This window comes from Polaribacter sp. 2305UL8-11 (assembly GCF_058147165.1).
On sequence record NZ_JBYVJW010000007.1, the window covers coordinates 115,344 to 173,014 of the forward strand.

A 57,671-nucleotide genomic window follows, 5' to 3' on the forward strand; every position below is an offset into this window, starting at 1 on the left:
TTTCCAAAATCTATTTCTTGAAAACCGGTTGCAGATTCATCTGTAAAGTTAAAAACTGTGTTGTTGTTTATTGGTGTTCCGTCTACAATAAAAAGCGGATTGTTATTAGAGAAAGAAGCTTCACCACGAATGGTAATTTTAGATGAAGAACCAACACCAGTCGCCCCTTGAGAAATAGTTACACCTGCTAATTTTCCTGATAAATTATCTAAAAAATTGGCGGTTTTAACTTCTGTTAATTCTTTTGCTTTTAATTCTTGAACACCATAGCCTAATTCTTTGGTTTTTCTGTTTAAACCTAAGGCTGTAACTACGATTTCATTCAAACTGGTTTCGTCTTCCTCTAAATAAATATTGATTCTTATTCGATTGCCAACTGTGATTTTTTGTGTTTTATAGCCTAAATACGTAAAGGTTAAAATATCTGAAGGTGAGTTTACATTTATGGAATAATTTCCGTTTTCATCTGTAGTGGTTCCATTTCCTTGCTCATTGGAAACACTTACGACTGGTAATTTTTCTCCAGATTTTTTATCGGTAACTGTTCCTGTAATTTTAGTTTGTGCAAAATTTATGCCCACGAATAGCATAAAAATCCACATAAAAATATGTTTCATTTAGTAATTTTTGTGTAAAATTTAATTTTTTAGAGATTGTCTGTCTGAGCTTTTCGACTCCGCTCAAGATAAACTCAAGTCGAGAACTATTTTTAATATCTATAACCTTTCGACTGCGCTCAAGGAGACACAATATATTTAAATTAAAAAGGTGAATAGCTATTTATGCAACAATAAAAGGCGAACCTTTATTGAAGTTTGGAGAATAAAAAACCTTTTTTATGTTGAAAAAAGGAGTAAAAACAAATGATTTTCGAAGATTGATAAGTCTTTTTAAAAGATGTAAAATTGTAACTGAAAGTGTTTTAAAACTATCCATTATCAATTGGATATCTTCTAACTTATCAATGTCATTTAAAATTTCTAAAAAAATAATTTCTAAATTTTTAGATTTTGAAATCGTGGCAATACATTTCTGTAAACCACTAGTTTGCCAAGGTAGTTTTAAGAACGTTTTTTTATTAAAATGTTCCTTTTTAATCCCCATTAAATAAAACCCACCATCTTTAGAAGGACCTAAAACCAAATCGTTAGATGTTAAATTGGTTTCGGCTTCTAATAAATGACGCACTTTTAAGTGAGGTGTGTCATTACCAATAGTAATTACATTATCAAAACCTTTATTAAAAAGGGTTTCTATGGAGTTGGTAAAACGTTCACCAAAATTGTTACCTATTTGTTCTTTTTCAGAAAAAAGAAAATATTCAATTCCAGATTTTTCTACCGCTTTTAAAGTTTGATTATTCAGTGCAGAAAAAACTTCAGAAGAAAGAAACGATTTTCTTTCCACTTCTTTTTCAGCAGAATTTGCAAAAATTAATATGGCAGTTTTGTTATTCATTCATTTATGTAAGTAATTTAATCCTTTGTTTTTATTAAATTTTTTGTTTTCAAAGTAACTCAACTTTCCCTTTTGGGGAAATGTTCGAAGAACAAAGGGGATTTATGCAACAACTCCTTGACAGCTACTTCCTGCACCAGCAGTACATCCATAACAATGTTGATTAATAATAATATTTCTGTCTTGTAAGATTTCTTCGTTATAATCTTTAATGTGTTTTACCTTACTTGCTACTTTTAAATTTAGCATTTGGTTAAAATCGCAATCGTATAAATTACCATCCCAACTTACAGAAAGTGTATTTGTACACATTACGTTTTCTACAGCAGCAGGATTGTATGCTTCTAACAAAGAGTGCATATAATCTTCATAATTATCTGAAGCGATTAAATAATCTAAAAACCTGCTAATTGGTAAGTTTGTGATGGCAAAAAGATTGTGAAAATCAATATCAAAATCTGCTTTTAATGCTTTTTTGAAATCATTTTCTAAAGCCATTTGGTCTCCAGGTAAAAATGCTCCTGAAGGATTATAGACCAAGTCTAATTTTAAATCAGACCCTGGCATTCCATAACCAACAGCATTTAATTCTTGCAATGCTTTTATTGATTTGTCAAAAACGCCATCTCCACGTTGTTTGTCTGTTTTTCCACGAGTCCAATGAGGCATTGATGAGACTACATGTACATTGTGTTTTTTAAAAAATTCAGGTAAATCGTAATATTTTTTATTGGCTCTAATAATGGTTAAGTTAGAACGAACAATAAAATCTTTAATTCCTGCTTTGGATGCTTCTTCTACAAACCATCTAAAATTAGGATTCATTTCTGGTGCACCACCAGTTAAATCTAAAGTATGTGCTTCTGTTTTTTTGATGACTTCCAAACACTGTTTCATGGTTTCTACAGTCATAATTTCTTTTCTGTCTGGACCTGCATCTACATGACAGTGTTCACAAACCTGATTACACATATACCCTAAGTTTATTTGTAGAATTTCTAATTTTTTAGGACGTAATGGAAACTGATTTGTTTCTTTTATTTTTTCTGCAAATGTGGGTAATTCTCCGTCTGCAAAAATTCCATTTGATAGGATTTCCATTTGACGTGACGTATTTGCAATGTCGTTATTCCTTGCTTTTAATGATTTTTTCATGCTGAACTTGTTTCAGTAGCTTTTGATATAATTCTAAAACTTTTTTGTAAGAATAGTATTAATTTGATAGTATCTACGAAGAAAATTAAGGTTTGGTTTTAATAAGAATAAATATAGTTGGCTTTAGATTCCTGCCTTCGCAGGAATAAGCGATTCACACATTTTTTACGAAAAGTAAAAAATGGTTCTCTGCTTACATTTCTAGTTTATTCACTTTATTCATCATTTGCACTCCATGCACTAAAGTAGCACCACTTTTTATGGCAGCACCAACGTGAATTGCTTCCATCATTTCTTCTTTGGTTATTCCTTTTTGCAAACCATCTTTAGAATAGGCATCAATGCAATATGGACATTGTTCTGTATGTGCAACAGCTAAGGCAATTAAACTTTTTTCGCGAGCAGTTAAAGCACCTTCTTCGAATACTTTTCCATAATAATCAAAGAACTTGTTTCCTAATTCTTCACTCCATTCTGTAATTTTACCAAATTTTCTTAAATCGGCTGCATCATAATATGATTTAGACATAAATTATTTTTTTTAAAAAGGAAAGATAGTAATTATTTACTGTTCAAACTCCAATCGTATTTTAAATAACTAATTTTTGCGTTAGATTTGATTTCAGTTTCTGAATACTTGTTTAAATAATCGATTACTGAGCCATTTTTAGTAAAATCTTCCTTAAACCAATCAAAGATTGAAGAAATTTGAACTTTTTTCTTAGTAATTTTATTTCTAGAAGAATCGTTTATAAAATCTTTCATTAGTTTTTCTAATGCAGAATCTATATTTTCTTCTGTAAAAGCCATGTTCCCTAGTTTTGGACAAGAACCAGAAGCACAATTAACACCCACATGAATTCTTGGGTCAAACAATTTTTTACGTAAAATTTCGTGTTCAATATGGTCTAAAGTATACGTTTTACCACCCACTTTTGCAAAAGGAATTTTCCAAGCAGTTTTTCCTTTTTGTTTAATATTCATGATAGATTTTACTGGATAGTTTTCTAAAATTAACTTTATAGTGTAAGCATTATATGCGTTAATCCAAAAAGCTTTTTGTTTGTTTTTTGACCATGAAGCTGCAGGAGCTGTTTTTTCTAAATACGATAAAAAAGAATCTAATTTAGCTTCATCATTTTTAAGAGATTTGTAATCTACAATTCCATCTTTGGTAACGTGTTTTTGTAATAAACCGTTAAAGATTGACGTTTGTGCATTTACTTGTGATAAAGTAAAAAGGGCAACAAATAATATAAGTATTTTTTTCATTTTTATAAATTTTCTAATTTTTTAGACGAGATATTTTTTCATTGATTACAAAATTAATCTAAAATTTCTTCTCCTATTTTTAAGTTGAATTTTTTTCTGAAAGCAAAGACAATCATATACAAAATTGGTGTGTCTAATGCTGCTATAATTATTTTGAAAAGAACTCCGCTAATTAATAGACCTGCAAACTTATTCCAAGAAATAATGTTAAAAGAACAAAGTAACGTTAAAACTGTAAGCGTATCTATAAATTGAGAGGTAAATGTTGAAAAATTATTACGAAGCCATAAATGCTTTCCTTTGGTTAAGTTTTTCCAAAAGTGATACACTCTTATGTCTATGAATTGTGCAAATAAATACGCAATCATCGAAGCAAAAACGGCTAAAGGAGCAGCTCCAAATACATTTAAAAATGTATCATCTTTTACTTGAGACCAAGAAGTTGCTGGCACTTCTTTAGAAACATAAATAATTAATAGCGAAAAAAATGACGCAAAAATACCAGCAATTACAACTTCGTTTGCCTTTTTTTTACCATAAATTTCTGATAAAATATCTGTAATTAAAAAGGTGATTGGATATGGCAATAAGCCAACTGAAACTTCGAATAATTTAACATCAAAAATTTCTATATTAAAAGGATACCAATAAAAGAATTTTTGAAAAATAAGGTTTGATGTAACTAATGAAGCAATAAATAAAGCAGCTAAAATAAGATAAATTCTATCTGCAAGTTGTTTGTTTTTTATTGTCATCGAACGAAGTTAATAAAATTTTTTAGTATTTGTTAGCGTAGTTTTTTACTTTTGTTAAAGTATTAAAATTAATTAAATTACAACCAATATGCAATTTAAAAGGAGATTTGGTAGAAGAAAAGAAACAAAACCCCAAAAAGGACTTTTTCTTGTTGTGTTATTGGCAATCGCTTTAATTCTTTGGTTTAAAGCAGAAGCGATCTTAGATTTCTTTTTTTCAAAATCGAATGGCTAATTTTTTTAGCAATCTTAAAACCTCTATATACAACCAAATTAGGGTAATTAAAAAGCCCCAAGTTGCCAACCATTCTTTCTCTTTAGGTGCTTTTCCAACTTGTCTTTCTATATAATCGAAATCCAATAATAAACTTAACGAGGCTACAATTGCAGCAATCGTATTAAAACCAATTGCTATCCAAGAAGTGCCCCAAATAAACGGAACAGAAATTCCGAAAAAAGACAAAATCCAAGAAATTATATAGATGGTAAAAATGGTTATAGAAGCAGTAATTACAACAGCTTTAAACTGTTTTGTAACTTTAATAATCTTAGTTTTAAATAACAAAAACATTACTAAAAATGTGACTATTGTTACACCAATTGCTTGTATGGGTAAACCTGGGAATTTTTTATGAGCATAAGCACTAATTCCGCCTAAAAAAAATCCTTTTGCCAACGCATAAACTGGCAATAAATGTTTTGCTAAATTGTGTTTAAAAGAAATAAATAGGCTCACTACAATTGCCACAAACATTCCTATGGATGTGTGCCATTTTATGTCAGTTCCGTTAAAAAATAAATGCCATGTATATAATGCTGAAGCTGCTACCAAGCAGAGCATTAAAATAGACTTTAAGATAATTCCTCCCAAACTCATTTTTGCAAAAGATCTTTTACTATCTTTCCAAAAATATCCAGAAAATGCAGGGTTTGATGTTCTTAAACCAAATATGCTCATAAATCAAATATATTATTTTTAGAAGCTATTTCCAGCTTCTTGTACTGAACTTGTTTCAGTATTTCTATTTATTTTTTTAGTTTTGTTCTCGATACAAATTTCTTCATTCTTAACAAATTCATCCGAACTGAAAATTAAAAAATAACTCAAACAAATTGTTCAATCTGGGCTAAACTTGTTTTCCAACTAATTTTATTTTTTAAAACTCCTTCCTTTCCAACGATATTTAAAAAAGATTGATTTAAAAATAATAAAAACACTAAACAAAGGATATATAAAACTACTCAACAGATACCATTTTAAAAACCCTTTTTGATGTTTAAAAAAACGAATTGTAGGTAAAAATAAAAACAAGTCTATTAATAACTTAAACCCAAAAGGAATTAGTTTTATTTGTATAGCATCTGCAAGAAATAATGAAAGAAGCACACTTAAATTTACCAAAAGAACTAGAAGTCCAATCAACTTAACTTTTACAGATTTAAAATTACTGGTTTTTGCAGCCCATCTTGTACGTTGGTTTATCAAATCTGACCAGCTTTTTACAGGAAAAGTAGTTACAATAGCTTCCTTAGATTTTAAAAATCGGATACTTTTTTTGTCCTTCTCTAAAAATTTTTCAAACAGAAAAACATCATCACCACTTGCAATTGCATTGTTGCCATCAAAACCATTTAGTTTTAGGAAATCTTCTTTTTTGTAACCCAAATTCGCGCCATTACATAGAAAAGGAAAATCTATTCCAAAACCACCAATAGTAGTTCCTTGCATACTCATAAAATCGAGTAATTGAAACTGCTCTAAAAAGTTGTTTTCAATTTTATAATTTACAGGAGCAACCACCATTTTTGGGTTGTAGCTTTGTATAAAATTATCAATAGTTTGCAACCAGTTTTCTGGTAAAACACAATCTGCATCTGTAGTTAGAATCCAATCATTTTTAGCTTTAGAAATTGCAGTAGTAATAGCATCTTTTTTGGGTGAATTGGATTTTCTGTTGTTTTTTATAATAAAAATGTCTCCTTGACCACAGTCAAGAGGTTTTAGGTTTCGACTGCGCTTAACCTGACAATAAGAAATGAAGTTATTTATAACTTCGAGAGAATTATCAGAAGAATCATCATCAACAAAAATAAATTCTACTAAGTTTTTTGGGTAATTTAAATTAGCAATAGAATTTAATAATTTGGATAAATTTTTAGCTTCATTTCTAAAAGGAATAACAACAGAAATAGTTGTTTTAATTTTAAGATTTTTAGGAATATATTCATCAACTTTTTTGAATCCTATTGCCAAAGAGACAATTAAAATTGCGTAGAAAGCGAATAAAAAAGCTAAAAAACAAATCATTTGGTAAAATTAGGTTTAAAAATTAACACAAAATAACTTCCTATAATTGCTGGCAGAACAAAATTGAAAATCCACATAATTGTTGTGATTGATAAGATTTTAAATGCATCAACTTTAAAATAAGTAAAAACCCAAATAGCAACTGTTCCTTTTAAAACAACATCAAATAGAGACAACATTGGTATAATTGAAGCAATAAAATAAACTGATGTTATTGCAGAAATTGCATCGATGTAAGAAATATCAACTTTAAAAATCGACAATAAAAAATAAAATTGATGAGAGAAAATTACAAATCTTAAAAACGATAAAAAACCAATTTCAATATTTAGTTTCAGTGGAATTTTTCTAATAAAATTTCTCGCTTTTTCAAATGAATATCCTCTGTAATTAAAATATTTCGCACCAAAAAAGAAAGCAGAAATTACGAATAATGCTAAAATTAAAAAACGAAAAATTCGATGAAAATCAATTTCTATCGAATGCTGAATTACAAAATAAATAAAGCCAATCATCCCAAAAAATAGAGTAGCAGTCATTTGATAAAAATTACCCACTAAGTTTAAACCCATAATTTGTTTTCGAAGCAGCTTATCAAAATACAATGCTTTTGCACCATATTCTCCAATTCTATTGGGTGTAATTAAAGATGTTGTTAATGAGGCTAAACTTTGTTTTAGAGCTTCAGAAAATGAAATTTCTTTAACAAACGCAACTAGTTTTTTCCACTTTAAAATTTCTAAAAAATGATTAAAAATTGAAAAAAAGAATAGTAAAATAATGTTTTTGAGTGAAAAAACATTGTTTTTAATCAAATTTTGATAAAAATCGATAAACTTAAATTGCTCATTTTCTACAAGTTTTGTGTAAATAAAATATCCACAACCAATTACAATAGATAGTTTTATTATCAACCAAAAGAATTGTTTAGATTTGTAAGAAAGCGAATTGTACATTGTTTGCAAAGTAACAAATAATCGTGAGTAAGCATAAAGAGAAAACCAAAAACAATCTACGATTTTGAAGACAGAAAAAATCATATTAGGAATTGATCCAGGAACCACAATAATGGGTTTTGGTTTGATAAAAGTTGTAGGTAAAAAAATGGAATTTATTCAAATGAATGAATTACAACTTAAAAAATACGATGATCATTACTTAAAACTAAAACTCATTTTTGAACGAACTATAGAATTAATAGATACACATCATCCAGATGAAATTGCGATTGAAGCTCCTTTTTATGGTAAGAATGTACAAAGTATGCTAAAGTTGGGTAGAGCACAAGGAGTTGCAATGGCTGCAGGTTTGTCTAGAGAAATACCAATTACTGAATATTTGCCAAAGAAGATAAAAATGGCAATTACAGGAAATGGAAATGCGAGTAAAGAGCAAGTAGCTTTGATGCTAAAGTCTTTGTTAAATTTAAAAACCTTGCCTAAAAATTTGGATGCTACAGATGGTTTAGCAGCTGCAGTTTGTCATTTTTACAACTCAGGAAAAGTGGTTGGAGGTAAAAATTATACAGGTTGGGCGAGTTTTGTGAAGCAGAATCCTAAAAAAATTAAATAATTTTTTAGTTTTCAGTAGCAGTAGCAGTTTTGATTAACAATTTTGATGAAATATAAGTTATGAGTTTTATAGATCTATTAGCATTTAAAAAATCTTTTCCAAAAGAAGAAAAGTATTCTCTAACAGACCAAATAAGATCTTCTAGAAGTGTGTCTGCAAATATATCAGAAGCCTATAGAAAGAGACAATACCTAAAATATTTTTCAAGTAAATTGACTGATTCTGATGCTGATGCTGAAAATTCTGAAACTTTAACTTGGTTAATGTTAGCTTTAGAGTGTAAATACATTGATAAAGGTACTTTTAAAAATTTAGAAGTAGGAAAGTTAATTAATTACATGATTAATAACCCAGGTAAATTTGGAGTCAAATAGATCTGCGAACTGATACTGCTACTGAAAACTATTTTATGTCAGGAATATACATTCACATACCATTTTGCAAGCAAGCTTGTTATTATTGCAACTTCTTTTTTTCTACATCTTTGAAAAAGAAAGATGAGTTAATTTTTTGTTTGGTAAAAGAAATCGAATTAAGAAAAGATGAGATTGAAATTGATATTGTAGAAACCATTTATTTTGGAGGAGGAACACCTTCGTTATTAAAAACAGCAGAAATTCAGTTATTAATAGATGCAGTTTACAACAATTTTAAAGTAGTAGAAAACCCAGAAATAACGTTAGAAGCTAATCCAGATGATTTATCTAAAGAAAAAATAATAGCACTCTCTAAATCGCCAATTAACAGATTAAGTATTGGAGTTCAATCTTTTTTTGAAAAAGATTTAAAATTAATGAATCGTGCACACAATTCTAAAGAAGCAAAAGATTGTTTGAAAATTGCTTCGCAATATTTTGATAATATTTCTGTCGATTTAATTTATGGAATTCCAGATTGTACCAATGATGAATGGAGAGAGAATATACAAATGGCATTGAGTATTGGAGTGCCTCATATTTCAAGTTACGCTCTAACTGTAGAACCAGAAACAGCTTTAGAAAGTTTTATAAAAAAAGGAATTATTAAAAATGTAGATGATGACAAAGCAGAAGCACAATTTTTAATTTTAACGGATGAATTAAGCAAAGCAGGATTTATTCATTATGAATTATCAAATTTTGGAAAAGAAAATTACTTAAGTAAAAATAATTCTTCTTATTGGTTGGGTAAATCCTATCTAGGTATTGGTCCTTCTGCACATTCTTTTAACGGAAAACAAAGAAGTTGGAACGTACAAAACAATTCGAAATACATAAAAGCTATTCTTAAAAATGAGTTGCCAATTCAAAGAGAAACATTATCTATTGTAGATAGGTATAATGAGTATGTAATGACAGGTTTAAGAACTATTTGGGGCGTTTCTTTAGAAAAAATTGAAAATGATTTTGGAGAAAATTATGTAAAATATTTAGAAATGCAATCTAAAAAATACATTCAAAAAGAATTATTGTATATTGAAAACAAAATTTTAAAAACCACTAAAAAAGGGAAATTTTTATCTGATGGAATCGCATCCGACCTTTTTATGTTAAACCTTTTACACTGAATTTATTTCAATGTTTTTTTGATGCATAGTTAAAGATTAATTAAATTTTAAAGATATCTTTTTATATATGATTCAAGGGTTTGTTTATATACTTTCTAATAAAAATTACACAGTTCTATATGTTGGGGCTACAAAGTATTTAAAGGAAAGAATTGAGCTACATAAAAATGGTAAAGGTGTAAAATTTACAAAAAAATATAATGTAAATGTTTTGTTATATTTTGAAAAATATCCTGACTTTCATAAAGCTTTTAAAAGAGAAAAACAATTAAAGAATTGGCATAAAGATTGGAAATGGAATTTAATAAAACAAACAAATCCCAAATTAAAAGACTTATATTTGGATATAAAAAGTAAATAATTAACGTTACTGAAACAAGTTCAGCATAAATGAAAGCAGTAGTAGAATACAATTCAAGAAAAATTACAGTAAACATTTCAAAACCTATAGATATTTCTATTCCTATAGACGTTTCTAAAAAGAATGTAAATGCTTGGTATTTAGAAGATCCTAAAATTTTTCCTCAAGAATTTGATGGCGAAGTTGTAAAAGTATCAGAAGGTGCTGTTGTAAATTTTAACAATATTCATTTTAATCCACATTCACACGTTACACATACAGAATGTGTAGGGCATATTACTAAAGAAGTACATTCTGTAAATAAAAATTTAAAATATTATATTTTTTTAGCAGAAGTTGTTACAATTGCGCCTTTGTTTCATAATGGAGATTTTTTAATTGGCGTAAAACAATTGCAAAATGCACTAAGAAATAAAAAAAGAGATGCTATTGTAATTAGAACTTTACCCAATTTAGCCGAGAAAAAGACCATGCAATATTCCAATACAAACCCAACTTATTTATCTGAAAAAGCAGCTATTTATTTAAGAGAAAAAGGAATTAAACATTTGTTAATAGATTTACCTTCAGTAGATAAAGAAAAAGATGATGGTAAGTTGTTATCTCATAACGCTTTTTGGAATACATCTGGAAAAGTTAGAATGGATGCCACCATTACAGAGTTTATTTATGTACCAAATTCAGTCGAAGATGGAGAGTATTTATTAAATTTAATGATTGCTCCTTTTGAAAATGATGCTACACCTAGCAAGCCAGTTTTATATGAAATTATAAAATAAATCGATGAAAAAAAAGGGTTCTAAAAAAAGAATTTTTTATGGATTCGCCATTATTCTGTTAATCGTACTTTATAATGCTACTTATGCTGATGTTTCTGTAGAAGAATTAAAAAAAGAATATGCAAATGAACATTCTAAATATGTAGAAATTGATGGAATGCAGGTGCATTACAGAGATGAAGGAAAAGGCTTTCCAATCGTTTTAATTCATGGTACAGCATCTTCTTTACACACTTGGAATGATTGGACAAAAGAACTCACTAAAAACTATAGAGTTATAAGAATGGATTTGCCTGCTTTTGGTTTAACTGGCCCAAATGCAACTGGAGATTATTCCATAAAAAGTTACACTGCTTTTTTACATCAATTTTTAAATAAGATTCAGGTTGATAAATTCCATTTAGCTGGAAATTCTTTAGGAGGAAACATTGCTTGGAATTACACTGCAGAACATCCAGATAAAGTAGAAAAACTCATTTTAGTAGATGCCAGTGGTTTGCCAACAAATAAACCACAACCTTGGATTTTTAAAATGGCAAAAACGCCTATTGTAAATTCGATGTTTTTATATCTTACACCAAAATTTGTCATCAAGCAAAACATGAAACAGGTATATGCAGATGATACCAAAATTACAGATTCTTTAATCAATCGTTATCACAAAATGGCATTGAGAGTTGGAAATAGAAAGGCTTTTATAGACAGAGCAAAAATTGATTTTAAACCTTCTGAAAATGCAAATATAGAGAAGTTAAAAAGCATAAAAACACCTACATTATTAATTTGGGGAGCCAAAGATACTTGGATTCCTTTAGACAATGGAAAAAGAATGAATAGCATTTTATCAAACTCTAAATTGGTGGTTTTAGAAAATTCTGGTCACGTTCCTATGGAAGAAAATCCTGAAGAGAGTTTGGTTGTTTTGAAAAAAATTATTGAGATTCGTTAACGGTTTTGTGTTGTTAGTTATTTAGTTTAATGTAATTTTAAAAAAATGAATATAAAATCTTATCGCATTTTTGTAAATGGTAAAACTAGCCATGGTATTGTAAAAATATAATTTTATTTTATAGAATCTTTCACATATATTATTTTTTCAAAATATGTTTTTGTAGTTAAACTATCTATTCCATTTTCAAAATTTCCTTTTGCATATTCAAGCATATAGCCTTTTATTTTTTTTTCTCAAGGACTTTTAAAAAAATAACCAAAAACTGTAAAGTACTTTTGTTCTACATTCGGAAACCATTTTTGATTTACTTTGTCTATTGTTAAATTATAAAAAGTATCTAATTTGACTTCATTTTCATTTGAAAAGTCAGCGTTGAAATTATTTTTTGATTGTCCAATTATAACCATTAATTGAGAATTCTTTTCACTTATCATTGGTGAGCCTAAATAAGCAATAGCTTTCATTGATTCATTAAACTCTAAAGTATCTTTCCTAAAATGTATTACATTATAATTTGTTGAACGAATTCCTAAAGTATCATTTATAAAATCTTTCTGCTCAAAAATTGAATCTTGATTTCTCCAAGGTATTGTATCTCCTCTTTTATTAAGAAACCAAACTCTATTTATTCTTGAATGTTTTTTGATAACAAACCATTCTCTAATTTCTCGTAATTCTCCACTTTTTGAGTATAAATTCCAGATGCCAAAAGGTTTTCCATTTTTCCTGATTTTTCCTTTTTTGAAAATATTTCCATTTTTATAAAAGTAAAATACACTATCAAATTCAGGTTTCTTAACTAATTTTCTATAAACTTTATTTGGTTCTGACCTATAAAACTCAAAAGTTTCATTAGTCAATTTTTCAGTTTTTTTATTAGTACATGATGAAATTGTAAAAGCTGAAAAAAATATTAGAAGTAGGTTTTTCATTTATAATGTAAAACTTTATTTTGTATCCATTTGATTTTAAGTGAGTTGTATTTGTGGTTGGTGAAATTATATTTTTTAAAATTTAGAAACAAACCAAATATCAAAACCACTTCTTACGCTTAAAATACCAAACAGAAATAACTGTTATTAAAACCATAATTCCGAGTAAAATAAAATAGCCATATTTAAATTTTAACTCAGGTATATTTTCAAAATTCATTCCGTAAATTCCTGCTAAAAAAGTTAGCGGAATAAAGATTACAGACAAAATAGTTAAGGTTTTCATTACCTCATTTAGTCTGTGACCTTGAATACTAAAAATTAAATTTATTTTACTTTCTAGTTCCTGTAATTCAAAATCTATGTTCGATATTAAATTACTTGTCTGTTCTTTTAATTCGCTAAAGTATTTTACATCAAAACCGTTAATTTCTATCTTTTCTAACTTAATAATTGTGTCTCTTAAACTTAAAGTGGCTTTTTTAAAATTGAATAATTCTTGTTTTCTTTTTTCTACAAGAGATGTAAATTCTGGAGTAGGCTTTATTTGAGAAGAGCTTAGTTTGTCTGCACTTAATTCAGCATTTTTTTGATAAGTATCTTGGTAATTGTCAACAATAGATTCTAACAATAAAAAAAGTAAATAATCTGTTTTTTTCTTTCTAACAATACCTTTATTACCCTCTAAACGTTCACGTATCCAATTAAAATAATCACCATCTTTTTCTTGAATGCTCCATAAATAGCTAGAAGAAACAACAAATAACATTTGTTCGGAATCTAAATAGTCTTTTTGGGTTATTAAAACACGTGTAGATACAAATATCAAATCATCTAATAAAATTACTTTGTTAGAATGTTCTTCATCCATAAATAATTTCATTAAAAAATCATCTAACTTATTGTTTGTAACAATTTTTTTAAAAATTTCTGTATACTTTATACCATAAGTGTTTATCCATTCTATGGTTTTGGTTTGGTTGCTTAAAATAATATCAGAAATGCTATCAAAATTATTTTTTTGATAGTTTTTTGCAGAATATGTAATTAATGACGTGCATTTTAAAAACTCATTTTCCATCATATAAAATTATATTAATTTTAATTGCTGTTTTTTATTCATGACAACTACAAGTAGAAGTTGTAAAACTTTTGGTATTTAAATTCATAGGCACTCCTTGATTATAACCATTCATCTCAAAATAGAACTTTCCTCTTTTTTTATCATAATTTCCAATTTCATTCATAGAGTTTACATCATACAAACGTCCATTTATCATTGTGTAAATTACAGAATTTGAGTTTTGAATATTTTCTAAAGGGTTTTTATCCATAATAATTAAATCGGCTAATTTTCCTTTTTCTAAAGAACCAATTTCATCAGCAACACCAATATAATCAGCACCATTTATAGTAGCTGCTTTTAGGGCTTCGTGGTTAGATAAACCTCCTTGTTGCAGCATCCATAATTCCCAATGAGCACCTAAACCTTGCAGTTGTCCATGAGCACCTAAATTTACTTTTACACCTTCGTTAGCCAAAGCAGTAACTGTTTTAGATGTTAGTACATGTCCGTTTTTATACTCTTCTTCTGGAATCATTATTCTGTGTCTAGAACGTGGGTCAACCACATATCTTGGTGTGTATTTTAGTAACGTTTTATTCTCCCAAACATTCATTTTTTGGTACCATTCAAATTCGCCATTCATACCCCCATAATTTACAATTAATGTTGGTGTGTATCCAGTTTTACTATTTTTCCAAAGAGACAAAACATCTTTATAAACAGGATTTACAGGAATGTTGTGTTCTATTCCTGTATGTCCATCAAAAATCATAGACATATTAGAGTAGAAGTTAGAGCCTCCTTCTGGAACTACATTTACACCCAATTCTTTGGCAGCTTGCATTATTTGTTGACGCTGTTCTCTTCTTGGTTGATTATAACTTTTAATAGATTTTGCACCAAAAGCTTTGGTTCTAGAAATGGCGAAACGTGCATCTTCTAAATTATTAACAACAGCTTTAAAATCTCCTTCTGCACCATATAAAATAAACCCTGTAGAAAACATTCTAGGTCCCACCAATTTTCCACTTCTTTGCAATTCTTCCAAAGTAAATGCAGCAGCAGTATGTACAGAAGGGTCATGAGAAGTTGTAACTCCAAAAGCCAAATTTGCATAAAATTGCCAATGTTTTTGAGTGCTTAACCCATTTCTAAAAGCACCCACATGTGCATGCACATCTACTATTCCTGGCATAATAGTTTTGCCAGTCATATCATACACTTTTGCATTAGAAGGAACGTTTATAGCACTTGTTTTACCTATTTTTTCAATTTTATTTTTATGAATAATAATAGTTCCACTTTCTATAACTTCATTCCCATTCATGGTAATAATTCTTGCATTTTTAAATGCAATTCTTCCTTCAGGAACATCAGCTTTTTCGATTAGATTAATTTTAATTCCTTCAGGTTTATCAGTAACTAAATTAGTTTTTGCAAAAGGGTCTGTAGTGTTATTTACAATCGATTTGGTAAAATATTCATCTCCTAAAGTCCAATGTATTTTTTGATTATATGCAGACCAATGCAAGTTGATTCCTGCATTTTTAGATAAACTTTCCACTTTAAAAGATTTGGTATTTTGATCTAAATTTATTTCGCTACCATTCATTACAAAAGGAGCAACATACAATTTGTGTAAATGAATAAAAGCAATCCATTTGTTATCATTACTAGGTACCAATCTGTTGGCTAGTTTAGAAGAAAAATGACTTCTTTCTTCTTTACCATTCAAATCTACACTCTTTAATTTTTTTGTTAAACCACCAAAAAATGAACCTCCTGTTTGAAAGAAAATACGCTTATTGTCTGCAGAGAAACTTGGAAATTCTCCTCCTTTTGATACTCTTTTTGCTGAAGTTCCATCAGCATTTGCAACATAGATTCCTGTTTTTTTTGTGTAATCAAAACCCTGATCTCCATTACCAGATTCTTTTCTGTAAACTATTTGAGAACCAGAACTATTATAAGTAGGGTTTCTATAAATTCCTTTTTCTTTGGTAATTTTTTCTAAGCCAGAACCATCTAAATTTACTTTGTAAATTGCGCCCAAGTTTTCATCATTCCAAGTAACAAACAATACAGATTTTCCATCAGGCGAAAATTTTGCTTCAGCTTCAAAGTCGTTAAGAGTTGTAATTCTTTTGGGAGTTCCATTTGGTAATTCTTTCTTATAAATGTGTCCTAAAGAGGTAAAAACGATGGTTTTTCCATCAGGAGAAGTTTGGACATTTTTAATCATTTTTGAAGTGAATTCTTTTTCAAAAACTTTCCTTTTAACACGATGTGTTTTTGCTAATTTTATTTTTTCGTTAACTTTAAAAGGGATGTTAGTAAGTTTTTTGCTATCAATATTAATTCTATTAATTTTTCCTTGCGCCCAAATAACAATATCCTTATTATTTGGCATCCAAGAAAAATGAGGGTACACTCCAAAAACAGCCCAAGCTTCACTTTGGTCTTTGCTTAAATCTTCATAGATTGGCCACTCTTTTCCTGTTTCTAACTCGTGAATATATAAAACCGTTTTTGCTCTAATTCTTTTTATAAAAGCTAGTAATTTTCCGTCTTTAGAAATTACAGGTCTTGCTGCTCCTCCAGGACCACCAGTAATTCGCTCTATTTTTCCAGTTTCAAAATTATATTGATTAATAACATAGATTTGTTTGTTAGGATCTTTGTTGTACTGGAAATAACCACCTGGATACATATCTTCTGCATAATATAAATATTTTCCATCTGGTGAAATTGATGGATCATTTACGTCTTGTTGGTCATTTTTTCTTTTGGTTAATTTCAATCCTGCTGCTCCAGAAAGTGGATATTGCCACATTTCTCCAGCACCAACAGAACGTTGAGAAGTAAAGTGTTTTCTAGCGACTAAAGATTTTCCATCTGGCGTCCAAACAGCATTGTTTAGCAATCTATATTTTTCTTTGGTAATCGATTTTGCGTTTTTCCCATCAGCAGTCATCACCCAAATATTATTACCACCTTCTGCATCACTTGTAAACGAAATATATTTTCCATTAGGACTAAATCTTGGTTGTACTTCATAAGCCATTCCTGCACGTAAAATGGTTGCTTTTCCACCAGAAATAGGCATTTTGTAAATATTACCTAACAAATCAAAGACAATGGTTTTTCCATCTGGACTTACATCAAGATTCATCCAAGTTCCTTCATCTGTATCCAAACTAAATGAGTTGTATTTCCAATCTTTATGTGGGTTGTTTACATCCCATTTTGTAGCTTTTTTTGCTGTTTTTTTCTGAGAGAAAATTGTAAAAGAAAAAGAGCAAAGAAACAGTAATATGTATATTTTTTTCATTTTGATAAGTTTGATTTGGTTAAAGGTAAGATTTAATTTTATGTGATAAAAATATTTGTAAATTTGAGAGATAAAATACTTATTAAATTAATGGGTTTATGCACATAGAACAATTAAGAGATTTTTGTATTGCCAAAAAAGGGGTTACAGAACATTTTCCTTTTGATGATGTTACGTTGGTTTTTAAAGTGATGAATAAAATGTTTGCTCTTTCTAGCCTAGATAAATGGGAAAGAGGAGAAGAAAGCATCAACCTTAAATGCGATCCAGATAAAGCAGTAGAATTGCGTGGAGAATATGAAGGCATAAATTCTGGTTGGCACATGAACAAAAGACTTTGGAATACAGTTGCCATAAACACCAGTGATGTTTCAGATGATTTAGTTAGAGAACTCATCAATCATTCTTATGACTTAGTTGTAAAAGGGTTGACTAAAAAACTGCAAAAGGAATTAGAAGATTTAAAGAATGAATAAAGTACAGCTCAGAGCAATTTATAAACAAAAACGCAAAGAATTAAGAGAGGAAGAAATTAAAACATTGCAAGAAAATATCTATCAACAAATTTTTGATTTAGATATTTCTGAGGTAAAAACAGTTCATGTATTCTTGTCTTTAAGAAAGTTTAAAGAAATTGATACACAGCCAATTATCAGTTTTTTTAGAGCCAAAGGAAAGAGGATTGTTGTAAGCAAATGTAATTTTGAAGACAATACTTTATCTCATTTTTATTTTGATGAAAACACACAATTAGAAAACAATAAATTTGGAGTTCCAGAACCAATAAATGCAGAACAAGTAGACGAAAAAAAATTGGACTTAATTTTTGTTCCACTTTTAATTTCTGATGAACAAAACTACAGAGTTGGTTATGGAAAAGGCTATTATGATCGTTTTTTAGCAAATTGTAGAGAAGATGTAAAAACAATTGGATTAAACTTTTTTAAGCCAATTCGCAGAATAGAAGATACCAATAAATATGACATTGCTTTAGATAAAGTTATTTATTAATGACGATATTTTAAAGGCGTAACTTTTTTAATCTCTTTAAATTTTCTATTAAAATTTGAGATGTTATTAAATCCAGATTTAAAAGCAATTTCGGCAATAGATATTTCTTCTTTAGAATTTAAAAACTTGCAAGCATTCTCAACTCGTATTTCATTTAAAAAGCTCACGTAAGTTTTGTTTGTTCGTCTTTTAAAATATTTACAGAATGCATTTTTTGTCATATTAGCAACGTTAGCAACATCCTCTAAATAAATGGTTTTGTGGGCATTTTCGATAGTAAAGTCAAAAACATTTCGCATTCTTTTCCCTTCAATATCAGTATATTGCTTGTTGTAAATAAATGTAGAAAGCATATCAGATTTAGAATTTGAAATCATTTTAACAATTTCTAAAAATAAAATAAAACGCTCAAGCTTAGATGCATTTTTAAGTTTTAAAAAACGCTCAATAATTCCTTTTTTATTTGTTTTTACAGCTAAACCTTGTAAAGATTTCGAAAAAAAATGATTGATTTCAGAAAATTCATTTAAGCTAAAAAAGTTTTCACCAAAAGAAAATTCTGTAAAAAATAAACTTAGCATTTTAGAGGTAGATACTGAGTTTTTATCACTTTTAAAAGCGTGAGGTAGATTACTACCAATTACAAAAATATCATTTTCTGTATAGCTAGATATACAATCTCCTACCAATAAAGTTCCATTTCCTTTTTCTATAAAACTAATCTGAATTTCATCATGTTGATGTAATTTATCATAAAAAACAAGCTCAATATCTTCTTGATAAATTAAGGCATTATTATTGGGTTTAGGAATTTTAAAAGGATATACTTTCATTTAAAATTGATTTTTTCTGAGATTAGAAAAACAAAAATAAGTAAATATTATTCTTTTAAAGATTTTAAATTATAATAAATGGATAATATAGTATTAAAATTGAATAATTTTCTCCTATTTTAAAAGAATTAGGATTTATAATTTTATATCAAACAAATTATAACAAAATGAAATGCAATTGGGATGGTGTGATGCCTGCAGTATTTACATGGCTAAAAGAATCAAAATCTGGAGCTTTTGAAATTGACTTTGATACAACACAAAAACTGGCAGCAAATATTTTAAAAACTCAAGGAAAAGGAGGGAGTAGAATGAGCGGACTTGTAGGTTCTGGTACTTTGGGTGAGAATAGCTATCTGAGCAACAAACAGCGTCTTTCTTTACTTAAATCTCTTTCTGAGGTTGCTAAAGAATACAATATTCCATTAATCAGTGGAGCTTCAGCAGAAAATAAGGAAGAACTTGGCAAAATTATAGAAGGACTTGCAACAGTAGGAGTTGATACAGTTATGGTTATGCCTCCAAAAACGAAAGCTGTTCCAACTGAAAAAGAAATGTATGAGTACTATGCACTTTCTGAAGCAACAGCAAAAGATGTAGGTGTAACAATTATGCCTTATAACAATCCTGATGCAGCTGGTTATCATGCGCTTTCAACTGACCTTCTTATGAGGCTTTCCGTTCTTTCTAAAGTAACTGCTCTTAAAATATCTACTATAGATGTTTCAATTATAGAAACGCTGATGTTAGAGAATAAAGATTTAAAAATTTTGGCAGGAGTAGATACAGTCACTGTACATGCAGGACTTGCTGGAGCTTGTGGTGGGATTACAGGTGTTGGTTGTATCTTCCCAAAAGCAAGTGTTACTATGCAGGAGTATGTTATAAAAGGAGAGTGGGCAGAAGCAAACAAAATTTCTCAGGCTTTAAATTCCTTATCGTATTTAGATGCTCAGCCATTGCTTATGGAATATCTTAAGCTTGCTATGGGAATTCATCATAATGATGTTGTTGGTGGGTTACGTACCTTTGGTAAGAAATTAACGAAACAGCAAATTGATGATGTCCATGCAAGATATATTCTGGCAAAAGAAAGACTTGAAGTTCTGGACTTAATAAGTTAATCAAAAAAAGTAGCTTACAAACGAGTAAGTTTGAAAAAAAATTAAAAAATAAGTAAAGATGATTACAGGAAAAAACTACATAGGCAATCAAAACTCAGCAAATGGAAACAAAACATTTACAACTTTTAATCCAGAATTGAATGAAGAAAATCAAACCACATTTACAGAAGCAACATCAGAAGAAATTAAAGAAGCTATCAATTTAGCATCAGAAGCTTTTAAAGAATTTAGGTCTATTTCTGGGAAAAGAAAAGCAGCTTTTTTAAACACAATTGCTGATGAAATTTTAGCTCTAGATGACGAATTAGTAAAAATGTATTGTTCAGAAACAGGTTTGCCAGAAGGAAGAGCAAAAGGAGAAAGAGGAAGAACAGTTGGGCAATTAAGAGGATTTGCAAATTTAATAGCAGAAGGTTCTTGGGTAGAAGCAACTATAGATGTAGCACAACCTAACAGAGAGCCAATGCCAAAATCTGATATTAGAAAAATGTTAATTCCTTTGGGACCAGTGGTGGTTTTTGGAGCAAGTAATTTTCCTTTAGCATATTCTACAGCTGGTGGAGACACTGCAGCAGCTTTAGCAGCAGGTTGTCCTGTAATTGTAAAATCGCATCCAATGCATGCAGGAACAGGAGAATTAGTTGCATCTGCAATTATAAAAGCAGCTCAAAAAACTGGGATGCCAAATGGTGTTTTTTCAAACCTAAATTCAAGCGGAATAGAAGTTGGGCAACAATTAGTAGCACATCCAAAAGTAAAAGCTGTTGGTTTTACAGGGAGCATAAAAGGAGGAAGAGCATTGTTAGATTTAGCTGCTAAACGTGAAGAGCCTATTCCTGTTTTTGCTGAAATGGGTAGTATAAATCCTGTAGTTATTTTACCAAAAGCATTAGAAAACAGACATCAAGAAATTGCAAAAACCTATGCAGGTTCTATTACTTTAGGAACTGGTCAATTTTGTACAAATCCTGGGTTGTTATTAGGGATAAAAGGTGAAAATTTAACGAGTTTCATTAATAAATTATCTGATGAAATTGTAAAAATAAATCCATCTTGTATGTTGCATCCCAACATCAAAAATGGGTATAATACTAACAAAGAAAAGGTGGTTTCACAAGAAAATGTAACAATTACTGCCAATTACAAAGCAGATGTAGAAAATAATTATGCGCAACAAGCAGTTGTTACTGTAGATGGAAAATCATTTTTAGAAAATTCAACCTTACATTTAGAAGTTTTTGGGCCTTTTTCTATGGTAGTGCAGTGTGAAAATGAAAACGAATTAGAACAAATAATTGCCAATTTAGAAGGTCAATTAACTGGAACCATAATTTCAGATGAAAATGAAGTGAATAATTATGCCTCTTTAATTGCTGCACTGCAAAATAGAGTAGGACGTATTATTTTTAACGGAGTTCCAACAGGAGTTGAGGTTTGTGAATCTATGGTTCATGGAGGTCCTTATCCAGCTTCTACAGATAGTAGATTTACAGCAGTGGGTATTGGTTCTATAAAACGTTGGGTACGTCCTTTTAGTTATCAAGATTGGCCAAATTCTTTGCTGCCAAAAGAATTACAAAATGAGAATCCTTTAGGAATTTTTAGAACTTTGGAAGGAAAAAGAACCAATCAAAAAATATAATGAGGAAGTTGTATAAATTTCTTTTTAGTGTTGTCTTTTTAGTGTTGATGTTTTCCTGTAATAATGGAGAAGAAAAATGCGGTAGTTCTTCAAAAGAATTACATATTCTCATTCAATCCTATCAAATAAGAGAATCTTATGATAAAAATAAGTATCCTTTAGGTTTATTCACAAGAGAATATTACAAGCAAGAAGCAGAATATGCAGAAAATCAAATGCAGTATTTTGGATGTGTGGTTATGGATGAACTTTCTGAAACCGAGCAAATTTCTGCAGAATTATTAAAATTTGTGCTTCAAGACAAAATCGATTTTTACAAGTTCGAGCGATTTTTAAATCCATTATTATCAGATTCGGGTTTTCATAGTAGTTTAAATTATCTAATTAGACCTTTAAATAGTTATTGGGAAGTAAAAGAATATTTAAAAAAACTAAATAGCTTACCTGAATTTGTAAATCAACATTTTGTAAATTTAAGAGAAGGTTTAGCAAAAGGAGTTTCTCAACCAAAAGTAATTTTTAAAGGATATGAATCCACTTATAACGTTCATATTGTAGATGATTTTACAAAAAGTCCATTTTACAAACCTTTTCAAAACTTACCATCAAGTTTACATAAATCTCAAAAAGATTCCATTTTAAAGGCTGCAGAAAGTGCTATTAAAGACAAGGTTATTCCAGAATTTAAAAAGATAAAAACTTTTTTCGAAACAGAATACTTACCAAAAACAAGAACTACTTTGGGGGTTTCAGAAACTCCAAATGGTGCAGCTTATTATCAAAATAGAATTAATTTTTATACCACAAGTACACAATATACTGCTGATGACATTCATCAAATAGGATTAAAAGAAGTTGCAAGAATTAAAGCAGAAATGCAAAAAATAATTAAGGAATTAAACTTTAAAGGATCTTTTGCAGACTTTTTTAAATTCTTAAGAACAGATAAACAATTTTATGCAAAAACACCTAGAGAACTATTAATGATTGCTAGAGATATGGCTAAAAGAGCAGATGCTCAATTGCCAAAATTCTTTAAAACCTTACCTAGAAAACCTTATGGTGTTGCACCTGTACCAGATGCAATTGCTCCTAAATACACAGGAGGACGTTATATTGGAACTTCAAAAAACAGTACAGAGCCTGGTTATTATTGGGTAAATACGTATGATTTACCAAGCAGAACCTTGTATACTTTGCCAGCGTTAACAGTGCATGAAGCTGTTCCTGGTCATCATTTACAAGGAAGTTTAAACAACGAATTGGGAGATTCTATCCCTCAATTTCGTAGAAATTTATACTTGTCTGCTTATGGAGAAGGTTGGGGTTTATATTCAGAATTTTTAGCTGATGAAATGAATATGTACACAACTCCTTACGAACAATTTGGAAAATATACTTACGAAATGTGGCGTGCTTGTAGGTTGGTGGTAGATACAGGAATACATGCAAAAGGTTGGACTCGTGAGCAAGTTGTAAAATATATGTCAGAAAACACAGCATTGTCTTTACACGAAATAAACACAGAAACAGACAGGTATATTTCTTGGCCTGGACAAGCACTATCCTATAAAATAGGAGAATTAAAAATTAGAGAGCTACGTAAAAAGGCAGAGAGCGAATTAAAAGAAAAATTTGACATTAGAGATTTTCATGAAGTAATTTTAGAGCAAGGAACAGTTACTTTAGCAATTTTAGAAGATAGAGTTAATAATTACATTAATAATACTTTAAATGAGTAAACATACTTTTGTCTGTGTTGATGCCCATACTTGTGGGAATCCAGTAAGAGTTATAAAACATGGTGGGCCTGAATTAATAGGAGCCACTATGAATGAAAAAAGATTACACTTTCTAAAAGAATTCGATTGGATTCGAAAAGGATTAATGTTTGAACCTAGAGGTCATGATATGATGTCTGGAAGCATTTTATATCCTCCTCATCATCCAGAAAACGATTTTGCCATTTTATTTATAGAAACTTCTGGTTGTTTACCTATGTGTGGTCATGGAACAATAGGAACTATAACTATTGCAATTGAAGAAGGTTTGATAGCACCAAAAGTTCCAGGTAAAATAAAAATGGAAGCGCCTGCTGGCTTAGTAGAAATTGAGTATTCACAAAAAAATAATAAAGTTGAATGGGTAAAATTAATCAACGTAAAAAGTTATTTAGCAGCAGAAAATTTAACTATTGATTGTCCTGAATTAGGAGAACTTACTTTTGATGTTGCTTATGGGGGTAATTTTTATGCAATAATAGACCCTCAAAAAAACTTTAGTGGAGTTCAAGATTTTACAGCATCAAAAATTATCCAATACTCTCAAGTAGTAAGAGATAGGATAAATGCAAATTATCCCAATAAATTTATTCATCCAGAGAAAGAAAGCATAAAAGATGTATCTCATTTACTTTGGACAGGAACTCCAATTCATTCTACTTCTGATGGAAGAAATGCCGTTTTTTATGGAGATAAAGCCATAGATAGAAGTCCTTGTGGTACAGGAACATCAGCAAGATTGGCACAGCTTTTTTCAAAAGGAAAACTAAAAGTTGGTCAAGAATTTATACATGAAAGTTTTATAGGAAGTACTTTTGTTGGTAAAATAGAACGAGAAACTACCATTGGAAATTTTAAAGCAATTGTACCAAGCATAAAAGGTTGGGCAAAAGTTTTTGGGCAAAATACAATAACTATTGATACAGAAGATGATCCTTATGCTTATGGATTTTCTGTGATTTAATGTTAGAAAAACATCTATTAGTTTTTTAAAATTTGAAAGGTTTCATAAAAAAATATAGTTTAAAATGGCAAAAAGCGTAATTGTTATTGGAGGAGGAATTATAGGTTTATGCTCTGCATACTATTTACAAAAAGAAGGTCATAAGGTTACTGTTATAGACAAATCTGATTACAGCTCTGGAGCATCGTATATAAATGCAGGTTACGTTACACCTAGTCATATTATTTCTTTAGCAGCTCCAGGAATGATTAATAAAGGCATTAAATGGATGTTAGACGCTAAAAGCCCTTTTTATGTTAAACCACGTTTGGATTTCGATTTTTTAAAGTGGAGTTTGGTTTTTAAAAAATCGGCTACCAAATCTAAAGTAGAAAAATCAATTCCAGTAATTAAAGACATTAATTTGTTAAGCAGAGAACTATATCAAGAAATGAAAACTTCTGGCGATTTCGATTTTCATTATCAGCAGAAAGGTTTACTCATGTATTATCAAACAGAAAAAGCTGGAGAAGAAGAATGGGAAACAGGAAAAAGAGCAATTAAAGAGGGTTTAAAAGTCGAAAATTTATCAAAAGAAGAAGTTCAGAAAATAGAAAAAAAGGCTAACCTACATATAAAAGGAGCCGTTTATTATCATTCAGATGCACACATGACACCCAATGAATTTATGATGCAGATGAAAACGCATTTAAAAAAGAATGGAGTTAGTGTTTTAGGTAAAGAAGAAGTTTTAGATATTACTGTTTCTAATCATAAAATAACTCAAGTTAATACTACTAATCTTTTATTAAAGGCAGATGAATTTGTGTTAGCAACAGGAGCTTGGTCGCAAAATTTGGCGAAGAAATTAGGTGTTAAAATTCCGATTCAAGCAGGTAAAGGGTACAGAATTAATGTAGAAAGAGAAACAAACATTACAATTCCTGCCATTTTAATGGAGGCAAAAGTAGCAGTAACCCCTATGAACGGATTTACGCGTTTTGCAGGAACTATGGAAATAGGAGGCATTAATCATACTATAAACAAAACGCGTGTTAATGCTATTGCAAATGCTGCTCAAAAATTTTATCCAAACATCAAAATTAACGAGCAAGAAAGAGCAGAAGCTAAATGTGGTTTAAGACCTTGTTCTCCTGATGGATTACCATATATTGGAAAATCATCCAAATGCACAAACGTAACTTTTGCAACAGGTCATGCAATGATGGGATGGAGTTTAGGACCTGCAACAGGTAAGTTAGTTTCAGAAATTATTTCTGATAGCCCTTTTTCTTTAAACTTATATCCTTTTGCTGTAGACAGAAAGTTTTAAAATTTCTAAGTAACTTCGCTTTAAATTTATGAATAATGATTGTACAAGGAAACATTGTTGATATACAGAACAAGCAAGTTTTTAAAGGTGAAGTTGAAGTTAATAATGGTAAAATTGTAGAAATTAGACAAGCAAATCATTCTATAGAAAGTTATATTCTTCCAGGTTTTGTAGATGCGCATATTCACATAGAAAGCTCTATGTTAGTGCCTTCTGAATTTGCAAAAATAGCAGTTGTTCATGGCACAGTTGCCACAGTTTCTGACCCTCATGAAATTGCGAATGTTTTAGGTGTAAAAGGCGTTAATTTTATGATTGAAAACGGAAAAAAAACGCCATTAAAATTTAATTTTGGTGCGCCAAGTTGTGTGCCAGCAACTTCTTTTGAAAGTGCTGGAGCCATTATTAATGCTGACGATATTAAAAAGATGATGGAAAATCCTGACATTAAATATCTTGCAGAAATGATGAATTATCCAGGAGTTTTGTTTGATGATGAAGAAGTTTTAGCAAAAATTCAACACGCAAAAAATAACAACAAACCAATAGATGGTCATGCACCAGGATTAAGAGGAGATGATGTTAGTAAATATATTGCTGCAGGAATTTCTACAGACCACGAATGTTTTTCTTACGAGGAAGCTTTAGAGAAACTTCAAAAAGGAATGAAAGTCATCATTAGAGAAGGTTCTGCTGCAAAGAATTTTGAAGCTTTGATAGATTTATTACCTGAACATTTTGAAAATATGATGTTTTGTTCAGATGATAAGCATCCAGATGATTTATTGTTAGGGCATATCAATGAGTTGTGTGAAAGAGCAGTTGCCAAAGGAATTGATGTTTTTAAAGTTTTACAAGCAGCTTGCATAAACCCAGTAAAACACTATAATTTAGAGGTTGGTTTGTTGCAAAAAGGTGATTTTGCAGATTTTATTGTAGTAGATAGTTTAGAAAAATTCAACGTTTTAGAAACCTATATCAATGGAGAATTAGTCGCCAAAAATGGAGAAAGTTTTGTAAAAGATGTCGATTTTGAAATACTCAATAATTTTAACACAGATAGAAAGAAAGAAGAAGAATTTAAATTTGAATCATCTGCAAAAAAAATAAGAGTGATTGAAGCTTTAGATGGAGAATTGGTTACGAATCAAATTGAAGCAAATTCTTTAATTAAAGACGGTAATTTAGTTTCTAACATAGATACAGATGTCTTAAAAATGACTGTTGTAAACAGATATAAAAACGATAAACCTGCAGTTGCATTTATTAAAAACTTCGGAATCAAAGAAGGCGCAATTGCAAGTTCTGTTGGGCATGATTCGCACAATATCATTGCAGTTGGAGTTTCTGATGAAGCCATTTGTAAAGCTGTAAATTTAATTATTGAAAATAGAGGAGGAGTTTGTGCAGTTTCAGACTCTGAAGAAAAAATAGTTTCACTGCCTGTTGCTGGAATTATGTCAGATAAACCCGCTAAAGAAATAGGGAAAGCGTATGCAGCATTAGATAAAATGGCAAAAGAAATGGGTAGTAATTTAAAAGCACCTTATATGAGTTTATCTTTTATGGCGTTGTTGGTTATTCCGTCTTTAAAGTTGTCAGACAAAGGTTTGTTTGATGGAAATTCTTTTCAGTTTACTTCTTTGGAAATTTAATAAAAATGTCTTTATAAATAAAATAAAATGGAATTGAAAAATCTTACTTATAAATATAGAGATTTCTCCACAAGGTCGAAATGACAAATAGCTACAATAAAGCAAAGAGCTAGCAAACAAGTCTACCCCTGATTAAACGACCTGTTTGAGCTCTTTTTTAGTTGTCAGTTCGAGTAAATTTGCTTTTTCAGCAAATTTGTATCGAGAACAAAACTAAAAAAAGCGAGTAGTGAAAGCAGGAAATTGCTTCAAATAAAAAAGATTTAAAACACTACTTTTGCCAATAGCAAACAAAAAATAATACATGAGTTTACAAGAAGAACTAGAAAATAGAAGTAGTCACAAATGCGAGTTATGCACAGCAACAAATAATTTGTCAGTTTATGAGGTAAAACCAAAATTAACTGGTGGAGGTGGAGTAGATGGAAGCTTGTTAGCTTGCGAAACTTGTACAACTCAAATAGACAATCCAGAAGAAACAGATGCAAATCATTGGCGTTGTTTAAATGATGCTATGTGGAGCGAACACAGAGCTGTAAAAGTGGTTGCATGGAGAATGTTATCGCGTTTGCGCAAAGAAGGTTGGCCACAAGATTTGTTAGATATGATGTATTTAGAGGATGATGATTTACGTTTTGCAAAAGAATCTGGAGATCATTTAGATGAAAGCGAAAAAATTATTCACAGAGATGCCAATGGTGCCATTTTACAAGCTGGAGATTCTGTAGTTTTGATTAAAGACTTGAAGGTAAAAGGTTCTAGTATGATTGCAAAACAAGGAACTGCAGTAAGAAGAATTTCTTTAGACCATGAAAATGCTAAATATATAGAAGGTAAAGTTAGACCTACTCAAATTGTAATTATTACAGATTACGTTAAAAAAATGGCGGAAAAAGAGTAGTTTTATGTCATTTAGAGCGCAGTCGAGAAGTTGGGCGTTTCCTTTCTGCTCGCACTTGGAGTTTATCATGAGCGAAGTCGAAAGGCACTCGCTTTTTTTCAGAAAAAGAAAAAAGAGCTCAAACAAAGCTTCAATCGCTAACGCACTTGTTTGCTAACTTTTTTAAAAATTTGAAGTTTTAAAATTTTATTCTAAAAATATTAAGAACTTGTCATTTCGACCGAAAAGAAATGAAGTGGAGAAATCTCAGAAATTTTTTGTAAAACTTTCCCAGATTTTGTGATTTTTGGAATCCATTTTATTTTATTAAAAATGAAACTTTCTATTTCATGGATTATTCACTTAAAGCTTTTGCGCAAATATAACCACTTGTCCATGCATTTTGAAAATTGAAACCTCCAGTAACAGCATCAATATTTAAAATTTCGCCCACAAAAAAGAGGTTTTTGTGTTTTTTACTTTCAAAACGTTTAAAGTTAATTTCTTTTAAATCGATTCCTCCTGCAGTTACAAACTCGTCTTTAAAAGTGGTTCTCCCATTTGCATTATACACTCCTTTTGTTAATTGATTTGCTAAGTTTTCTAACTGAATATTATTTAAATCTGCCCAATTTTGAGTTTTAGAAATACCAGAAAATAGCACAAAACGCTCCCACAATCTTTTTGATATTTCTGTAAAAGGCGATTTCAAAATCACTGTTTTTCTAGGTTCTTTCTTTTTTAAGTTCAGTAAAACATTCAACACTTTATCTGTGGGTCTAGACAACCAATTTACTAGAACATTATATTGATAGTTTTTATCTGCTAAAATTCTTGCGCCAAAAGCAGACAGTTTTAAAACTGCTGGCCCACTCATTCCCCAATGTGTAATTAATAAAGGCCCTGAAGCCTCTAATTTTGTACCAACAATATTTACAGTTGCATTTGGCACTGCAATGCCTAATAAATCTACAATTCTTTTATCATTGATATTAAACGTAAATAAAGACGGAACAGGCTCTATAATTGTATGGTTCAATGTTTTACATAACTCCCAAACTTTTTTAGAACTTCCAGCAGCAATTACCACTTTATCAGCTTTAAAATTTTGGTTTTTAGTGTTAACAACCCATTGATTATCTTGTTGATAAACAGCATTTACTCCATGGTTTGTCAACACTTTAATTCCTAACTTATCAACCGCTTTTTGGAAACAATCTATAATAGCTTGACTTGTGTTTGCTTCTGGAAAAACACGATTATCATTTTCTATTTTTAAAGGAACTCCTCTATCATCAAACCACTCAAAAGTATCGCCAGTCATAAATTTATGAAAAGGTCCTAATAATTCTTTTTCTCCTCTTGGATAAAATTTCACCAATTCTTTTGGTTCAAAACAAGCATGTGTAACATTACATCTTCCTCCTCCAGAAATTTTCACTTTTTGGAGAACATCTTTTCCTTTTTCAAGGATTTTGATGTCTAAATCTGGGTTATTTTCTTTCGCATTTATGGCTGTAAAATAGCCTGCAGCTCCTCCACCAATTATAATAATTTTGTTCATTTTAAGTAACCTCTCGACTGCGCTCGAGGAGACATTTAGAAAGTTAATTGTCAGGTCGAGCGCAGTCGAGACCTAATTATTTTTTTATAAAACCATTTTCCTGTAAGTCAAAACAGTTTCAAATCCTTTGTTTTTAAAATACGCTGGTGTTGTTGAGTTTCCAGTAGCTAACACAAAATCGCCTCCCCAAGCTCCCAAACTTTTTATTTCTCCAAAATAATCTGGAAACAATTTTTCTTTTACAGGTTGTAATTTGATGATTGAACTGATAATTTGTTCATGTTCCACAATTAAATTATTAAATTCTGATATTGATTTTGCTTCTAAAAATTCTTCTGAAATTTCAGAAATTCTTTTGATTTCTTTATCAAAATTATTACCACTTTCTCTAAATTTTGCAATTCCTTCTTTGGAATCTTGTTTCTGATTTAAGTGGACAAAAAACAAATTTTCTTTAAAATTAGGATTAAATTCAACTTGATTTACAACAGGTCTCTGGTTTTTGATTTGATAAAATATAGGTAAATCATTTTGTGCACAAGCAATATCATAACCACTTCCTTTAAAAGAATTCCAAAGTAGTTTAAAAGCATCTACTTTTGCCCAATTTGCAATCGAATTTATTAATGTTGATGAGCTTCCTAAACCCCAATTTCTTGGAAAAGTTAAATTCGTTTTTACAAAAAAACCATTATCTGTTTCCAGAAAATTAGGATTCATTCTTTTTGCTGCTATTAAAATTTCTAATAAAGTTTCTGCGATGGTTTCTGCATTCCCTTCTTTATCAGAGTTAAAAGTACAACTGATTAAACGTAACTTGGATAAATCAAAAATGGCTTCGAACCAACATTCTCCTGTGTGCGTAAAACTGCCCCAAATTAATTGAGGTTCTTTAATATTTTTAACAATTAAATCTTGTCCAAATTTAGTGGGTACTGCTAGAGATTTTGCACCATCTAAAACAAGATATTCTCCAGTTAATAATAATTTTCCATTAGAATAAAAATGCATTATAACAGATTAAATTGTTTAAAATGATGTGTAAAATGTTTTGTATGAAATTTTTTCCAATACTCATAATCTAATTCTCCAAAAAATGGATGTACAACTGTTCTTGCTTTTTCTTTTTTAAATACTTTTTCAAAAAACTGTACTTGAAAAATCAAATCATTTATAGCTTCTTCTAATGAGTTAAATATTTCTTTAGTTGGTTCATCAGATAAAAAAGAGGCTCTAAAACCTGTTTGCAATTCGTTTTCTGTATCTAAAAACGGTTTTCTACGAGCAGTTTTTTCATCAGAAACAAAAACATCTACATCCCAATTACCATTAGATATTTGTGTTACTGCACTTAAATGCTCTACCATTTGTTGTGCATTCATTTTACCAAAATTAGGTTTTGAATGTACGTTTAATGTAGATAATTTTTCTCTAACCAAATCTTTATTTAAAAAATCTACCCAATTAATTTGTGGCTTTCTTAAAGAATTTATTTTTTCTACTACTGCAGAATGTGTGACTGTTCTTTTATCAAAATAAGCAGTAATCTTTTCTTTTTCTTCATCATTCGCTTTAAACTGGTTTAAGATATTTTGCAAGTGCATTTTCATGTGTCCATGCTGAATTCCTTTGGTTGTTAAAGCTTTTAAAGCAGCAAAATTTTGAGCCAAACCAGCAGCAGCCATAATTTGCATTAGAGTTCTTGCAGATGGTTTTTGCAACATTTCTAAAGATAATTTAGCCATTGGATGCAATGCTGTTAAACCACCAACAGTACCTAAAGCTAAAGGAATTTCTATCCAAAATTTAAAAATACCATCATCTATAGAACAATGAGATAAACTTGAGTAGGTTCCAGAATGAGAAGCATAAGCATGTGCTCCAGCTTCTACAGCTCTAAAATCGTTACCTGTTGCTAACACTACAGCATCAATTCCATTCATAATTCCTTTATTATGAGTAACTGCTCTGTAAGGCTCTACTTCTGCAATTTTTACAGCTTGGTAAAACTTTTCTGCAAATTTCTGTGGATTTTCTCCTCCTAAATCTGCAATTTTACAACTTACTTCTGCTCTAACTAAACATTCTGGAACGTAGTTAGACAGGATGCTCATTACAATTTCTATTTCTTCGTTTTCAAACTTTTTTGCAATAGCTTCTAAGCAAGAATTGATAAAATTCGCGCCCATAGAATCTTTTGTTTCAAAAGTTACGTGCAGTTGATAATAGTTGTCTAATTTATCAGTTTTGTCAATTAATTGGATGTCTAAAATTCCACCTCCACGTTTTTCCATATTTTTGGTGATGGAAGCTGTTGCTGCAAATAATTCTGTTTTATTTAAGTTGAAATATGTTTCTAATTCTTTTTTATCACCAGCAAACATAAAGTGGACTTGCCCAATTTTTGTAGTTCCTAAAACTGTTGTTTTAAAACCTCCTTTTGCACTCCAAAATTTACCCACTAAAGAAGCTGCAGCAACTACAGAACTTTCTTCTACAACCATTGGAATTACATAAGTTCTATCATTAATTACAAAATTGGGAGCAACCCCAAAAGGCATATAAAAATTAGAAATGGTGTTTTCTATAAAATCGTCATGCAATTGTTGCAAACCATCATCATCATTCCAGTATTGTTTAATGATGTTTAACGTTTCTGTTTGATTGTGAAAATAATTTTCTGTTAACCAATTTATTTTTTCTTCCTTGCTAAATTTGGAAAATCCGGAAATTAATTTGCTCATTTATTTGCTTGTAATACGATCAAGAACAAAGATAAGTCAATACTTTAAATTAGTAAGGTATATTCAAGATTTCTGTTTTTTTAGGAGATTTTTTGCGGATTTTTCCGTAAACTTGGCAAAGTTTTATTAAAATCAAAATCTAAATGAAACAACTACTATATTTTGCAGCAATTTCTTTTTTTATAAGCTGCAAACAAAACACAGTAACAACATCTAACAACGCAACAGGAGATAAAGAAATTACTCTAGAAGAAATTTGGGATGGCACTTTTTCTGCCAAAAGAATGAACTCATTAAATTCTATGAATGGAGATTTTTATGCTGTTATTAATAAAGATGAAGATGGCAATACAACAGTAGATAAATATAGCTATAAAACTTTAGAAAAAGTTGCTACAATTGCATCGACTAAAGATTTTAAGGGAATCAAATCTTTTTCTTCATACAGTTTTAATGATGATGAAACAAAAATAATTTTAGGTACAGATTCTCAAAAAATTTATAGGCACTCCTCTAAAGGAACATATTATGCTTACGATATTGCTACTAAAAAATTAACATTGATTGGCGAGGAAATTCAAGAACCTGTTTTTTCTCCAGACAATAAAAATGTAGCTTATGCAAAAGACAATAACATTTTTATTAAAAATGTAGCCTCTAACAGCATTACCCAAGTTACAAGAGATGGTAAATTAAATAAAATTATTAACGGAATTACAGACTGGGTTTACGAAGAAGAATTTGCTTTTGTAAGAGCTTTTGAATGGAACAGAACAGGAACACACTTAGCCTTTTTACGTTTTGATGAAACAAACGTACCTACTTTTTCTATGGACATTGTTGGTAATGAATTATATCCTAAACAACAAGTTTTTAAATACCCAAAAGCTGGAGAAAAAAATGCAGATGTTACATTACATACATATAGTTTAGCATCAAAAAATAGTAAGAAAATTTCTTTGGGAGATTACGAATATATTCCAAGAATTCAATGGTCTAATAATGATGCTATTTTGGTTGCTACTACATTAAATCGTCATCAAAACAATTTAAAACTACACAAAGTAAATGCTTTAAGAAACAACTCTAGTTTACTATTAAACGAAACTGACAAAGCATACATAGACATTACAGACAACCTAACTTTCTTAGCAGATAATAGCTTTATTTGGACTAGCGAAAAAGATGGCTACAACCATATTTATCATTATGATTTTAATGGAAAACTTATCAACCAAATTACAAAAGGAAATTGGGAAGTAACTAAATATTATGGTTTTAATAAAGTAAAAAAAACAGTTTATTATCAATCTGTAGAAAACGGATCAATCAATAGAGGTGTCTATTCTATTGGTTTGGATGGTGAAAATAAAAAATTATTAAGTAATAAAGAAGGGCAAAATTCTGCAGCCTTTAGTAAAAACCTAAACTATTTTATCAACACGCATTCATCTGCAACAACACCTCCAATTTATTCTTTATATGCTGCTGATGGTGAAATGATAAAAGTAATAAAAGACAATACAGAATTAAAAGAAAAATTATCATCCTACAAAATGACACCAAAAGAGTTTTCTACCATTAATATTAATGGGAATGATTTAAATATGTGGATGATAAAACCTGCAAATTTTAATGAATCTAAGAAATATCCAATGCTAATGTTTCAATATTCTGGACCAGGCTCACAACAAGTTGGAAATAGGTGGAATGGAACCAATGATTATTGGCATAATATGTTAGCACAAAAAGGGATGATTGTTGTTTGTGTTGATGGACGTGGAACTGGTTTTAAAGGAAGAGACTTTAAGAAAGTAACCCAAAAAGAATTAGGTAAATATGAAGTTGAAGATCAAATTAATGCAGCAAAAAAATTAGCAGAGCGCTCTTATATTGATAAAAATAATATTGGTATTTGGGGTTGGTCTTATGGTGGTTTTATGAGTACAAATTGTATTTTAAAAGGAAATGATATTTTTACTACAGCAATTGCTGTTGCTCCAGTAACTTCTTGGCGTTTTTACGATACTGTTTATACAGAACGTTATATGCAAACTCCGCAAGAAAATGCGAGTGGTTATGATGAGAATTCGCCAATAAATTATGCCGAAAAATTAAAAGGCAACTATCTTTTGGTACATGGTACAGGAGATGACAATGTTCATGTACAAAACTCTTACAGAATGATAAATTCACTAATTGAAGCCAATAAACAATTTGATATGTTTATTGTTCCAGACAGAGCACATGGAATTTATAAAGGAAAAAATATGCGATTGAATTTGTACACCAAAATGACAAATTTTATTGAGAAGAATTTAAATACAAAATAATATCAACCAAAATAAAAGTATAGATTATGTTAGATAAAGGAGTTAGTACAACTACAGAAGAACCACAAATGTTCGGACATCCAAAAGGGTTATTTTATTTATTTTTTGCAGAATTATGGGAGCGTTTTAGTTTCTATGGAATGAGAGCGCTGCTAACGCTTTATATGGTTGAAAAAATATTTGCAGCTATTGTTGAAAGAGATACTGCAACAGCAGTTGTTTATGCTTCTTACGGTTCTTTAGTATACGCCTCTACAGTAATTGGTGGTCAAATTTCGGATAAAATATTAGGAATGAGAGCTTCCATTTTTTTAGGTGGAATTTTAATGGCTTTTGGACATTTTGTTCTTGCAATAGAAAATGATATGGCTTTCTTCCTTGCATTAGCCCTTATTGTAGTGGGTAATGGTTTTTTTAAACCAAACATTTCAACCTTTGTTGGTGCTTTATACAAAGAAGGTGATGTGAGAAAAGATTCTGGGTTTACCATTTTTTATATGGGTATTAATATTGGAGGTATGGTTGCACCTTTTTTGTGTGCATGGTTGGCTGTTGAATATGGATATCATTATGGTTTTGGATTAGCAGGAATTGGAATGTTAACAGGTTTAATTTTCTTTTGGAGTGGAATTAAAAACAATGTATTTGGTGACAAAGGTATGCCACCAAATCAAGAAGTTTATGAAAAGAAAATTTTAGGAATACCTCAAAAAACGTTAATTCCAATTATTGCATTTTTATCTGCACCTGGTATAGCTTGGCTTTTGTCTTCTTGGAAAGATAATTATGTAAGTGGTATATTTAAATTCATTGGTTTTGCTGTTTTAGCATATTTAGGTTATATTTTATATAATTTAAAATCTAACGATGCTCGTAAAAAACTAATAATGGCGGTTTTAATTACTTTTTTTATGACACTCTTCTGGGGTTTTCATGAATTATCAGGAAGTGTAATTACTTTATTTGCATCAAGAAATGTTGCTTTAGATGGAATCATGTCTGCTGGTCAAACTAATGGCTTAAACTCTATGTTTATAATTATTTTAGCAATTCCTATTTCACTTTTATGGGGTTATTTATCAAAAAAAGGAATGAACCCTAGAACTCCTTACAAATTTGGTTTAGGGTTATTACTTGCAGGTTTAAGCTTTTATATCCTTTCTATTAGTGGAGGTAGTGCAAATGAAAACGGAATGGTACCTTTTTACTACTTATTTGTAATGTATTTTATTATTTCTGTAGGTGAATTGTTTATGTCTCCTGTAGGGTTGTCAAAAATCACAGATTTGTCCCCAAAAAACATTGTATCCTTCATGATGGGAGTTTGGTTTTTATCTTCGGCTTTTGCTTTTCAAATAGTTGGATTTATTGGAGAACAATTGGCTGTAGAAAGTACTGATAAAAATGTAGGAGGCTTAGATACTTTAGAGATTTATACAGATGGCTTTCACCTAATAGCAATGTATGCTCTTGGTGCTGGAGCAATTGTATTATTATTTTCACCATTAATGAAAAAATTATTAGGTAACGTACATTAAAAATAATATCAAGCATAAACCTCATAAACTAGTCATTTATGAGGTTTTTTTTATTTTCTAAAACTTACTAATTATGGATATATCTGCTACTAACAAAGAATTTAGCTTATTAAATCATAAGCCTGCATTATTTGTTTTGTTTTTTACAGAAATGTGGGAACGTTTTTCTTATTATGGAATGCGTGCCATTTTTGTTCTATTTTTAACAGCCTCTTTTTCTGATGGTGGTTGGGAATGGACAAGAGAAAGAGCTTTAGGTCTTTTAGGAATTTACACAAGTTCTGTCTATTTAACTCCGCTAATTGGTGGTATTATTGCTGATAAATTATTAGGTTATCAAAAAGCGGTTGCATTAGGTGCTTTAGCAATGACTTTAGGTCATGCAGCTATGTCATTAGAAACTGAGACTACATTATATTTAGGAATTGGATTATTAATTATTGGTAATGGATTATTTAAACCAAACGTAACCTCTATTGTTAGTGGTTTGTATGATAAATATCCTGAAAGAAAAGACGGTGCTTTTACTATTTTTTACATGGGAGTTAATGCTGGTGGCTTTTTAGGAGTTTTACTCTGTGGATTTTTAGCAAATAATTTAAGTTATTCTTGGGGGTTTGGTTTGGCTGGTATTTTTATGCTCTTAGGAACTTTGCAATTTTGGTTTGGGAGAGAAATTTTTGAAAACATTGGTGCTACTCCAAGTAAAAAAAATGATTTAGCTGATGCTGTTGCAACAAAAAAAACTGATTTACTCGAAAAAGATCTTCAAAAAAATAATACTCAAAAAAATATTCAAAGAGATAGATATATTGTTGTTGCATTATTGGCTTTCTTTACAGTATTCTTTTGGGCTGCCTTTGAACAAGCCAGTGGTTCTATGAATATTTTTGCAAGAGATTACACGCAAAGAGCATTAACTGGAAACTCTGCTTTAATTTTTAAAATTGTAGATGTTTTAGTATCTACTGTTCCTCTTTTAATAATTTCTTGGGTTTTGTTAAAACTATTTAGCCAAACTTTTAAAAAAATATCATTATCAAATATTGTATTAGGCATTAGCTTTATTAGTATTTGGGGAATAGTTATTTGGAAATTAAGTGTAATTATCCCTCAACAAAACACAGAGATAGAAGCTTCTTGGTTTTTGATATTAAATTCACTTTTTATTATCTTCTTAGCGCCTTTATTTTCTAAATGGTGGGAAAGTAAACTTAATCCCTCTGCTGCTGTAAAATTTGGTATTGGAATGCTTCTTTTAGGAATAGGTTTTGGAGCATTAGCCTATGGTTCAAGCAACATTCCTCAAGGTGCAAAAACAGCTTCAGTAAGTTTAATTTGGTTAGTCTTGGCCTATTTATTTCATACAATGGGAGAGCTATGTGTGTCTCCAACAGGTCTGTCTTACGTTTCTAAATTGGTTCCAGCAAAAAAAATAGGAATGATGTTTGGTATTTGGTATCTAGTAAATGCTTTAGGAAACTACTTGGCTGCAAAAATTGGAAGTTATATAGATCCTATTGTAGAACAATATTCTATGTCTTACTTTTTCTTAATTTTTACAATTGTACCTACTGCTGTTGGATTAATATTTTTAATATTAAATCCTTTGATGAAAAAATTAATGCACGGAATTAGATAATCTGTAAATTTGGCACATCATTTGCGACCAGTTAATTATGAAAAAAATCGTATTCGTATTTACAATTTTCTTTTTTTCTTGGAATAATATTGCCCAAGAAAATGTGAAGTGGCTTTCTTTTGAAAAAGCTATCGAATTAAATAAGAAAAACCCAAAGCCCATTTTAATAGACGTCTACACAGATTGGTGTGGCTATTGCAAAAAAATGGATTTAAACACCTATTCTAATAAAGTTATTGCCAATTACATCAATAAAAATTTTTATGCAGTAAAACTAAATGGTGAAGAGAAAAAAGATATCGTTTATAAAGGTCATACTTTTAAATTTCAAAAAGAAGGCAGACGTGGTTATCATCAATTACCTGCTGCTTTAATGAGTGGGAAATTATCTTACCCAACTACTTTGTTTTTATCAAAAAAAGAACAACTTTTAGACAGAATACCTGGTTATTTGGATAAAACAGTGATGGAAAAAGTAATTGCCTATTTTGCTGAAGAATTATATAAAACTAAAAAATGGGAGCTTTTTGATAAAGAATTTAAAAGCAATTTGTAAACTTATTCCTCGATAACAAAAGAACCTTTTTTTCCTGTGTAATGAAAAGGAATACCATTTTCCAAGCATTTATTTTTCCATCGGAAAATGTAACTTTTATAATTAGAACCATCTGCAACTATTTGTGATGGTTTTATTGTTTTTATCAATCTTTCTATATTAATTTTTGGTGAATCTTTTAAAATAACAATAGGTTTTTTTAAGGTGCCTATATTGTAAACCCCTAAATCATCAACAATTAAAATTTCTTTGTCCAAAAATTCTAAATAGTTTTTAAAATCTACTTGTTGTATTTTTTTTATTTTTTCTTTAATCATGTAAGCTTTTAAACTGTACTCCTCTTTTGCGTTTAAAGAATCTAAATTATGTTGCAAAAAAAGCTTGTTACCAACTCTTTTTCCTATTATATAAAACCTATTTTTATGAAAAACGAGCAACTCCCTTTTTAAATTATATTCCTTTACTTCAAATAAAAAAACAGATTGTATCAGTATAATTGAAGCTAAAACATATAGTAATTTTTTTGTTGATTTATCAGTAAAAAACCACACACTAAAAACAACTAAAAGATACAAGCTTAACATCATATAAACTGATATTGAAATTTCTCTAAATAAAAACGCTTCTTGATTAGAAATCCAACTTACAACACTATTCATCCAAGAAATTACAACTCCGTAAAAATCTGCTAAAAATTGAGGCAATATACCTATGAGTGAAGCAAAAATTACTAGAATACCACCAACTAAAATGTATATTAAGCAGGGAATAATTATTAAATTAGAAGCTAAAAACAATCCTGGAAGCTGCTGGAAATAAAATACGCTTAATGGTAAAACACCTAACTGAGCTGCAATGGAAACAGTAAACAATCCCCAGAAAAATTTTAAAATCTTATTTTTTGGTTTGTATATAGATGCTAATTTGGGCTGAACCCAAATAATACCAAAAACAGCTAAATAACTAAGCTGAAAGCCAACATCAAATAGAAACAGTGGTTTTATGCACAACAAAAAAAGCATTGAAGAAATTAAAGAGAATTCGATAATTTTTTTTCTCTTAAAACTCATTCCTATTGCCACAAAAGTAAACATAGTAACTGCCCTAACTACAGATGCAGAAAGTCCTGCTATAAAAGCAAAGATCCACAACAATAAAATAATGAGTATTGTTTTTACAATTTTGCCATTTTTAAATCTTTCTAAAGGTTTGCACAAAAAAGTTAAAACCAACAAAATTACACCTACATGTAAACCAGAAACTGCCAAAATATGTATGGCTCCAGCATTTTGGTAATCTGCAATTAACTCTTTAGAAATATCTTGTCTTTGTCCTAACAACAGTGCATTAATCACAGCAAGCTCATCTTTTTTAAAGTGATGTTTTAATAGCGATTTCTTAATGTGTTTCCTAACTTTATCAGACAAACCATATAAACTATTTGTTGGAGATTCTATTTGTAGAAACTGTTTATTCTTAACATATATTTGATGATAAATGTTTTGTTTTTCTAAATATGATTTATAATTAAATTGATGAGGGTTTAAAGGAGGCTGTACTTCATTTAAAATACTTTTAGAAATAATTTTATCATCAACACCTAACATCTGGCTATTTAAACTGTCTTTTTCAATATTTAGTAGAATTTTACCTACAGTCTTATGTGTATCAACTTGAGTAATATTAGCCTCATATTTATAGTGATATAATCCTGGTTTTAAAACTTTTCTAATTTTTAAAATTATGGTAGAATTATCATCCAAATAGTTTCCATAATAAGAATCATAATTCTGATAATTGTTAAAATATACAGAAGAAGTCCCCAAAAAAAAGAATAAGAAAAATGTAAGAAAACTGGATATTATTTTATTTTTTATTAAAAAAGTAACAAGCGCAAAACCACCTAAAATTAGTAGGGTTTCAAGAAATTTAAAACTCCATAAGTTGGTATAAAACTGGAAACAAATTCCAAGAATTACAAATACAACAAAATGTAAGGGTAAGTAATATAGTAACCTTTTCATAGCGAATTAAAGGTACTAAAAAAAATTAAATAGTACTTTTAAAGAATGTTTGTTGCTTTTACAAAAGCATTTTTCCAATATTTTTCTGATAGTGAAGAAACAATAACCCCTCTAGAAGAAGTTGCATGTATAAAACGAATAACGCCTTTTTTATGAGAAATAATCAAACCAACGTGGTTTATTCTTTTTCTACTCTTGTTGGTTCTAAAAAAAACTAAATCCCCCTTTTTAACTTTGCTCAAAGAAATTATTTTACCTCTTTTAGCCATGTCTCTAGAAACTCTAGGTAATTTTACATTTTCTTGTCCGTAAGCAACATAAATTACTCCTGAGCAATCCATCCCTTTTTTGGTTGTTCCACCAAATTTGTAGCGAACTCCTGTGTATTTTAATGCGTTAGCAACAATTTTGTCTGCCTTAGAAACAGTTTTTTTGTTATTTTGAATAGCTTTTTTAGATGATGAGCAAGAACTCATCATAAAAGAAAAAACAACTACTAAAAATACTGCTTTCTTCAACCCCTATTTATTTTAAACTGGCAACTATTTGTTGAGCTACTTTTTTAGAAGCTCCTTTTCCTCCAAGTTTTTTCTCTAACTCAAAATATTCTAAAAAGAGTTTTTCACGGTGTTTTTCATCTAAAATTTTAATCAATTCTTTTTTAAGATTTCTTTTATTAAAATCATTCTGAATTAATTCTTTTACAACCTCTTTATCCATAATTAAATTTACCAAAGAAATATATTTTAGTGTAATAATTCTTTTTGCTATTTGATAGGAAATACTACCACCTTTATAACACACTACTTGTGGCACTTTAAACAAAGCCGTTTCTAAAGTTGCAGTGCCAGAAGCAACCAAAGCTGCGTAAGACACACTTAATAAATCGTATGTTTTATTGTTGATAAATTTTACATCTTTCTTACCAATAATTTTTTGATAAAAAATAAAATCTTGACTTGGAGCACCAGCAACAACAAATTGATACTCTGGAAAATCATCAATCAAAAAAAGCATTACAAATAACATTTTTGTAATTTCTTGCTTTCTGCTTCCAGGTAATAACGCAATTATGGGCTTATCAGATAAATTATGTTCTTTTTTAAAAGTGGTAAAATCTACTTGCTTTCTGCCTGCAATTCCATCTATTAATGGATGTCCTACAAATTCTACATCATAATTAAATTTCTTGTAAAACGCTTTCTCAAAAGGCAAAATCACAAACATTTTATCTACATCTCTTTTAATGGTTTTTACTCTTGTAGCTCTGCTTGCCCATACTTGAGGAGAAATGTAATAATTGGTTTTAAAACCTTTTTCTTTTGCCCATTTTGCAATTCTTAAATTAAAACCAGAGTTATCTATAAAAACAATAACATCTGGATTAAATTGCTCTATATCTTTTTTACAAAATTTTATAAATACCAATACTTTTTTAAGATTCATTATCACCTCAAAAAAACCCATAAAAGCTCTTTCTTTGTAATGGCTTACCAAAGTACCTCCAACACTCTTCATTAAATCTCCACCCCAAAATCTAATTTCTGCATTTGCATCTTCTTTATACAATGCTTTCATTAAATTAGATCCGTGCAAATCTCCAGAAGCTTCTCCTGCAATAATGTAGTATTTCATATTAAAAAAACTTTAAAAATAAAGTTGTTAATGCAGTTAAAATTGTTGCTATTAAAACTCCTTTTGCTCTATGATCTTGTTTCTTTTTTATAAAAATAAAAAAAACAAACAAATTAGGAATGGCAGCTAAAGATAAAACTTTACCAAACAACTTACCTTCTTTTAAAAAGGCTAAAGATTCTGTAAACCCAAATCTAGAAAAGTATTCTAAATACAAGAAAATACCAGCAAAAGTGGCGAATAACGAAACTAAAATTCCGATTAAAATATCTTTTTTTACAGTTCCCAAGAGTTTAATTTTTGAATAAAATGATGTGCAGTCATATCAAACTGAACAGGTACAACAGAAACATATCCGTTTTCTAAAGCGTAAACATCTGTATCTTGTCCTTTATCTTTACTTACAAATTCTCCAGAAAGCCAATAATATTCTTTTCCAAAAGGACTTTTTCGTTTGTCAAAATCTTCTTTCCAATATCCATTAGCCTGCCTACAAACTTTTACTCCTTTAATTTCTTCGTATTTTAAATTTGGAATATTTACATTTAAAACAACACCTTCAGGTATGCCATTTAACAAAGCATTTAAAGTAATATTTTTCACAAATGTTTCTGATGGTTTAAAATCTGCATGCCATTTAAAATCTAATAAAGAAAAACCGATGGCTGGGACACCTTCTATACCTGCTTCTATTGCAGCACTCATTGTTCCTGAATAAATTACATTAATAGACGAATTTGATCCATGGTTAATACCTGAAACACATAAATCTGGTTTTCTATTTAAAATTTCGTTTATGGCCATTTTTACACAATCTGCAGGCGTTCCAGAACAAGTATATTCTAACTGAGGGCCATCATCAATTGTAATTGGATTGCAAGTAAGTACATTATCCACTGTAATTGCATGTCCCATTCCACTCTGAGGGCTATCAGGAGCCACAACTACTACTTCTCCAATTTTATTCATTATTCTAATTAAAGCTCTTAAACCTGGAGCTGTAATTCCATCATCATTGGTTACTAAAATTAAAGGTTTTTCTTGCATAACTTACTATTTAACTATCTAAGATTTAAAATTCAAAGTTAACGATAGTTTTCAATAAAAAAAGTGCTCTTTAAACACTAAATTTTAATTTTTCTAAAACAAATGTAATCGTTTTTTAATGATTTCATTTTTAACATTTTGTAAAGACCAATCTTTTTGTTTTTTGCGTAAACTTGTAGTTGATAAACTTTTAATTTATGAATCGTTTCTTAACAGTATTAATTTTATTGTTTACTGTAAGTTTTTCTAACGCTACTTTTACTCAAAATTCTTCAAAAAATCCTTGTTCTGGAGAAAAATATAGGCAATTTGATTTTTGGGAAGGTAGTTGGAATGTTTATGATACATCAGGCAAATTAATTGGTACAAACAGACTTGTAAAAATGCAAAATAATTGTGTGATGCAAGAAAATTGGGAATCTAAAACAAGTCCAAACAAAGGAACAAGTTACAACTATTATAACAAAACAGATGATACTTGGAATCAAGTTTGGATTGACAACTCTGGTTTTTCTTTAGTTTTAAAAGGAAAATTAATTGACGGAAAGATGGTCTTAAAAAGCAATTTAATCAAAGCAAAAAAGGGCGATTATTACAATAGAGTAACTTGGTCTAAAAATAAAGATAATTCTGTTACCCAAGTTTGGGAATATTTAGATGCTAATGGTAAAATAATATCAGAAGCATTTAGAGGGATATATAAAAACAAAGAATAAAAAACAAAATAAAAAAAATTGGCATTGTTTTAGTAGTTTAGCAATAGCAAAAAGTAATTAAAAAATAAAATCACGACAAAAGATTTATGAAGACGAAATTTAAATTATTATTCTTAGCAATTGCATTGCTAACGAGTAGCTTAAAAACAAATGCAACTAATTTTAATACAGATCCAGATCCTGAAAAAGATAAAATACTAATCTACGTTTTAAAAAACATTTTAACAAGAGGTCATTTTGTTGTAAAAGATATGAATGATGATTTCTCTGAATTTGTTTTTAAAGGTTTTATTGATGGTTTAGACCCAAGTAAAAGATATTTCACACAAAAAGATATCAAAGAATTTTCAAAATATAAATATCAAATAGACAATCAGTTATTAAATGATGATGTTTCTTTTTACAATTTAGTCTACAATCGTTTTATTGAAAAAATTAAAAATGCAAAATCTTATTATGGCGATTTATTAGCACAACCTTTCAATTTTAAAAAGAAAGAAACCATAGATATTGATTATGATAAAGTCGATTTTGCAAAAAACGAAAATGAACTAATAGATTACTGGCGCAAACAACTAAAATTAAACACTTTAAGTAGAGTTCAAGATAAAATTGAAAAACAAGAAGATAAGGCTAAAAAAGATAAAGACTTTAAAAAGAAATCCTTTAAAACTCTAGAAGAAGAGGCAAGAACAGAAGTGCTTAAAAATATGGATGAACTTTATCAAAGAATAGAAGAGTTAGAACATGAAGACTGGTTTTCTACTTTTTTAAATAGTGTTGTTAGTGCTTTTGACCCACACACAACCTATATGGCTCCAAGAATAAAAGAGCGTTTTGACCAAGACATTTCTGGAAAATTAGAAGGTATTGGTGCTCGATTACAAAAAAGAGGAATCTATACTCATGTTTTTGAATTAGTTTCTGGTGGTCCAGCATGGAAACAAGGAGAACTAGAAGCAGGTGATATTATTTTAGAAGTTGCACAAGGAGATGGAGAGCCTTTAGATATAGTTGGAATGCGTTTAGATGATGCCATTAAATTTATCAAAGGAAAAAAAGGAACAGAGGTAAGATTAACTGTTAAGAAAAAATTAGATGGTTCTACTAAAATAATATCTATTATTAGAGACGTTGTTCAGTTAGATGAAACTTTTGTAAAATCTAGTATTGTAGAAAAAGATGGTAGAAAATTTGCCATTATAGATTTGCCTAAATTTTATATTGATTTTTCTGATAATGCCTATAGAGATTCTGCAAAAGACATGGAATTAGAAATAGAAAGGTTAAAAAAAGAAGGAGTTACAGGCTTAATCATAGATTTAAGAAACAATGGTGGTGGTTCCTTAAAAACTGCTATCGAAATTTCTGGTTTATTTATAGACAAAGGGCCAATAGTACAAGTAAAGTATAGAGGAGAAGCACCTATTGTAAAAAATGACATAGATCCAAAAATACAATGGGATGGAGCAGTTGTAGTTTTGGTAAATGAATTTTCTGCATCTGCATCAGAAATTTTTGCAGCTGCAATGCAAGACTATAAAAGAGCTGTAATTATTGGTGGTAAACAGACTTATGGTAAAGGAACTGTTCAAAATATTTTACCAATTAATCAGTTTTATCCAAAATATAAAAAAGATTTAGGATATTTAAAAATGACTATCCAAAAATTTTACAGAGTTAATGGGGGTTCTACCCAAGTAGAAGGGGTTTATTCAGACATTGCTATGCCAACTAGATATAGTTATATGAAATTTGGCGAGCGTAATTTAGATGGTGCACTAAAGTGGGATAAAGTTGCCAAAGCAAAATATAATTTAGCCAATTCCTATTCAAATTTTAATGAAGTTGTTTACTCTAGTAAAGAAAGAATTGCTAAAGATCCTAAATTTAAGCAAATTAACGAATATGCAAAATGGTTAAAAGAAAATCAAAAAGATACTTCTTATTCATTAAACTACAAGATTTTTGAAAAAGAAAATAAGGAACAAGACAAGTTTTCAGAAAAATTTAAAAACACTTTTGATTTTAAATCGAATTTAACTTTTACATCACCAAAATATGAATTGTCTTTTTTAGAAAAAGATGAAACATTATCTGACAAAAGAAAAGCTTGGCACAAAAATTTATCTAAAGATATGTTTGTTTCTGAAGCTCTAAACGTTTTAAGTGATTTAAAAATGAATACAAAAAACGAAATTGTAAAGAATTAAAAAATATATAAATACCAATAAAGCCTGATAGTTTTTTTAAAAAAATACTATCAGGCTTTTTTAAATAAAAAAATATGAGTTTTAAAATATCTTTTAACACCAAATGGTCAGATTTTGACCCTAACAGACACATGCGTCATACAGCTTATAATGATTATGCAGCAGAAGTTAGAGTTAGATACTTTAGAGACCAAAATTTTTCTATAGAAGAATTTACAAAACATAATATAGGTCCTATTTTATTTAAGGAAGAAACCACTTTTAGAAAAGAAATTCATCTAGGAGAAACCATTACTGTAGATTTTAAAGTGCAAGGTTTATCAGAAAATAATGAACGTTGGAAAATTACCCATCAAATTTTTAATGAAGCAGGAAAACTATCTGCCATTGTAAAAGTTTATGGAGCTTGGATAGATTTAACTAAGAGAAAACTTACAGTACCACCAAAAGAGGCACAACATTTATTTGAAAATGCTGAAAAAAGCGAAGATTTTGAAAAGATTTCTTTAAGCATAAATTAAGGCATAAAAAAACTTCTTGAGAAATCAAGAAGTTTTTTACTTGTACAGGCGGAGAGACTCGAACTCTCACACCTTTCGGCACTAGATCCTAAGTCTAGCGTGTCTACCAATTCCACCACGCCTGCAACTTTCCAATCAAATTGGGATGCAAATATAAACAATACTTAGAAACTGCAAAGCAGTTCATTATTATTTTTCTATTTTTGAAAAACAAATAAAAAACTTTACATGAATACAATTCAATCTTACATAAAAGAACATAAAAAACGATTTTTAAATGAGTTGGTAGATTTGCTTAAAATACCTTCAATTAGTGCAGACAAAGCCTACAAAAAAGACGTTTTAAATACAGCTGATTTTGTTTTAGAAAGCTTAAAAAATGCTGGCTGTGATAAAGTTGAGTTGTGTGAAACTCCTGGATATCCTATTATTTACGGAGAAAAAATTATCGATAAAAGTTTACCAACAGTTTTGGTTTATGGACATTATGATGTACAACCTGCAGACCCCATAGATCTTTGGACTTCTCCTCCTTTTGAACCTGTCATTAAAAAAACAGCAATTCATCCAGAAGGAGCTATTTTTGCAAGAGGAGCTTGTGATGATAAAGGGCAAATGTACATGCATGTTAAAGCTTTAGAGTATATGACTTCTACAGGAAATTTACCTTGTAATGTAAAATTTATGATAGAAGGTGAAGAAGAGGTTGGCTCTGAAAGTTTGGCTTGGTTTGTACCAAGAAATACAGAAAAATTAGCCAATGATGTAATTCTAATTTCAGACACAGGAATGATTGCAAACAATATTCCTTCAATCACAACAGGTTTGCGTGGTTTGAGTTACGTAGAAGTTGAAGTAACTGGCCCAAATAGAGATTTACATTCTGGTTTGTATGGTGGTGCTGTTGCAAATCCTATTAATATTTTAACCAAAATGATTGCTTCTTTGCATGATGAAAATAACCATATTACTATTCCTGGCTTTTATGATAATGTAGAGGAATTATCTGTAGATGAAAGAGCAGAAATGGCAAAAGCTCCTTTTTCTTTAGATAACTATAAAAAAGCATTAGATATTGATGCTGTTTATGGAGAAAAAGGATATTCTACTAACGAGCGAAATTCTATAAGACCTACTTTAGATGTAAACGGAATTTGGGGAGGCTATACAGGCGAAGGCGCAAAAACTGTAATTGCAAGCAAAGCTTATGCTAAAATTTCTATGCGTTTAGTTCCAAATCAAGATTGGAAAGAAATTACAGAGCTATTTAAAAATCACTTTGAAAGTATTGCTCCAAAATCTGTAAAAGTTGTCGTAAAACCACATCATGGAGGACAAGGTTATGTAACCCCTACTGATAATATTGCCTATCAAGCTGCAAGTAAAGCCTATGAAACTACGTTTGGCAAAACACCAATTCCGCAAAGAAGTGGAGGTAGTATTCCTATTGTTGCTTTGTTTGAACAAGAATTAAAAAGTAAAACCATTTTAATGGGTTTTGGGTTAAATTCTGATGCTATTCATTCACCTAACGAACATTTTGGGGTTTGGAATTACTTAAAAGGTATTGAAACCATTCCATATTTTTATCAATATTTTACTAAGTTATCAAAATAATTTTGTCTTTTTAAAATCAACCAAAAATGAAGCTAACCAGAGAATATAAAACTTATTGGTCTGCAATAGAGAAAGTAATTTTTAAATTTATATTTCTTTATTTTACGTTCTATATTTTATCCATTTTTACAGGTGGTTTATGGGAGCCAATAACAAAATGGTTAGGTAGAACGTTTTTTAATATTACTTATGATTTTTCTTCTAATGGTAGAGGAAGTGGAGATACAACTTATGCATATTTAACGCTCTTTTTATTTTTATGCCTATCTACAATTGGTAGTGTTATTTGGTCTTTTATCGATAGAAAAAGAGCCTCTTATAATCAAATACAATATGGTTTTTTGGTTGCAATTCGTTTTGTTTTAATTTTCTTTATGCTTACCTATGGTATTATTAAAATATTTCATTTGCAAATGCAACCTGTATCTAATGCAGGTTTACTTAAATCTTTAGGAGAAAAAACGCCTATGGGTTTGGCATGGACTTTTATGGGGTTTTCTAAAACATATAGTGTTTTTGCAGGTTTAGCAGAAGTAATTGCTGGTATTTTGCTAGTTTCTAGAAGAACTCAAACTTTTGGTGCTATAGCCACTATTGTAGTGATGCTAAATGTTTTTATGATGAATTTATGTTTTGACATTCCTGTTAAAATATTTTCATTTCATCTATTCTTAATGGGTATTGTGCTTTTAATGGCAGATGCAAAACGTGTTTTTGGAGTTTTATTATTTAATAAAAATATTGGAGAGTATGTTATTTATCCACAGTTAAAAAAAGGAGATAGACAAATTATAATTATTGTAAAAAGCGTACTATTACCAATAGTGATTGGTTTTTTTGTATTAACCAGTTATCCTAGATATCAAAGAACGTACTTAAATCCTAAAGCTCCATTATTTGGTATTTGGGAAGTTTCTGAATACAAAACAGGAAAAAATAAGGTAATTTCTGAAACTAATTTTAGAGAACGTTGGCAATATATTGCTGTAGATAGAGCCAAATACGCCTCTGTTAGAAAGTTTAATGATAAGCAAAGAGCATATAAATTTATTGTTGATACAGTACAAAAGAAAATAGCTTTTGGTTTATATAGAGCAAAAGAACTAGACACTTTACAGTACACATTAAAAGATAAAAACCTCGAAATTTTTGGAGTTATAGAAAAAGATTCTGTATTTGTTAAGGCAACATTAAAACCTGTTGATGATTTTTTACTTCAAAATAGAGGCTTTAACTGGATTAATGAAACCCCTTACAACAACTAAATAGAAATATACCAAGTTGCTCTAAACCAAAGTGTACCTTCTGATGGATTTTTAGAAATAAACTCACTTAATCGATAATCTAAACCTATTTCAATTTTGTCCTTTTCTGATGCTTGATAACCAAGATAAGGTGTAAGTCTAACTTCTAAATCAGAAAAATCATACAGGTATTCGTTACCAATTTTTAAGTAAAATTCTTTAACATCTACACGTTCTCCATTTAACGGTTTTTCTACACTTAATCTATAACGTGTTCTATAGGTGGTTCTTTTTTTAGATTGATAAAATTGCTCAAAAGCAAACCTATGTCCTATTTTTAACGAAGAAAATTTATCTACAAAATTGTAATGCTGCAATGTTCTGTGTATGGTTTCTGAACCTCGAAAACGTAAAATATATCCAAAATTTAAAGATTGATTTCCAGCAATTTTTATGGAATAGATAGAAGAGATATCTACTAAACTATGTGCAAACATAAAATCTTCATCGTAAATTATTCTTCTGGTTTCTAGACTGTTTACCCATTTTGTTTTGTCTGATAGTTTTTTTGATAGTACAACTTTTGGGAGAAACCCCAAATCTACATCAGACTGACAAAACGTGTTTGTATATAAAAATAATCCTAAAAAAATAATAAAAAAAGTTCTCATTTAAAACTCAAGATTAATAGAATTGCTGGAAGAAAATTGCAATTCTTTAAAAATAGTACCTTTTGCATTCATTAAAACCTCGTAGTTATTATACCCAGTTTTAGTTTTACCCTTTACCACAATTTCGTAATTGGGTATTATTTTTTGATGATGTGTTTTTAATTTAAAAACAGATGTATACATTTCGCTTTCAGCACCTTTGTATTGTACCTGAACCTTTTTAATTTTATACTTTAAAAATCTTTTTTTTAATGAAGTAGTAATATTTTGTTGAATTTCTTTGGGCAGTTCTTTTAATTTTACTGTTTTTTCTACATCCAGAATCTCACCTTTTTCAGAAAACTCTATACTGTATTTGTGGTTGTTATAACACACTTTTGCTTCAAAAGTTTTACCATCATTACTTTCTTCTGCATACCATTTTACTTTCTTTTTAAAATCCCACATTTTTATGATGTGTGATGCTGTTTTGGGCACCTCTTTTTCTTTAATTCTATATTCTCTTTCAAATTTTTGTTGAGATATCACAATTTGTATGTTTACAAATAGTATAAGTAAAACACTAAAAAAGTACTGGTTTTTCATACAAACAAATTATTTTTTTGTTACTATTAATTTTAAAAATGCTAAAAGCTGCGTTAGGGATTGAAGTGGAAATCCTTTTGGGCTTTTTTGCTCAAAAGATTGTAACGTAAAGCCCGTTAAAACGCCCAAAAAAATCTATTTTAAAATATAGGCTTTTGTTATAAAATCTATTTCTGGATACTTTCTTTTAATAAAATTGTGACCGTATTTATTGATGGAATCTTGCCTTCTACCCAGTTTATCTCCATATTTATGATAGAATTTTAGCACATTTTCAAATCCGTTAGTAACTTTTGCAATCACTGGAAAACCTTTTACGCCTGAATATGTTAAAGTGTCCAAACGATGATTATTTTTTAAATTGATAAAAATTTGAGTGGTTCTGGTTTTCTTTCCTCCTCTTGCAAAAGCAATGGTCATAGAATCATTTTTTTTAAGTATAGGTTCATCTTTAATTCCGAAATTATTCCATGCTTTGTTAATGATAGAATCGTTATGAATTCCAAACTGTGCCACAAATTTTGGCACAACTCTAAAAACTGGAGTGTTGTTATAAAAACCGTGTTTTATTAAAGCGTGCAATCTATCTACACCTGCTGGAGACCAAGCTCTTTTGGCATAAATATCAAAGTTACCTTGTGTCGTTTCAAAACGTGCATTAAACTCTTTTGGAGCTTCTTTTTTTATCCATTTTTCGCTAAATATTTTTTTAGCACAAGAAAAAAACAAGCAGATAACAAATAGGTATACTAATTTTTTCATGAAAAATGATTTTTTTGAGTGCTAAGATACTAAAGATGAATAAATTTTTAACTCTACATTTGTAGAATTGATTTTTTTATTCTATGTTTGTAGAGTAAAAAATAAATTCTTATGCAATTATCTAAAACTGAAGAACAATTAATGCAATATTTATGGAAACGTAAAAAAGCATTTTTAAAAGATTTATTAAAAGATTTTCCTGAACCAAAGCCTGCAACAACAACAGTTGCTACTTTATTAAAAAGAATTTCTGATAAAGGTTTTGTAGATTATAAACTGTATGGAAAATCGAGAGAGTATTTTCCGTTGATAAAAAAAACAGACTATTTCTCAAAACATGTAAATGGTTTGATTAAAAATTTTTTTAATGATTCTGCAAGCCAGTTTGCTTCTTTTTTTACAAAAGAAACCAATTTATCTACCCAAGAGTTAGAAGAATTGAAAAAAATAATAGACAGTCAAATTAAAAAACAACAAAAATGATAACCTATATTTTAAAATCTGTAAGTTGTTTGGCATTATTGCTGTTTTTCTATCATTTTATATTGGAAAAAGAAAAAATGCATTCTTTCAATCGTTTTTATTTATTAATTGGGGTTTTAGTTTCTTTATTAATTCCGTTTGCGACACTAACTATAGCTCCAGTTCCAGTAACAGTTGCCACAATTAAAAATATTGAACAACCTTTTGTTGTTGAAGAATCTGCTCCAATTCTTATTAAAGAATCTATCAATTACACAAACTACGCTATAGGATTTTACTTGCTAATTTCATCGATATTATTAATCAGATTTGGAAAAAATTTATTTAAAATTTTTAAAAAAATAAGATTCAGTAAAAAAACAAAACATGAAAAAGCAACTTTGGTTTTAGTAGATGATAAAATTTTGCCCCACACTTTTTGGTCTTACATCTTTATTAATAAAGACGATTATAACAAAGGGAAAATTGAAGAAGAATTATTTACTCACGAATTAACACATGTAACCCAAAAACACACTTTAGATGTTTTATTTATAGAGTTGATTCAAATTGTATTTTGGATAAATCCTTTGTTCATATTTCTAAAAAAAGCGGTTCAATTAAACCATGAGTTTTTAGCGGATGAAACCGTTATCAATCAACATAAAAACACTTTCCAATATCAGCATTTATTATTGAATAAAGCTGCTTGGAACAACGAATATTACTTGGCCAGTAATTTGAATTATTCACTTACTAAAAAAAGATTATTAATGATGACAACACAAAGTTCACACACAAAAATTTGGTTAAAAAAACTGGCGGTAATTCCGCTTTTAGCCGGATTTGTACTCCTCTTTGCAGAAAGAGTTGAGGCGCAGGAAAAAATTGAAACTATTTATGAGCAAGAACCATCTAAACAAAAGAAAATAGAGGATACAGAAGCTTATAAAGAATATGTTCATAAAGATTCTTTTATAACTTACAAAGACAAGAATGGAAAAAAGGTTTCAAAACGTTATAGTAAGATGAGTAAAGAAGAAAAACAAAAAATAAAATTTTTTACTCCACCATTAACATTTAAGAAAAAGCCACCAACAAAAAAACAATTTGAAGATTTAAAAAATGAAAAGAAATACGCTATTTGGATTGATGGTAAAGTTGTAAAAAATGAAGTTTTAAACAATTACAAACACACAGATTTTGTAAGATACTCTAATAGCCATGTTTATAAAAATGCAAGAAGTAAACGTTTTCCTCAAGAAAATCAAGCAAGTTTAGAGACCATAAAATATTTTAAAGCTCAGAATAAAAAAAGGGTGCAAAAATTTAACGACTATTTAGAGAAAGAGTATAAAATTGAAGAAATTAAAGAGAAGCCTACAGAATATAATGATTCTCCAATTCCATCTAACAATTCATCTAAACAAAGTATTAGTGATATTAAATTAAAAAATCTTAATGTTTTAAAAAATGAGTATTTAGATGCCTCAAAATCTTTAAAAAAATATAACAAAATAAACAAGTTATATGAAGCAAAAAGAAACTTAAAACCTCATTTTATAAAAAGTTCTAAAAAAAGGCAGAAAGGTTTAAAAGAGCAGTATTCATTATTAGGAACTTTATATTTTAAATTATCTAAAGAAGACAAAAAAAAGGCAGAAAGACCAGTTCATCCTCATGACCCTTACTTAAAATTGATGAAAAACAACAAAGTTTTTTATAAGTTAAAGAATGATTTAACAGCAGAAGATAAATTGTTAATTCCACCTCCACCACCAGCTCCAAACGCAACAAAAGCAGAAATTTTAAAAGCAAAAGCTGCACATAAAGATTGGAAAAAGAGAACCGGAAATGATTTTGCACCTCCACCACCAAGAAATCATTTAGACCAAGTGATAAAAATGGCTAAAAAAGGAGCAAAATTCTACTTTGAAAAAGAACCAATAAGTTCTGACAAAGCAATTGAAATGCTGAAAAAGAATAGAAAATTAAGTATCCATTCAGAAAGCACAAACAACAGCGATTACAAAGTTTGGATTTCTAAAACACCTATTAAAGATTAATTTTTTAAAGTTGAACAATAGTCTTCGACAAGCTCAGACTGACATTCTAAAGATCAATAAATTTTATGATTGTCAAACTGAGCTTGTCGAAGTTTCTTTTTATGTAACAATTTCAAATTTAAAGCGTTGTATTAGCATAACTTGTCATTTCGAGTGATTTTTGAGTTTACGAAAAAATTGTATCGAGAAATCTCTTTTCTAATTTATTTTTTTTGAAGTGGCTAAAATAATTCTTAAATGCTTAAAAATTTCTTTCTTATCTGTTCTGGAGTTGATAAAAATTTAATTGAAGATTGTTCTAATGGAGAACAAAATAAATATGTTGGCATTGGAGCCACCGTTTTTTTTACAGCAATTATGGCAACCATTGCAGGAAGCTATGCTCTTTATACTGTTTTCGATAATTTGTATGCTGCAATTTTCTTTGGATTGGTTTGGGGCTTGTTAATTTTTAATCTTGACAGGTTTATAGTTTCTACCATTAAAAAATCGGATTCTAAATGGAAAGAATTTCTGCAAGCATCACCTAGAATTTTATTGGCTGTAATTATTGCCATTGTAATTTCTAAACCTTTAGAGTTAAAATTGTTTGAGAAAGAAATCAATCAAGTTTTATTGACTGAAAAAAACCAAATGACATTGGATAATAAAACCCAAATAGCACAACAATTTATACCAGAAATTGTAAAAATAAATTTAGAAATAACAGCTTTAAAAGCAGAAATAGACACAAAAGAAGCAGCAACCAATGCTTTATATGAAACTTACATTGCAGAAGCTGAAGGTAGAAAAGGAACAAAATTGTTAGGAAAAGGACCTGTTTACAAAGAAAAAAGAGAAAAACACGATGCTGCTTTGGCTGAATTGAATCAACTGAAAAAAGATAATGCAGAAAAAATACAAGCAAAAGAATTAGCGATTGTAGATTTGCAAAACAATCAAAAAAAATCTGAAATTAAAACACAACCCATTATTGCTAATTTTGATGGATTAATGGCAAGAATAAATGCACTTGGTAAATTACCTTGGTTGCCATCATTTTTTATTTTTCTATTGTTTTTAGCTATAGAAACGTCACCTATTTTTGCAAAACTAATTTCACCAAAAGGCGAATATGATTTTAAATTAGAAGATAATGAAACCGCTGTAAAAACTTGGGTACAACAACAAGTTCAGCAAAGAGAAGAAATGCTAAAAGCAGACATCAACATCAACAAAAAAGTGTATAATGATATTACAGAAGAGGAAGAATTGTATAACTACAAACAAAAAATGGCTCGAGATTTAATGAAATTACAAGCCGATTCTTTCTATAAAAAACAACAAAAAATGTTGTAGTATCTTAATAATTTGAGTTTATATGTCATTCCGAATTAAGAATGAGGATGAATCTCAAAAACAAAAAATTTCTGAAATTCCTAAATCGCTTATAAAAGCTCATTTTGAAATAACAGACTAAAACCAACAACAAAAACTAAAAAACATACTTATGGCATTAACAGAGTCAAACGAATTTAAAATAGGAACAAAAGCTCCAGATTTTAATTTAATAAATACAATAGATGATACATTTTATTCGCTAAACGATTTAATAGGCAAAAAAGGAACTGTTGTTATGTTTATTTGTAATCATTGTCCTTTTGTAATTCATGTGAATGCAGAATTGGTAAAAATGGCAAATGAGTTTCAAGAAAAAGGAATTAATTTTATAGCTATTAGTAGTAATGAAATAGAAAATTACCCACAAGATGCCCCAAAATTTATGAAACAAGTTGCAGAAAAATTGAATTATCCTTTTCCGTATTTATTTGATGAAACCCAAGAAGTAGCTAAGAATTATGAAGCTGCTTGTACTCCAGATTTTTATGTTTTTGATGAAAATTTATTAGCAGTTTATCATGGGCAATTAGATGATTCTAGACCTGGTAATGGAAAACCTTTAGATGGTAAAGATATACGCAAAGCATTAAAACACTTGTTGGAAAATAAACCTGTTTTAGAAACCCAAAAACCAAGTGTGGGTTGTGGAATAAAATGGAAGTGATTTTTTTTGTTTTCACTAACGTGTTTGTGTATGATTTCGTTACGTGGTTTAAGCACCTAATTTAGTAAATAATTACTGACAAAGAAAGTCCTTGCGGATTTTTGCAAGTAGGCAAAAAGCGAGCAATAAATTATATATGGTGTTGTACACAGTTAATTTTGTTTTAGTATTTCCTTCAATTCAGTTTCTGTAGTTTTCTTTAAATTAACTTCATAACTTTCTTGTTCATTTAATTCAATTTTATCAGCAAATAAATAATCATTTTTAAATCCTACAATTATTAAAAATGTATTATTTTTTATAAAAGGAATATTATTCAAATGTATGCTGTCTTTTCTGTGAAAATTTGAAATAAAGGAATTCAGGTTTTTATAAACTACGTAAGAATTAATTAAATCGATATTTACATTATTCAAATTTATTTTAAAATCTAATGATGATGTATTTTCTACAAATTTATCAATATTAATCCAACTTAAATTATTCGTCATTATTGAGTTAGCAGTACTGTCAATTTTGTAATATTTTCCTGGAAAATAACCTATAGTATCTACTATATTTTCTACAACTGTAATTCCTCCTCCAGCATTATGAAGAACATCTTTTTTATGAATAATAGCTTTTCTCTCGTCTAAAATATCCCATTCAAATTGACCTAAAGTATCAACTTTCGCTGAAAAAATATTATTTCCTTTTAATTTGTTTTCAGGAAACTCAATTTTTAGAAATTTATTTTCTTTCAATACAATTCTTTGGTTTCCAACTTTAAATTCTATAAAAATTACTCCAGAACTTTCTAATAATTTCCCATCACTCGTAATTGTATTAACATTATTGTAAATAAGATCTTCAAAGTTATAAAATTCATTAAGGTTTAATGATACTTTCTCCTTTTTTGAAACTTGAAAATCTTCTCTATTATAAAATATTTTTGTTCCGTTTTTTCCATTTATTTCAAGAGAAACTAATGTATCTAAATCAAATGTTTGCAATTGATT

Annotated in this window: 52 protein-coding genes, 1 tRNA gene and 1 pseudogene (2 of these 54 cut by a window edge); 28 read left to right on the plus strand and 26 right to left on the minus strand. The window is 29.4% G+C overall.

From position 1 onward, the window contains the following. From ACY2RW_RS08280 to ACY2RW_RS08320, 9 genes are all read right to left on the minus strand, one after another. On the minus strand, nucleotides 1–617 hold the 5' end (the start) of the coding sequence (locus ACY2RW_RS08280; RefSeq protein WP_490122248.1) for a SusC/RagA family TonB-linked outer membrane protein. It extends 2,578 nt beyond the left edge of the window; 617 of the gene's 3,195 nt are visible here — the first part of the coding sequence; it begins with the start codon at nucleotides 615–617; its stop codon lies off the left edge, out of view. Between the two features lie 163 nt (nucleotides 618–780). Next, entirely contained in the window at nucleotides 781–1,458 is a 678-nt protein-coding gene (locus tag ACY2RW_RS08285; RefSeq protein WP_490122249.1) for a DUF2064 domain-containing protein, read from the minus strand. 102 nt (nucleotides 1,459–1,560) lie between these two features. Further along, nucleotides 1,561–2,613 (minus strand): arsenosugar biosynthesis radical SAM (seleno)protein ArsS, encoded by a 1,053-nt coding sequence (gene arsS, locus ACY2RW_RS08290; protein WP_490122250.1) that lies wholly within the window; start codon nucleotides 2,611–2,613, stop codon nucleotides 1,561–1,563. Nucleotides 2,614–2,806: 193 nt separating this feature from the next. Beyond that, a complete protein-coding gene (locus tag ACY2RW_RS08295) occupies nucleotides 2,807–3,142 on the minus strand; it encodes an arsenosugar biosynthesis-associated peroxidase-like protein (RefSeq protein WP_490122251.1) in 336 nt (111 codons plus the stop codon). A 32-nt stretch (nucleotides 3,143–3,174) separates the two neighbouring features. Continuing rightward, nucleotides 3,175–3,885: a DUF547 domain-containing protein gene (locus ACY2RW_RS08300; protein ID WP_490122252.1), complete on the minus strand. Its 711-nt coding sequence runs from the start codon at nucleotides 3,883–3,885 to the stop codon at nucleotides 3,175–3,177. Nucleotides 3,886–3,938: 53 nt separating this feature from the next. Then, the gene (locus ACY2RW_RS08305) at nucleotides 3,939–4,640 is read right to left on the minus strand and encodes a queuosine precursor transporter (protein WP_490122253.1); all 702 of its coding nucleotides are present in this window, start codon (nucleotides 4,638–4,640) and stop codon (nucleotides 3,939–3,941) included. 217 nt (nucleotides 4,641–4,857) lie between these two features. Then, entirely contained in the window at nucleotides 4,858–5,598 is a 741-nt protein-coding gene (locus tag ACY2RW_RS08310) for a Bax inhibitor-1/YccA family protein (RefSeq protein ID WP_490122254.1), read from the minus strand. Nucleotides 5,599–5,790: 192 nt separating this feature from the next. Beyond that, nucleotides 5,791–6,948 (minus strand): glycosyltransferase family 2 protein, encoded by a 1,158-nt coding sequence (locus ACY2RW_RS08315; protein ID WP_490122255.1) that lies wholly within the window; start codon nucleotides 6,946–6,948, stop codon nucleotides 5,791–5,793. Further along, nucleotides 6,945–7,904 (minus strand): hypothetical protein, encoded by a 960-nt coding sequence (locus ACY2RW_RS08320; protein ID WP_490122256.1) that lies wholly within the window; start codon nucleotides 7,902–7,904, stop codon nucleotides 6,945–6,947. The genes ACY2RW_RS08315 and ACY2RW_RS08320 overlap by 4 nt, the downstream gene beginning before the upstream one ends. A gap of 64 nt (nucleotides 7,905–7,968) precedes the next feature. On the opposite strand from ACY2RW_RS08320, the gene ruvC reads away from it, so the two are divergent. The 6 genes from ruvC (at nucleotide 7,969) to ACY2RW_RS08350 (ending at nucleotide 12,155) form a co-directional block, all read left to right on the plus strand. After that, nucleotides 7,969–8,520 carry a crossover junction endodeoxyribonuclease RuvC gene (ruvC, locus tag ACY2RW_RS08325; RefSeq protein ID WP_490122257.1) on the plus strand — a complete coding sequence of 184 codons (552 nt, stop codon included), beginning with the start codon at nucleotides 7,969–7,971 and terminating at the stop codon, nucleotides 8,518–8,520. A 59-nt stretch (nucleotides 8,521–8,579) separates the two neighbouring features. Then, the gene (locus ACY2RW_RS08330; RefSeq protein ID WP_490122258.1) at nucleotides 8,580–8,894 is read left to right on the plus strand and encodes a four helix bundle protein; all 315 of its coding nucleotides are present in this window, start codon (nucleotides 8,580–8,582) and stop codon (nucleotides 8,892–8,894) included. Between the two features lie 35 nt (nucleotides 8,895–8,929). Continuing rightward, nucleotides 8,930–10,066 (plus strand): radical SAM family heme chaperone HemW, encoded by a 1,137-nt coding sequence (gene hemW / locus ACY2RW_RS08335; protein ID WP_490122259.1) that lies wholly within the window; start codon nucleotides 8,930–8,932, stop codon nucleotides 10,064–10,066. Nucleotides 10,067–10,133: 67 nt separating this feature from the next. Continuing rightward, on the plus strand, nucleotides 10,134–10,427 hold the full coding sequence (locus ACY2RW_RS08340; protein ID WP_490122260.1) for a GIY-YIG nuclease family protein: 294 nt from the start codon (nucleotides 10,134–10,136) through the stop codon (nucleotides 10,425–10,427). Nucleotides 10,428–10,456: 29 nt separating this feature from the next. Beyond that, nucleotides 10,457–11,206, plus strand: a complete 750-nt coding sequence (locus tag ACY2RW_RS08345) for a cyclase family protein (RefSeq protein WP_490122261.1) — start codon at nucleotides 10,457–10,459, stop codon at nucleotides 11,204–11,206. Between the two features lie 4 nt (nucleotides 11,207–11,210). After that, nucleotides 11,211–12,155, plus strand: a complete 945-nt coding sequence (locus tag ACY2RW_RS08350; RefSeq protein ID WP_490122262.1) for an alpha/beta fold hydrolase — start codon at nucleotides 11,211–11,213, stop codon at nucleotides 12,153–12,155. Nucleotides 12,156–12,391: 236 nt separating this feature from the next. On the opposite strand, the gene ACY2RW_RS08355 is transcribed toward ACY2RW_RS08350, so the two are convergent. The 3 genes from ACY2RW_RS08355 to ACY2RW_RS08365 form a co-directional block, all read right to left on the minus strand. Next, nucleotides 12,392–13,090, minus strand: coding sequence for a hypothetical protein (locus tag ACY2RW_RS08355; RefSeq protein ID WP_490122263.1), 699 nt, complete (start codon nucleotides 13,088–13,090; stop codon nucleotides 12,392–12,394). A 100-nt stretch (nucleotides 13,091–13,190) separates the two neighbouring features. After that, complete coding sequence (locus ACY2RW_RS08360; protein ID WP_490122264.1) at nucleotides 13,191–14,174, minus strand: magnesium and cobalt transport protein CorA; 984 nt, start codon at nucleotides 14,172–14,174, stop codon at nucleotides 13,191–13,193. Between the two features lie 31 nt (nucleotides 14,175–14,205). Further along, nucleotides 14,206–17,487: an amidohydrolase family protein gene (locus ACY2RW_RS08365; protein WP_490122265.1), complete on the minus strand. Its 3,282-nt coding sequence runs from the start codon at nucleotides 17,485–17,487 to the stop codon at nucleotides 14,206–14,208. Between the two features lie 98 nt (nucleotides 17,488–17,585). On the opposite strand from ACY2RW_RS08365, the gene ACY2RW_RS08370 reads away from it, so the two are divergent. Both ACY2RW_RS08370 and ACY2RW_RS08375 read left to right on the plus strand, forming a co-directional pair. Further along, nucleotides 17,586–17,963, plus strand: a complete 378-nt coding sequence (locus ACY2RW_RS08370; RefSeq protein ID WP_490122266.1) for an MmcQ/YjbR family DNA-binding protein — start codon at nucleotides 17,586–17,588, stop codon at nucleotides 17,961–17,963. Then, nucleotides 17,956–18,498, plus strand: a complete 543-nt coding sequence (locus tag ACY2RW_RS08375; protein WP_490122267.1) for a 5-formyltetrahydrofolate cyclo-ligase — start codon at nucleotides 17,956–17,958, stop codon at nucleotides 18,496–18,498. The genes ACY2RW_RS08370 and ACY2RW_RS08375 overlap by 8 nt, the downstream gene beginning before the upstream one ends. Here the strand turns inward: ACY2RW_RS08375 and ACY2RW_RS08380 are convergent. Then, entirely contained in the window at nucleotides 18,495–19,331 is an 837-nt protein-coding gene (locus ACY2RW_RS08380) for an AraC family transcriptional regulator (RefSeq protein WP_490122268.1), read from the minus strand. The genes ACY2RW_RS08375 and ACY2RW_RS08380 overlap by 4 nt on opposite strands. Before the next feature lie 167 nt (nucleotides 19,332–19,498). On the opposite strand from ACY2RW_RS08380, the gene ACY2RW_RS08385 reads away from it, so the two are divergent. The 7 genes from ACY2RW_RS08385 (at nucleotide 19,499) to ACY2RW_RS08415 (ending at nucleotide 28,710) form a co-directional block, all read left to right on the plus strand. Next, nucleotides 19,499–20,455, plus strand: a complete 957-nt coding sequence (locus tag ACY2RW_RS08385; RefSeq protein WP_490122269.1) for a dihydrodipicolinate synthase family protein — start codon at nucleotides 19,499–19,501, stop codon at nucleotides 20,453–20,455. A gap of 58 nt (nucleotides 20,456–20,513) precedes the next feature. Beyond that, the gene (locus ACY2RW_RS08390) at nucleotides 20,514–22,097 is read left to right on the plus strand and encodes an aldehyde dehydrogenase (NADP(+)) (RefSeq protein ID WP_490122270.1); all 1,584 of its coding nucleotides are present in this window, start codon (nucleotides 20,514–20,516) and stop codon (nucleotides 22,095–22,097) included. 47 nt (nucleotides 22,098–22,144) lie between these two features. Next, nucleotides 22,145–23,839: a DUF885 domain-containing protein gene (locus tag ACY2RW_RS08395; protein ID WP_490122271.1), complete on the plus strand. Its 1,695-nt coding sequence runs from the start codon at nucleotides 22,145–22,147 to the stop codon at nucleotides 23,837–23,839. Further along, nucleotides 23,832–24,842, plus strand: a complete 1,011-nt coding sequence (locus tag ACY2RW_RS08400; protein ID WP_490122272.1) for a 4-hydroxyproline epimerase — start codon at nucleotides 23,832–23,834, stop codon at nucleotides 24,840–24,842. Before ACY2RW_RS08395 ends, ACY2RW_RS08400 begins: the two co-directional genes overlap by 8 nt. Before the next feature lie 64 nt (nucleotides 24,843–24,906). Beyond that, on the plus strand, nucleotides 24,907–26,154 hold the full coding sequence (locus tag ACY2RW_RS08405) for an NAD(P)/FAD-dependent oxidoreductase (RefSeq protein WP_490122273.1): 1,248 nt from the start codon (nucleotides 24,907–24,909) through the stop codon (nucleotides 26,152–26,154). Nucleotides 26,155–26,189: 35 nt separating this feature from the next. Then, a complete protein-coding gene (gene ade, locus ACY2RW_RS08410) occupies nucleotides 26,190–27,809 on the plus strand; it encodes an adenine deaminase (RefSeq protein WP_490122274.1) in 1,620 nt (539 codons plus the stop codon). Nucleotides 27,810–28,113: 304 nt separating this feature from the next. Further along, nucleotides 28,114–28,710 carry a PhnA domain-containing protein gene (locus ACY2RW_RS08415; RefSeq protein ID WP_490122275.1) on the plus strand — a complete coding sequence of 199 codons (597 nt, stop codon included), beginning with the start codon at nucleotides 28,114–28,116 and terminating at the stop codon, nucleotides 28,708–28,710. 334 nt (nucleotides 28,711–29,044) lie between these two features. Here the strand turns inward: ACY2RW_RS08415 and ACY2RW_RS08420 are convergent, their stop codons facing one another. From ACY2RW_RS08420 to ACY2RW_RS08430, 3 genes and pseudogenes are all read right to left on the minus strand, one after another. Then, the gene (locus ACY2RW_RS08420; RefSeq protein WP_490122276.1) at nucleotides 29,045–30,253 is read right to left on the minus strand and encodes a BaiN/RdsA family NAD(P)/FAD-dependent oxidoreductase; all 1,209 of its coding nucleotides are present in this window, start codon (nucleotides 30,251–30,253) and stop codon (nucleotides 29,045–29,047) included. Between the two features lie 84 nt (nucleotides 30,254–30,337). Then, nucleotides 30,338–31,264, minus strand: a complete 927-nt coding sequence (locus tag ACY2RW_RS08425; RefSeq protein ID WP_490122277.1) for a GYDIA family GHMP kinase — start codon at nucleotides 31,262–31,264, stop codon at nucleotides 30,338–30,340. A gap of 464 nt (nucleotides 31,265–31,728) precedes the next feature. Continuing rightward, nucleotides 31,729–32,997, minus strand: a pseudogene (locus ACY2RW_RS08430) (hydroxymethylglutaryl-CoA reductase, degradative); the annotation flags it as partial. 143 nt (nucleotides 32,998–33,140) lie between these two features. On the opposite strand from ACY2RW_RS08430, the gene ACY2RW_RS08435 reads away from it, so the two are divergent. The 4 genes from ACY2RW_RS08435 to ACY2RW_RS08450 all read left to right on the plus strand — a co-directional run bounded on the left by ACY2RW_RS08435 (nucleotide 33,141) and on the right by ACY2RW_RS08450 (nucleotide 39,066). Further along, complete coding sequence (locus ACY2RW_RS08435) at nucleotides 33,141–35,330, plus strand: S9 family peptidase (RefSeq protein ID WP_490122278.1); 2,190 nt, start codon at nucleotides 33,141–33,143, stop codon at nucleotides 35,328–35,330. A gap of 26 nt (nucleotides 35,331–35,356) precedes the next feature. Next, nucleotides 35,357–36,868, plus strand: a complete 1,512-nt coding sequence (locus ACY2RW_RS08440; RefSeq protein WP_490122279.1) for a peptide MFS transporter — start codon at nucleotides 35,357–35,359, stop codon at nucleotides 36,866–36,868. Nucleotides 36,869–36,941: 73 nt separating this feature from the next. After that, a complete protein-coding gene (locus tag ACY2RW_RS08445) occupies nucleotides 36,942–38,510 on the plus strand; it encodes a peptide MFS transporter (RefSeq protein WP_490122280.1) in 1,569 nt (522 codons plus the stop codon). Between the two features lie 37 nt (nucleotides 38,511–38,547). Beyond that, the gene (locus tag ACY2RW_RS08450; protein ID WP_490122281.1) at nucleotides 38,548–39,066 is read left to right on the plus strand and encodes a thioredoxin family protein; all 519 of its coding nucleotides are present in this window, start codon (nucleotides 38,548–38,550) and stop codon (nucleotides 39,064–39,066) included. A 2-nt stretch (nucleotides 39,067–39,068) separates the two neighbouring features. Here the strand turns inward: ACY2RW_RS08450 and ACY2RW_RS08455 are convergent, their stop codons facing one another. Genes ACY2RW_RS08455 through surE form a run of 5 tightly spaced genes read right to left on the minus strand, consistent with a single transcriptional unit; the run spans nucleotide 39,069 to nucleotide 43,772 of the window. After that, on the minus strand, nucleotides 39,069–41,090 hold the full coding sequence (locus ACY2RW_RS08455; protein ID WP_490122282.1) for a ComEC/Rec2 family competence protein: 2,022 nt from the start codon (nucleotides 41,088–41,090) through the stop codon (nucleotides 39,069–39,071). Between the two features lie 38 nt (nucleotides 41,091–41,128). Next, a complete protein-coding gene (locus tag ACY2RW_RS08460) occupies nucleotides 41,129–41,608 on the minus strand; it encodes a C40 family peptidase (protein ID WP_490122283.1) in 480 nt (159 codons plus the stop codon). 7 nt (nucleotides 41,609–41,615) lie between these two features. Next, nucleotides 41,616–42,725 carry a lipid-A-disaccharide synthase gene (gene lpxB, locus ACY2RW_RS08465; RefSeq protein ID WP_490122284.1) on the minus strand — a complete coding sequence of 370 codons (1,110 nt, stop codon included), beginning with the start codon at nucleotides 42,723–42,725 and terminating at the stop codon, nucleotides 41,616–41,618. A 1-nt stretch (nucleotide 42,726) separates the two neighbouring features. Continuing rightward, on the minus strand, nucleotides 42,727–43,014 hold the full coding sequence (locus tag ACY2RW_RS08470) for a hypothetical protein (protein ID WP_490122285.1): 288 nt from the start codon (nucleotides 43,012–43,014) through the stop codon (nucleotides 42,727–42,729). After that, entirely contained in the window at nucleotides 43,002–43,772 is a 771-nt protein-coding gene (surE, locus tag ACY2RW_RS08475) for a 5'/3'-nucleotidase SurE (RefSeq protein ID WP_490122286.1), read from the minus strand. The genes ACY2RW_RS08470 and surE overlap by 13 nt, the downstream gene beginning before the upstream one ends. Nucleotides 43,773–43,969: 197 nt before the next feature. On the opposite strand from surE, the gene ACY2RW_RS08480 reads away from it, so the two are divergent. From ACY2RW_RS08480 to ACY2RW_RS08490, 3 genes are all read left to right on the plus strand, one after another. Beyond that, complete coding sequence (locus tag ACY2RW_RS08480) at nucleotides 43,970–44,488, plus strand: hypothetical protein (protein ID WP_490122287.1); 519 nt, start codon at nucleotides 43,970–43,972, stop codon at nucleotides 44,486–44,488. Between the two features lie 86 nt (nucleotides 44,489–44,574). Beyond that, nucleotides 44,575–46,701, plus strand: a complete 2,127-nt coding sequence (locus ACY2RW_RS08485) for a carboxy terminal-processing peptidase (protein WP_490122288.1) — start codon at nucleotides 44,575–44,577, stop codon at nucleotides 46,699–46,701. A 74-nt stretch (nucleotides 46,702–46,775) separates the two neighbouring features. Continuing rightward, the gene (locus ACY2RW_RS08490; RefSeq protein WP_490122289.1) at nucleotides 46,776–47,222 is read left to right on the plus strand and encodes an acyl-CoA thioesterase; all 447 of its coding nucleotides are present in this window, start codon (nucleotides 46,776–46,778) and stop codon (nucleotides 47,220–47,222) included. A gap of 43 nt (nucleotides 47,223–47,265) precedes the next feature. Here ACY2RW_RS08490 and ACY2RW_RS08495 read toward each other — a convergent pair. Continuing rightward, nucleotides 47,266–47,347, minus strand: a tRNA-Leu gene (locus tag ACY2RW_RS08495). A 103-nt stretch (nucleotides 47,348–47,450) separates the two neighbouring features. Between ACY2RW_RS08495 and ACY2RW_RS08500 the strand changes: the two genes are divergently transcribed. Together ACY2RW_RS08500 and ACY2RW_RS08505 are read left to right on the plus strand one after the other, a co-directional pair. Beyond that, nucleotides 47,451–48,839, plus strand: coding sequence for a dipeptidase (locus ACY2RW_RS08500; protein ID WP_490122290.1), 1,389 nt, complete (start codon nucleotides 47,451–47,453; stop codon nucleotides 48,837–48,839). A 26-nt stretch (nucleotides 48,840–48,865) separates the two neighbouring features. Beyond that, nucleotides 48,866–50,104 (plus strand): DoxX family protein, encoded by a 1,239-nt coding sequence (locus tag ACY2RW_RS08505; RefSeq protein WP_490122291.1) that lies wholly within the window; start codon nucleotides 48,866–48,868, stop codon nucleotides 50,102–50,104. On the opposite strand, the gene ACY2RW_RS08510 is transcribed toward ACY2RW_RS08505, so the two are convergent. The 3 genes from ACY2RW_RS08510 to ACY2RW_RS08520 all read right to left on the minus strand — a co-directional run bounded on the left by ACY2RW_RS08510 (nucleotide 50,101) and on the right by ACY2RW_RS08520 (nucleotide 52,101). Continuing rightward, nucleotides 50,101–50,754, minus strand: coding sequence for a DUF2490 domain-containing protein (locus ACY2RW_RS08510; RefSeq protein WP_490122292.1), 654 nt, complete (start codon nucleotides 50,752–50,754; stop codon nucleotides 50,101–50,103). The two genes, ACY2RW_RS08505 and ACY2RW_RS08510, sit on opposite strands and share 4 nt — an antisense overlap. Next, nucleotides 50,755–51,282, minus strand: a complete 528-nt coding sequence (locus ACY2RW_RS08515) for a hypothetical protein (RefSeq protein ID WP_490122293.1) — start codon at nucleotides 51,280–51,282, stop codon at nucleotides 50,755–50,757. A 192-nt stretch (nucleotides 51,283–51,474) separates the two neighbouring features. Further along, a complete protein-coding gene (locus ACY2RW_RS08520) occupies nucleotides 51,475–52,101 on the minus strand; it encodes a peptidylprolyl isomerase (RefSeq protein WP_490122294.1) in 627 nt (208 codons plus the stop codon). A gap of 111 nt (nucleotides 52,102–52,212) precedes the next feature. Here ACY2RW_RS08520 and ACY2RW_RS08525 point away from each other — a divergent pair, with 111 nt between their 5' ends. The 4 genes from ACY2RW_RS08525 to ACY2RW_RS08540 all read left to right on the plus strand — a co-directional run bounded on the left by ACY2RW_RS08525 (nucleotide 52,213) and on the right by ACY2RW_RS08540 (nucleotide 56,673). Then, nucleotides 52,213–52,584 (plus strand): BlaI/MecI/CopY family transcriptional regulator, encoded by a 372-nt coding sequence (locus ACY2RW_RS08525; RefSeq protein ID WP_490122295.1) that lies wholly within the window; start codon nucleotides 52,213–52,215, stop codon nucleotides 52,582–52,584. Next, the gene (locus ACY2RW_RS08530; RefSeq protein ID WP_490122296.1) at nucleotides 52,581–54,629 is read left to right on the plus strand and encodes a M56 family metallopeptidase; all 2,049 of its coding nucleotides are present in this window, start codon (nucleotides 52,581–52,583) and stop codon (nucleotides 54,627–54,629) included. The genes ACY2RW_RS08525 and ACY2RW_RS08530 overlap by 4 nt, the downstream gene beginning before the upstream one ends. Before the next feature lie 237 nt (nucleotides 54,630–54,866). Continuing rightward, nucleotides 54,867–55,967 carry a DUF4407 domain-containing protein gene (locus ACY2RW_RS08535; RefSeq protein WP_490122297.1) on the plus strand — a complete coding sequence of 367 codons (1,101 nt, stop codon included), beginning with the start codon at nucleotides 54,867–54,869 and terminating at the stop codon, nucleotides 55,965–55,967. 151 nt (nucleotides 55,968–56,118) lie between these two features. Further along, complete coding sequence (locus ACY2RW_RS08540; RefSeq protein ID WP_490122298.1) at nucleotides 56,119–56,673, plus strand: thioredoxin family protein; 555 nt, start codon at nucleotides 56,119–56,121, stop codon at nucleotides 56,671–56,673. 152 nt (nucleotides 56,674–56,825) lie between these two features. On the opposite strand, the gene ACY2RW_RS08545 is transcribed toward ACY2RW_RS08540, so the two are convergent. Further along, a protein-coding gene (locus ACY2RW_RS08545) for a hypothetical protein (RefSeq protein ID WP_490122299.1) crosses the window boundary here: on the minus strand, nucleotides 56,826–57,671 show its 3' portion. 108 nt of this gene lie beyond the right edge of the window; 846 of the gene's 954 nt are visible here — the last part of the coding sequence; the start codon falls outside the window, past its right edge — the gene reads right to left on this strand; the stop codon is at nucleotides 56,826–56,828.

Excerpts from the sequence above, each read along its gene's own strand:
- hemW (WP_490122259.1), top strand. The coding sequence starts at position 8,930 with ATGTCAGGAATATACATTCACATACCATTTTGCAAGCAAGCTTGTTAT.
- ACY2RW_RS08485 (WP_490122288.1), top strand. The coding sequence starts at position 44,575 with ATGAAGACGAAATTTAAATTATTATTCTTAGCAATTGCATTGCTAACG.
- ACY2RW_RS08535 (WP_490122297.1), top strand. The coding sequence starts at position 54,867 with ATGCTTAAAAATTTCTTTCTTATCTGTTCTGGAGTTGATAAAAATTTA.
- ACY2RW_RS08370 (WP_490122266.1), top strand. The coding sequence starts at position 17,586 with ATGCACATAGAACAATTAAGAGATTTTTGTATTGCCAAAAAAGGGGTT.
- ACY2RW_RS08455 (WP_490122282.1), bottom strand. The coding sequence starts at position 41,090 with ATGAAAAGGTTACTATATTACTTACCCTTACATTTTGTTGTATTTGTA.
- ACY2RW_RS08400 (WP_490122272.1), top strand. The coding sequence starts at position 23,832 with ATGAGTAAACATACTTTTGTCTGTGTTGATGCCCATACTTGTGGGAAT.
- ACY2RW_RS08425 (WP_490122277.1), bottom strand. The coding sequence starts at position 31,264 with ATGCATTTTTATTCTAATGGAAAATTATTATTAACTGGAGAATATCTT.
- ACY2RW_RS08365 (WP_490122265.1), bottom strand. The coding sequence starts at position 17,487 with ATGAAAAAAATATACATATTACTGTTTCTTTGCTCTTTTTCTTTTACA.
- ACY2RW_RS08500 (WP_490122290.1), top strand. The coding sequence starts at position 47,451 with ATGAATACAATTCAATCTTACATAAAAGAACATAAAAAACGATTTTTA.
- ACY2RW_RS08530 (WP_490122296.1), top strand. The coding sequence starts at position 52,581 with ATGATAACCTATATTTTAAAATCTGTAAGTTGTTTGGCATTATTGCTG.
- ACY2RW_RS08375 (WP_490122267.1), top strand. The coding sequence starts at position 17,956 with ATGAATAAAGTACAGCTCAGAGCAATTTATAAACAAAAACGCAAAGAA.
- surE (WP_490122286.1), bottom strand. The coding sequence starts at position 43,772 with ATGCAAGAAAAACCTTTAATTTTAGTAACCAATGATGATGGAATTACA.
- ACY2RW_RS08520 (WP_490122294.1), bottom strand. The coding sequence starts at position 52,101 with ATGAAAAAATTAGTATACCTATTTGTTATCTGCTTGTTTTTTTCTTGT.
- ACY2RW_RS08435 (WP_490122278.1), top strand. The coding sequence starts at position 33,141 with ATGAAACAACTACTATATTTTGCAGCAATTTCTTTTTTTATAAGCTGC.
- ACY2RW_RS08490 (WP_490122289.1), top strand. The coding sequence starts at position 46,776 with ATGAGTTTTAAAATATCTTTTAACACCAAATGGTCAGATTTTGACCCT.
- ACY2RW_RS08300 (WP_490122252.1), bottom strand. The coding sequence starts at position 3,885 with ATGAAAAAAATACTTATATTATTTGTTGCCCTTTTTACTTTATCACAA.
- ACY2RW_RS08295 (WP_490122251.1), bottom strand. The coding sequence starts at position 3,142 with ATGTCTAAATCATATTATGATGCAGCCGATTTAAGAAAATTTGGTAAA.
- ACY2RW_RS08360 (WP_490122264.1), bottom strand. The coding sequence starts at position 14,174 with ATGATGGAAAATGAGTTTTTAAAATGCACGTCATTAATTACATATTCT.
- ACY2RW_RS08310 (WP_490122254.1), bottom strand. The coding sequence starts at position 5,598 with ATGAGCATATTTGGTTTAAGAACATCAAACCCTGCATTTTCTGGATAT.
- ACY2RW_RS08355 (WP_490122263.1), bottom strand. The coding sequence starts at position 13,090 with ATGAAAAACCTACTTCTAATATTTTTTTCAGCTTTTACAATTTCATCA.
- ACY2RW_RS08385 (WP_490122269.1), top strand. The coding sequence starts at position 19,499 with ATGAAATGCAATTGGGATGGTGTGATGCCTGCAGTATTTACATGGCTA.
- ACY2RW_RS08480 (WP_490122287.1), top strand. The coding sequence starts at position 43,970 with ATGAATCGTTTCTTAACAGTATTAATTTTATTGTTTACTGTAAGTTTT.
- ACY2RW_RS08450 (WP_490122281.1), top strand. The coding sequence starts at position 38,548 with ATGAAAAAAATCGTATTCGTATTTACAATTTTCTTTTTTTCTTGGAAT.
- ACY2RW_RS08350 (WP_490122262.1), top strand. The coding sequence starts at position 11,211 with ATGAAAAAAAAGGGTTCTAAAAAAAGAATTTTTTATGGATTCGCCATT.
- ACY2RW_RS08415 (WP_490122275.1), top strand. The coding sequence starts at position 28,114 with ATGAGTTTACAAGAAGAACTAGAAAATAGAAGTAGTCACAAATGCGAG.
- ACY2RW_RS08390 (WP_490122270.1), top strand. The coding sequence starts at position 20,514 with ATGATTACAGGAAAAAACTACATAGGCAATCAAAACTCAGCAAATGGA.
- ACY2RW_RS08505 (WP_490122291.1), top strand. The coding sequence starts at position 48,866 with ATGAAGCTAACCAGAGAATATAAAACTTATTGGTCTGCAATAGAGAAA.
- ACY2RW_RS08380 (WP_490122268.1), bottom strand. The coding sequence starts at position 19,331 with ATGAAAGTATATCCTTTTAAAATTCCTAAACCCAATAATAATGCCTTA.
- ACY2RW_RS08510 (WP_490122292.1), bottom strand. The coding sequence starts at position 50,754 with ATGAGAACTTTTTTTATTATTTTTTTAGGATTATTTTTATATACAAAC.
- ACY2RW_RS08285 (WP_490122249.1), bottom strand. The coding sequence starts at position 1,458 with ATGAATAACAAAACTGCCATATTAATTTTTGCAAATTCTGCTGAAAAA.
- ACY2RW_RS08320 (WP_490122256.1), bottom strand. The coding sequence starts at position 7,904 with ATGTACAATTCGCTTTCTTACAAATCTAAACAATTCTTTTGGTTGATA.
- ACY2RW_RS08440 (WP_490122279.1), top strand. The coding sequence starts at position 35,357 with ATGTTAGATAAAGGAGTTAGTACAACTACAGAAGAACCACAAATGTTC.
- ACY2RW_RS08395 (WP_490122271.1), top strand. The coding sequence starts at position 22,145 with ATGTTTTCCTGTAATAATGGAGAAGAAAAATGCGGTAGTTCTTCAAAA.
- ACY2RW_RS08340 (WP_490122260.1), top strand. The coding sequence starts at position 10,134 with ATGATTCAAGGGTTTGTTTATATACTTTCTAATAAAAATTACACAGTT.
- ACY2RW_RS08445 (WP_490122280.1), top strand. The coding sequence starts at position 36,942 with ATGGATATATCTGCTACTAACAAAGAATTTAGCTTATTAAATCATAAG.
- ACY2RW_RS08540 (WP_490122298.1), top strand. The coding sequence starts at position 56,119 with ATGGCATTAACAGAGTCAAACGAATTTAAAATAGGAACAAAAGCTCCA.
- ACY2RW_RS08345 (WP_490122261.1), top strand. The coding sequence starts at position 10,457 with ATGAAAGCAGTAGTAGAATACAATTCAAGAAAAATTACAGTAAACATT.
- ade (WP_490122274.1), top strand. The coding sequence starts at position 26,190 with ATGATTGTACAAGGAAACATTGTTGATATACAGAACAAGCAAGTTTTT.
- lpxB (WP_490122284.1), bottom strand. The coding sequence starts at position 42,725 with ATGAAATACTACATTATTGCAGGAGAAGCTTCTGGAGATTTGCACGGA.
- arsS (WP_490122250.1), bottom strand. The coding sequence starts at position 2,613 with ATGAAAAAATCATTAAAAGCAAGGAATAACGACATTGCAAATACGTCA.
- ACY2RW_RS08315 (WP_490122255.1), bottom strand. The coding sequence starts at position 6,948 with ATGATTTGTTTTTTAGCTTTTTTATTCGCTTTCTACGCAATTTTAATT.
- ACY2RW_RS08305 (WP_490122253.1), bottom strand. The coding sequence starts at position 4,640 with ATGACAATAAAAAACAAACAACTTGCAGATAGAATTTATCTTATTTTA.
- ACY2RW_RS08405 (WP_490122273.1), top strand. The coding sequence starts at position 24,907 with ATGGCAAAAAGCGTAATTGTTATTGGAGGAGGAATTATAGGTTTATGC.
- ACY2RW_RS08330 (WP_490122258.1), top strand. The coding sequence starts at position 8,580 with ATGAGTTTTATAGATCTATTAGCATTTAAAAAATCTTTTCCAAAAGAA.
- ACY2RW_RS08525 (WP_490122295.1), top strand. The coding sequence starts at position 52,213 with ATGCAATTATCTAAAACTGAAGAACAATTAATGCAATATTTATGGAAA.
- ACY2RW_RS08420 (WP_490122276.1), bottom strand. The coding sequence starts at position 30,253 with ATGAACAAAATTATTATAATTGGTGGAGGAGCTGCAGGCTATTTTACA.